Consider the following 57,671-nt stretch of genomic DNA (forward strand, 5'->3'; position numbering starts at 1 on the left):
TGTCAACCTTGTGGGCGGAAAGAATCTCCTTGTTAGCCTCCGGATCTTTCAGCAACTCCTTCATCACGCCAAGCAGGTTTTCCACCTGGTCTGCCGCTATGCGGTAGAATCCGAATCGGCTTGGCTCTTTGCACTGGCGGAAGAAGTTTCGGAAGAAACTGTCCATCAGGTCACTGTTGCGGTCAAAACGCAGGAAGTCGGGCGTGTTCTCCGCCTTGGCAGGCGCTCGCTTCGGTGTGCCATCCCTGCTGAGTCCGGCGACGACGCTGATCTCGCCCGTCTTTTCGTCACGGACTACCAGCACGTCCTGTTCATCACTCTTTTTCTTTTGTACCATGATCGTTAATGTTTTAATTGTTAATACTTGCCTTTCGGCGTTACTTAGTTATTCTACTCGGAAACTGTCATGTACTTCTTGATAAAATCCATTACTTCTGATTCCTTGTAGTATGTCTTTCTGCCTATCATGTGATAAGGCAGCTTCTTTTCACTTCTCAGTCGCTGTATCGTTCTCTTACTGGCATTGAGGATGTCGCACAAATCTTGATTGTCCAAGATTCTTCCATCGCCAAGACACTTTATTGTATCTTTGTCAACACCAATATGAGACACAATCATTCTTTCCAGATTGTCAAAGCGCTGCATCATTTGCTTGATGCTGTTGGCAAGGACTGGTATCTCTTGCGTCATTTTCATTATGTCTTCATTACTCATGTTCTATGTCGTTTTTTGTTCGTACTTCTTTGTTTCGGTTGCAAAATTCGGAATAAAAAAAGTAACAGAATGTATAGTATGTACATAGTAGGGAATGATTTTCTTCAATTTTCTTTTCCGAAGTAAGACAAATGCTGCCACAATAACGCCAAATGCTGCCAGCACTATTGAAAACAGATGATTATAGAAACAAATACCTTAACTTTGCAAGCGAGATTAACAACAAGAGTAATGAACCATAAATTTCAAAAGTATGAATTTAGTAGCAATTGAAAAATCAGATTTTAATCTGCTGAACGAGAACATTAAGGAGTTTTTCATGAGATTCCATTCAACCTTGGACAAGCACAAGGAGAAGCGACTCGGCGAATGGCTTGATAATGATGATGTGTGCAAGATTCTTGGCATCTGCGTGCGTACATTACAGAACTTACGCAGAACTGGCATCATCGGGTACACCAAAATCTGCAACAAGACATATTATCGCATGGAGGATGTCGAGGAAGCCATGACCTACTTGAATGCCCGAAAGTAACAACCATTATCATCATCCACTTAATCCATTTTAGTAAAAGAACGAATATGAATGAAATCAAGACCGTAGGCGAAGAGTTCGTGCAGAACATCAACGCCAAGATGGAAGATGCTTTGTCCAAATTGGAAAGAAGCATGGAGTTTTGTAAGCCTCTCTTGAATGGGGAGCATTTTATCAGAGAGCGTGACTTGGCAATCAAGTTGAAACTTACCCGCCGTACCTTGCAGGACTATCGAGAAAAAGGCTATCTGCCTTATTGTAAAATCGGTGGAACCATCCTTTACAAGGAGAGCGACATAGAGAATATTCTCATGCGAAATTACAGAAGCGCATGGACGAATCCATGATAGAAGAAAAAACAGCGGTCAAACCGCCATATCGAATATGGTTGGTTTGACCGCTATTTTGTATATTGCACAGAAACTTAGTTAAAGGTGTTTCCGCTTATGCTTTTGCACTCAAACAACATAAACAACTGCTTGTCTTCCTTGCAGACTTTATCCATGATGAACTTTCGGAAAAGACGACACTCTTGGGTGTTGATTCTGAAAGCCAAGGCTATTACCATCTGTAGGTTGAACACATCATAACTGATTCTGTCTGTTTGACGAATGTACTTGTGCGTTTCCGACTCGTCCATTTCCTTGTTTTTATAGATGGCATGAATCTGCTTTCTGACATCTTGCCCGAACAGCCAGAACAAATCCGCTATTTCCTGTATGGTCATCCACACTGGAGTGGCTGGTATGGAGAATATTCCACAACCGCAATTCTCTATTATTCCTCTTTTGCTCATATCACTCTGATTTTTGATTGTTAATGTTTGGCTTTGTCAAGCCATATTCCTCTCTCAATTTTATCAACTTATCCATCTCCGCCACTATCTTGCGGTCGGTTACCTCTGCATAGCGTTGGGTCGTATTGATGTTGGCGTGCCCCATCATCTTGGCTATACTCTCGATGGAAACACCCTCGCCAATAAGCAACGTTCCAAAGCTGTGACGAGCCTGATGATAGGTCAAATTCTCATCCTTGCCGATGGCGAATCCCAACTCATTCACCTCATGTTGCATGGCATTTTGAGACGGTAACGGAAATACAGGGTTGGCATCATCCGTAGTATTGTACAGCGACAGAATTTGTTCTGCAATGGGATGGAGTGGGATGAAAGCCTCAACACCCGTCTTCTTTCTGTGAATTCTGATGTATCTCCGTCCACTGGCGGTTGCGCCTATATGATGGGGATACAGCCTTTTCGTATCAACGAAGGCAAGGCCTGTGAAGGTAGAAAAAAGGAAGCATCGGCGAGCCAGTTCCATTCGTGCATCCTGCATCGGCGTGGAAAGCAATATTTCCAACTCTTTTCTGCTGATGTGTCTGTGGACAGGAGCATCTTTCTTTTCATATTCCATGTCCTCAATGGGATTGAATCTCAACAATTCGTAATCCACAGCCAGAAACATCAGGCGGTTGAGCCAGCAAAGGCATGTATTGGTCAGACGAGACGAGAATTTCTTCTCTCGCTTCAGATATGCCTTGTATTCCTTTCCAAAGTCCTCGGTAACCTCAGCAAATGGAATATCCGTCTTTCCATTTGCCACAATAAAGTCACGAAGATACCGCTGTGAGTACTTGGACTGGTTATATGATGACAAGGAATCTATTTCCTTGGAACGGATTAGCAGACGCTCACGTTCTTTTTCTCCCATCATCAGCAGGGTTGTTGGTATGGCAACATTATTACTGAGATAGCCTTTCAGTATCTCGGCACTCACCACACCTTGACTTTTCAGAATCTCCTCGTATGCCTTTTCGACACGTTTGCGAAAATCCTTGAGTCGATTGTTGTCACGGACATTTGTGATTTCTCCTTTCTCGCTGTTCCATGCATCCGCCTTGCAGATGATGCCAGTGGTCATGGAAGTGTTCTTGCCATCAATGGTTATTCTGCACATGACAGGAACAGTTCCGTCAGACTTTGTTTTCTGGCGGTTGATATAAAACAACAGTTTGAATGTACTACGCATATTCTTTCTATTTTATGGGGTTGTCGTTACAATATTAATCTCAAGTCCTTTGTCGCCTCAATAAAAACATCCATATCGTCAAACAACTTTTGTGGAGTCACCTGGGCGTAAACTTGCGTGGTTCTGATGTTGTTATGCCCCAGCATCTTACTGATGGTCTCAATGGAAACTCCAGCCTCTAGCGTGATGAGCGACGCAAACGAATGTCGTCCCATGTGATAGCACAAATCCTCCTTTATTCCAGCGAGTTCTCTCAGTGCCTTCAAATGGCGAGACAGATTCGCATGATGCATCAGAGGGAATAATGTCTTTCTTGAATCGTCATGATGCTTGTCTATCAAGTCAAGAGCCTCAGGGAGAAGCTTCACACTTGCACGATGCCCATTTTTCTGTCTGCAATACTTCAGCCACTTGCTGCCGTCCTCTCCAATAAAGATGTTGTCTTCCGTTATTGAGACAACATCTGCATAGGATACACCAGTGTAACATCCGAAAAGAAACAGGTCTCTTGCTATTCTATGCGCCTTTCTACATTCTGGAATCTCTATATCACGAATTTTCTCAAAAGATTCACGGCTCAACGCTCTTGGAGTCCTTCGAGTCTCCCTAGGAAGGATGAAATGCTTGAAATGAAGCTTGTCTGCATAACCTGCCTTGAATGCAAGACGGCAAACCTTCTTGATGATGGCAAGATAATGGCGCACAGTCTCGATGGCATATCCACGTTCATCAATCACGTAATTCTGATAGTCATGAATGAACTGCTCGGTAAGTTGTCCAAAAGCCAAGTCCTTCATCTTATATTTTGTCTCAATGAACTCGCCGAGATTTAATCTGTTATAATGATATGCAGAATAAGTCTTTGGCGATCTGTCAACCCCGATGCGACTTTTTAACTCATCGTTCACTCGGTCAACCATTTTCAGAAAAGTCATTTGGGTCTGCATACATCCTTGCATCAGTTCCTTGACATCCTTGGCGCAGAAGTCCTTATGCTTACTGATGAGCGACTCAAAAGCCGAGTTTATGGAAAGTTCGAGTTTGTCCAACTTTTCGTTAACCTCAACCGCTTCACGACTCTTGCCTACCAAGCGACTATCTCTTGCACTCCATAAGTTAGGAGTGCAAGAGACCTTGCAACTAAATTGCGCCATCGTGTTATTCACTGTAATGCGTCCCATAATTGGAGCCTTACCGTTCTTGTCCAAACCGCTCTTTTTGAGGTAGAGCAACACCTTGAATTTTTCTACTTTCATTGCCTATACTTTTTAGTTTGCAAAATTATAATCGTATAGGCGACTGACAAAATTCAAACTTATGCAGAATTATGAAGAATGCGCCGGTCGGCAACAATCTTTCCATTGTTTTGTTACCTATGTATTGTTCGGTAACTATATGGGTAATGCTTTGGTAACTGAACGAACTCTATATTCTGCATCTCATTTCTCTTTAGAAACACTGCCAAATACAGCAAATCCGTTAGTTTCCAGCAAGTTGTCCTTCTTAGCTTCTTCAATCATCATATCCTTGCTTTATGGTGTTTATTCCATAACAGCTGATATGCGCATGCACAACAGCTGTTGTGCATGCGGCAGCCAACTGTTATACACCAACTATTATCCGAACTTATGACACACCCTCATTAACCAAGAAATCTCTCTTATAAAGCCAAAAAGGGGACTGACCACCGCCAGTCCCCCAAGACGAGAGAGATATAAGTGTTGACTTAGTCAACAACGAGGCAAATCACTTTGCCTTATTTTATATTTTTTCCATCTCCTGCTTCAATTTCATCCAAGAAACGGAACACATTTCGATAGAACATTTTTAAAGGTTCCTTACCTTTTACGCCATGTCCCAATCCCTCAAACTCCACATATCTATGAGGCAAACCAAGGTGAGTCAACATTCTATCCATCAATCTACTACCCTCAATATCCACTCGATTATCATGATTTCCATGACACAGAAGCAATGGTCCCGACAATTTCTCGGCATGATATAATGGAGAACGATCTATAATTTTCACTTTATTGGCTATAGGATCGCCTGCCTCCAAGAACGTCCAGTCAGGAATATTAGAATGAGTGTGCTGATAGATGATGTCACAAAAACCTGCTGTTTCAACACCAAAGCCAAATGGGAAAGTCGCTTTGTTTCCGTTGATTTCGCCAGGGAAAGTCATCAAGCGCATAGTAGCGTAACCACCATGACTTACACCAAAACATCCAACACGTTCTGCAGGGACATTCAACTTTTCGGATATATACTGGGCACACTTAATAATGTCGATTATCTCATTACCTCCCAAATCTCCATCATTGAGTGCGGCAAAGTCACGACCGAAGCCTACACTTCCTCGTGGAGCAGGGCTCAAGACATAGATACCTGCCTTATTGTAAATCTGATACTCAGCATCATAGGAATTTGTACCACCATAGAAAGACTGTATCATTACCACACTCTTATCCACTGGCAAAGGATTCTTGGGTTTGAAGAGATAAGCATGAATCATACGAGTCTTACCAGTAGAAGGATCAATATCGAATGTAGGAATAGAGAGTCTCTCCACATCTCCCTGCACCAGTTCTTTCTGGACCTTTTCTGGCATACCGAGCACAGTCTTACGAACTACACTCTTTTTGCCCACCACAAGGTCTTCCACCTTCATGAGGTTTGTGACATTGTTGGCAACAACCCTTACCACATTGCCTTTTACCGAACCTATAGTATAGTTTTGGTCGGACTCATTACGAAACACCTCCTTATTGGTAGCAGGGTCGATAAGAATCATCGATGTCTGTATAGGAGTTGACTGTAATCCGAAAATATAGTTTTTCTTGCCTATCTTTACGATACGCGCATCCTCCAAAGGCTCCTTATAGGCTGTTATCTGCTTGGTAGCCTTGGTCTTGGCATTGAAAAGATAGAGATTACGATAGCCATCTTGGTCGGAAAAATAATAGCACTCGTCATTGTTCACCCACTCCTTCATCATGTCACAGCCATCAAAGCTGGCATTTTTGGCAGAGTCATTGAGAGGCGTTATCTTATTGGTATTCAAATCAACATAGACAATAGTACAGAAACGGCGATCCATGTTTTTCAAAGCCGTAAGCAAAATTCCGCTTCCATCAGGTCGCCAGCTGATAGAACCCCAGGTATAACGATAGTCAGGATTATCAATTCCGACGAGCTGGTCTTTCATTGTCTTCAAGTCCAGGACATGAAGCTCATCAAGGCGATTCTCATTCTGTCCCATTCTACCCACATAAGCAATCTTCGACTTATCTTGATTGAATCCCCACTCGTAAACATAAGGGACATCAGTAATACGTTCTGGCTTACCAGGATTATTGAGGTCGCAACGATAGATATTGAACCTCTCCTCATTATGTTCATCCCCCAACCAGTACACTTTTTTATCACCTGCATTATAAACAGGATTCCATCCATTTCGCTTAGATAAGTCGGCATCGATGGCATCCTTGCCGTCAAAAGGAGTCAACTTACCATCCAACTCAATCCACTGCATACGAGACTCTGCCCCCGACTTGAGGAAAAAAAGTTTGGAGCCATCATCAGAGAGCCGGAACTGAGAGAAAGGAAAACCATCAAAAAATGGCGCAACATCTATCTTGCGATTCTGAAACTCCAAGACATCAGATGTTGCAGGATACTGTGCGTAGATACCCAAACTGGCAAAAGCGAAAGCCAGCATCATCAGAGTTTTTATCTTTTTCATTGAATTAAATGTTAAAAAATCCCACTTGCAATTTTCCCTTGCAAGCAGGATTATAAGTTAATATTTACTATTATCTAGCCCAATAATCATTCTGTCCCTTATTATAATCTTCAGTACTATTCTTATAATAAGGATTGTTATCAAGCTCATCATCAGGAATAGGGAACATCATGCGTGGACTGTCAGCTGGCAAGTCCTTGGTTGAACTCCACTGATCATCACCCTCACGATGCAAAGGCATGTTGAGACGTTTCAAGTCTGTCAATGCAAAGCCCTCACCATAGAGTTCGCGGCGACGCTCTTTCCATATTTCATCAATATTGATGGCAGCCGACACCGAACCGCCTCGCTTTACCTGCAAGGCATTGAGAACACGCAAGCCCGTGGCTGCATCACCTAACTTGAACTTAGCCTCTGCTTCTATCAAATAAGCCTCAGCAATACGAGCCATCGGATAATCAGCTACTCCGAGAGTACTACGATTATTAAATTTGGCCGTAAAATATCCATCCTTGCTATCAATATAGAATGGGAAAAGAGCACGACAATCTGTCCAAATGCCATTTTCATCCTTCTTGAAAATATCTGTGAAAGACTTTGCAAATCGAATGGTACCATACCCGACCACATAGTCGATGGCATTCTCTTCCAAGTAAGTCACACGGTTGTCAACCTTTTCTCCAGGCACTTGCTTGCCATAGTTGGCAGTTCCAAAGGTGGAATTAGCATCCATTGCTTTAGCAGCATGATAGAAAGAAGGTATCGAGGCATAGATATTGGTAGACTCCTCATCAAACTTAAAGCCCCATAACCACTCAGAGTTGGCGGTCATAAAGCCCGACTGATACTCTTGCTGACTCATCAAGTTACTTCCATCGAAGGTATTACTTGCAGCCACCTCCGCAAACTCCGATGCTTTTTGATAGTTGCCCATTTCCAGATAAGTACGAGCCAAGAACAAAGCCGCACTTTTCTTGTTGACATAATAGTTACTTGTAGAAGTACAGTGCTCATAAGCATAAGTGAAATCATCGATAATCTGCTGCAAAGATGCCTTCAAGTCAGAGCGAGGTACAACCGTACTCTTATCGGAAGAAGCACTTGCCAGGCGAAGGAACAAGCCCTTTCCATTGTCTCCGCCAAGTGTCTTGTTGAGATAAGCTGGACAGAACAAATGATAGAGATTGAGAAAATTCCATCCTCTCAAGCCATGAGCCTGAGCCAGATAGTCCTCACATCCATTTGGCAAATTGTCTGCGTTTTCAATAATAAGATTGCATTGATCGATAGCGGTATAAGCCTTTCTCCAAAGATAGCTACAATAAGAACTCCACCATCCGTCATTGATACGAGCATACTGCGTATAATCGTATGTGTATTGGTTCCACTTGTATGGAGAAAAGCCGAAAGCACCATTGGACAGCATTTCGTCATCGCCCATATCGTCAAGAGCAATCTGACCTATAGTCATATAATAGTAATGTCCTATCTGCTCGTAAGCACCTGTCAACACCATTCCTACATTCGACTTTGTCTGTATAGCTGTACTAGTAGACAAACCGTTAGTAGGGTCCTGATACAAATTATCTGAGGAGCAAGATGCCAAAAGTGCTGCCACCAAAAGTGAAAATATTATCTTTTTCATAAATATGAGTCGTTAATAATTAATTAAAATGTAATGTTAGCACCTACTGTGAATGAACGTGGAGTTGGGATGGATGGGTAAGCATTGTACCCTTGCACACCATAGATATCTATGTCATCATATCCCTTCCAGTCAGAAGAGAACCATGTCAGAAGATTATCACCAGACACATAAACCTTAGCCCCACTTATCACCTTTGAGAAGATTCCCAAGTTGCTTGGGAGGCGATAGCTCAACGTAACGTTAGCCAAACGCACATTTGTTGCGTTATACAAGAAACGAGTAGAGAGACTGTTAGAACCATTGCCATTGTTCACTACATAACGTGGCACATTTGTTTGCTGTCCTGAGGTAGTCCATGCCTTCAGCTCATCCTTGTGCAAGTTGCTGCCCATTGTGTTACCTTCGCTCATCATATTGGCGTAGATACCATCATATACCTTGCCACCCAAAGTATAATTTATCTGCACATTGAGGTCGAAGCTCTTGTATGATACCGCATTGTGGATACCTCCATAAACATCAGGAGTTGACTTGCCTTGGCGCTCAAAAGTTGCCTTGCTATAAGAATTTGTAGTAGTACGAGTACCATCCTCATTGACATGATACCACAGCGGATCACCAGTTTCAGCATCAACACCAGCCCAAGTTGGCATATAGAACTCATACTGGCTACCACCTACTGTCCAAATCTTGGCATAGGAAGTCTGGCGTACATCATTGTCACCATAGAGATCCTTGATGGTATCCTTGATGAACGAAGCATTCAGCTCAACGTTCCATTTCACTGGAGAGTTTTTCAGTACATTGGCACCCAACATCAACTCCCAACCGTGGTTAGCCACCTTGGCTGCATTCATTGTTATGTTAAGCAAGCCATTCTGTTCAGCCAAAGGATACTTATAGAGCAAGCCATCAGAAGTCTTATAGAAATAATCCAAAGAACCATAGAATCTGTTCAAGAAGCTGAAGTCAACACCTACATTGAACATTTTTTGAGCTTCCCAGGACAGCGACTTGTTTTCTAACTGCTCAAGCACAGCACCCTTATCGCTACCATACTTATAGTCGGCATTGACACCATAGATGCCCTGTGACAAATAACGATTGTAGAGATAATGTTCAATGCCACTCTTGTTACCAGAAGTACCATAGCTGACACGAAGCTTGAGGTTGTCTATCCAATTGATATTTTTCATAAACTCCTCGTTATTGATGCGCCATGCACCAGAGAGACTCCAAAAGGTACCCCACTTGTTGTCATCACCGAAGATAGACGAACCATCAGTACGCAAACTAGCAGCAAGATTGTACTTTTCCTTATAAGAATACTCCGCACGACCGAAATAAGAAATCATCGTTTCCTTGGTAGTATAAGAATCAGGAGAAAGCAAGGCTGTAGCCTGCGACAATTCTTGTGAGTCACCTACACCTGTACCACCCGCATAGAGATACTCATAAGTGCTCTGCCAATATTCCATACCTGCCAAGAGATTGACATGATGGGTATCACTGAACGTCTTCGAATAATTAAATGTATTTGTGAAAGTATACATCACGTCAGTGGTATGATACTTGTCAAGACGACCATTGTAGGCAGGACCATTACCATGTTCAGGATTCCAGTAACGATGCTCGTTATTATAAACAATATCTGGAGAGAACTGGGTCTTGAATTTCAAGCCATCCATCAATTTTACTTCCGCAAATGCCGAACCAATGAAGCGCAACATCTTACTACGGTGCACGTCCATTTTAGGAAGCGCAACTGGATTCATATCACGAGCTACTGGGTTGGAAAAATTATACTGTCGATTTCCATTAGCATCCAATACTGGCTGACCATTGGAATCTACAACATACAAAGGCACAGCATTAGGGAACGACACTGCATCATACAGAGGGCTAGCACCTGCACTACCTGCCACTTCAGTATTCTGGACTCCATAAGAGAATTTTGCATTCATACCCACAGACAGCCATTTGGCTGCATCAGACTTCACATTCAAGCTAGCAGAATAACGTTTATAATGTGAACTAGGGGTAATACCATCCTGATCAAGATAACCTGTTGAGAAGAAATAAGAAGACTTTGCTGTTCCACCACTTACACTCACATTGGCATCGTAAGTAGAGGCTGCATGGAAGATTTCCTTTTGCCAGTCTGTATCTACAACTATCCTAGCACCATCCACCACATTGCCGTTGGCATCCAGAGGATTATCCACATTGTATGGATTATGAGTAAAAGTACCTTGAGTCAGCTGATTAGCATCCTCTACAGACTTTCCCGCATTGCGATAAGCTGTATAAAGAGTCTTATAATAATCTGCAGAGCTCACCATGTCGTACTTGCCTGCAATAGAGGAAGTGGTATATTTAACATCAAAAGACACCTTAGCTTTTCCCGACTTACCTGATTTCGTGGTAACAACTACCACGCCATTGGCAGCTCTAGATCCATAAAGTGCTGCTGCTGCGGCATCCTTCAGCACCGTAACCGACTCTATATCATTAGGATTGATGGTTGCTAAAATATTACTAGATGCATCATTGGCGTATGCTACCTGAGAATATTCTTCATTTGAAGTTGGAATGCCATCCACAACAATAAGAGGTTGATTACTAGATGACAAAGAACCAGAACCTCTAACACGGAAAGATGTACCAGAACCAGGCTGACCAGACTGTGAAACAACCTGTACACCAGCCACCTGACCTGCAAGACCTTTATCTAAGGAAGCAGAAGGAGTCTTCAACTTATCTGCAGAAACCTCAGTAGCCGAGCCAGTAAAAGCAGATTTTTTTACTGTACCATAAGCTACAACCATCACTTCCTTTAAAGAACGAGTATCATCGTTCAATGTAATTTTCATGTTCTTGCCCGCCGTAACGGTCTTTGGCGACATACCAAGGTAAGAAACTGTGATTTTCTTCTTATCAGCAGGTATTGCCAATTCAAACTTACCATCAATGTTAGTAACAGTACCCGTCTTAGTACCATCTACTTTAACGGAAGCGCCAACAACAGGTTCGCCGTCTTCTGCATATACGACACCTGACACATTAACATTTTGAGCAAAAGTCATACTCGTACCGAGTATGACTCCCCCCATGAGCATGGTCAATCTTTTTACCATAATCCTCTCTCTTAAAAATTAAACAACTTACAAATATCGGGTGCAAAGATACATACTTTTTGCTAATTAAACAAATTTTCAGCAAACAAATTGACGCAAAATACCAACTTTATGGTACTTTATGTATATTTTTCGTGTATTTTATTACCTTTCGTAAGCTTTTTGGCATTTATTGTCCCAAAACGTAAATTATTGAAAGAAACTGAATACAAAAGGAAAGTTTTAAAAACAGAAAGGCAAACATGCCATTCGACAAAACAAATGACATGTTTGCCCTCATTATTTTATTAAAATGAAACTCGCCTATCAAAAAGGCTTCATCAGAATTACACCTTATTATATATAGAGAGTTATAAAAACAGAGGCAATAAGCCCAAGTATTTAAATCACGCCAAAATGAAGGAGGGCATTCTTAACACCATCTTCATCCACATGAGTCGTAATATAATCGGCTATTTGCTTGAGATTATCTCCCGCATTGCCCATCGCAACACCTACGCCAGCCTCCCGGACGATGGAAATATCATTGCCGCCATCGCCGAAAGCCATGGTTTCATCTATATTCAAACCCAGATAATCAGCCATTGCATGCAAGCCCTTGCCCTTATCCGCATCGGCTGCCGTAATATCCGTAAAGGCAGGATGCCATCTGCCCGACGTGCAGTTGCGGAGCGTAGGCATCAGGAGCGCCTCCTGCTCTACCGAACAGAAAGGAGTAACCTGCAGAACCTGCTCATCTCCCAATTCGTTCACATCGGTCAGGAAGATTTCGCAATCCACTCCCAATCCCTTGGCAAAGATTTCATAAACCTCGTCGGTATAATGATGGATGGCAAGATGATGCTCTCCCACTACAATTGCCGGATAATCATCACGGTCGGCAGCCTCGATAATCTTCTTCACATCTTCCGGAAGGATGGCGTGCTGGCTCACCACCTGATTGCCTACAAAACAGCGCGCGCCATTGGTGGTAATGTAACCGTCGATGAGATGTTCTATCTGCCCGAGGTTATTGATGATAAGCTGCGGACGACCGGTAGAAATATACACCTCTACCCCATTCTTCTTAGCCTGCTCCAAGGCATCTACCGTGCTCTGCGGAATCTTGTGGGTTTTGAAACTCACCAAGGTGCCGTCAATATCAAAAAATAATGCTTTTATCTTCCTATCCATACCAATATCTTCTATACCTTATTATATATATAATGCAAAATCGGCTCTGTAAGTACAGAAAAACCGATGCAAAATTACGAAAAAACAGATAAATGACAAAAAATATAAAGATTTATTAGAATTTACTTGCATCGAAAAGAGAAAAAACGTATATTTGCCACATCTTTATGCCCGAGGAAACTCCGAGATAATGCATAGAGCAACTAGTAAATAAGAACTATTATGAGTAAGAAGCCCTATCGGTTACTGGCATCCCTGTTGCTGATGCTCGTAGCGACGCTTACTTCATGTGAGAAGTTTTCGATTGACGAAACAACCGGAAAATCACGTGAGGCAAACGCCAATGTAACTATCCATGTGCAGAAAATAGAAGGCACAAGTCTGCTGACAACCAAAGCTGCCGACAAGCAGATGGCGCTGGGCGATGTGTGCTCCAGACTGACACTTGCCATCTTTGACGGAGAGGAGAAACTGGAGACGGTGAACCAGCTTTCAACAGACAATGGCTTCGGAACTGCCCATGTGAGTCTGGACGAAGGAGAATACCGCCTCGTGGTGATTGCCCATAACGGAAAGGGGAACTGCTCTGTCAGCGCACCCGAGAAAGTAAAGTTTGCGAGCAACAAGCTTACCGACACCTTCTATTATTACGGCAGGTTGAGCGTAAACGAAGAGGGAGCCACCTCTGAAATCGATCTGAAACGAGCAGTTGGCGCCTTCAAGGTACATATTACCGACGAAACCATTCCCGAAGAAATCAGGAGCGTCAAGTTCTATTATACCGGCGGCAGCAGCACCCTGGATGCAACCACCGGATTCGGTTGCGTGAACAGCCGTCAGACCGAAAATTTCAGTATGAAAGATGGCGGCAGAGACTTTACCGTCTACACCTTCCCACATGAAGAAGAGAAGAACATCAAGATGAGTATCAGCTTTCTGGATGCCGATGCAAAGGTAGTAAAGAGTTTTGAAAAAGCCGATTTGAAAATCCATCAGAACCAAACAGCCTATACCGAGATTTCCATTGCTGACGGATTCAGTGGCGGAGGCGACAGTACGGGTGGTGGAATAGGCATTACCGTAGACCCTACCTGGGGCGAGACAGAACGGGTGCATTTCTAAGAAACAGACGATTAAGGGATTACGGAAAACCAGAAGGTATGTTCTATTTTTCCACAATGCAATATATTTTTTGATTCTTAAAGATTTGATAAACAAAATTTCTTTGTCATTTAAGAATAATTCCATAATTTTGCATTCAATATTATATAATATTATAAACAAAGGATGAAAAAATATATAACTCTTATCATGCTGATGGGAGCATTGATTCCTGCCGGGGCTCAGGCACAAACGCTGAGCCTTGACAGTTGCCGTGCCATGGCGCTGCGCAACAACAAGCAGCTCAATGCCTCGAAGCTCAAGAAAGACGTGGCGTACAACATGAAGAAATCGGCACGTACCAAATATCTTCCTAAAGTAGATGCTTTAGGCGGTTACGAATGGTTCAGCAGGGAGATTTCGCTGCTGAACGACGGTCAGAAATCAACATTCAGCAATATCGGCTCTACCGTTACCGGAGGAATATCGGGAGGAGCCAGCAATCTGCTGAGCCAACTTGTAAGTCAGGGAATGATTACCCCGGAGATAGCGCAGCAGATAGGCGGACTGATGAATGAGAAACTGGGACCCCTGCAGCAGCAAGGCAATGCGCTGGGAGAGAAACTGGTAGATGCTTTCCGCACCGACACCCGCAATATCTGGGCAGGAAGCGTGATGGTTCGCCAACCTATCTATATGGGTGGAGCCATCATTGCAGCCAACAAGATTGCCGACATCGGAGAGCAGATTGCAGAGAATGATCTCGACCAGCAGACCCAGAGCACGCTCTACAGCATAGACCAGGCTTACTGGCTCGCCGTTTCGCTGAAGCAGAAGCAGAAACTCGCCATCAGTTACCGCGACCTCGTAAAGAAACTGAACGAGGATGTTCATAAGATGATTCAGCAGGGAGTAGCCACCAAGGCAGACGGACTGAAAGTAGACGTGAAAGTGAACGAAGCTGAGATGCAGATTACCCAGGCAGAAGACGGACTCGCCCTGTCGAAGATGCTGCTCTGCCAGCTCTGCGGCATTCCGATGAACCAGGAAATCACACTTGCCGATGAAGATAAGGAAACCCTGGCTTTATCAGGAACTCCTGTTGACACCGAGCAGCAGAAAGTGGCAGCACAGGATTCGGCACTGAACACCCGTCCGGAACTCCGCATGCTGCAGAATGCGCTCGACATCTCTAAAGAAGCTACCAATATGGTTCGCGCCATCAATCTGCCTCACGTCATGCTGACAGGCGGCTACATGATTTCGAACCCGAACGTATTCAATGGTTTCCAGAAGAAGTTTACCGGAGTCTGGAATGTAGGCGTGATGATTCATATTCCGGTATGGAACTGGTTCGACGGCGCCTACAAGGTGAGAGCCGCCAAGGCTGCCAGCAATATCGCCCAGATGAACCTGGATGATACGAGAGAGAAGATTCATCTGCAGATTACCCAAAGCCAGTTTAAGGTAAAGGAAGCCCAGAAGAAGCTCAACATGGCAATGAAGAACATCGCCAGTGCAGATGAGAACCTGAGATGCGCCAACCTTGGTTTCAAGGAAGGCGTGATGGAGGTTACTGATGTGATGGCTGCACAGACTGCCTGGCAGAAAGCACAGAGCCAGAAGATTGATGCAGAAATCGACGTGAAGCTGACTCAGGTTGGGCTGAACAAGGCACTCGGTATCCTGCAGTAATAATAATAACAAATTAAAATTCAGATTAAACAAATGTCTAAGAAATCACAGCATAACAATATATTGCTCGCTGTAATCGGTTTTACAGCAGTAGTCATTCTCGTAGGCGTCATCGGTTTCTTCACTTTGGAACAGAAGGATGACACCATTCAGGGCGAGGTAGAGGTATCAGAATACAGAGTATCCTGCAAACTGCCGGGGCGCGTAGTAGAACTCCGCGTTCAGGAAGGCGATTACGTTCATGTGGGCGATACGCTCGCCATCCTCGAAGTGCCGGAAATGAAATCGCAGGAACAGATGCTCCAGGCTACCAACGCTGCAGCCGAGGCGATGAAGGACCTGACGGATGCCGGTGCACGCAAGGAGCAGATTCAGGGTGCTTACCAGTTGGTTCAGCAGGCTGAAGCTGCCGCAACCATCGCCAAGAAGACCTACGACCGCATGCAGAACCTCTTCAACGAGGGCGTAATCAGCGGTCAGAAACGAGATGAGGCTTACGCAGCCTACAAGGCTACAGAGGCTCAGGTGGCTGCAGCCAGAAGTCAGTACGATATGGCGAAGAATGGAGCCCGCGAGCAGGAGAAGCGTATGGCTGCCAACAACACCCAGGCTTCGAAGAGCGCTGTGGATGTAGTGAAGAATCTTCTGAAAGAGACCGTTCAGATTGCCCAGTGCGAGGGCGAGGTTAGCAATGTCTATCCTAAGGTAGGCGAGCTGGTAGGCCTCGGCTCTCCTATCATGAGCATCTCTATCATGAACGATATGTGGGGAACCTTCAATGTTCGCGAAGACCATCTCAAGGGTCTGAACAAGGGCGATGAGTTCACCGCTTACGTTCCTGCCTTCAACAAGGACATCAAGATGAAGGTTTACTACCTGAAAGACCAGGGCTCTTACGCTACATGGAAGGCAACCAAGGATAATGGCGACTACGACCGCAAGACTTTCGAGGTGAAGGCACGTTCTATCACAAAGATTGAGGGATTGCGCCCGGGAATGTCACTCATCATTAAATAACATTGAACTTTGAGATTTGAACTTTGAACTTTATGATTAGTTTTCTTCTTGAAGCTTACAATAAAATTTTGAGATATTAAGCATATCATAAAGTTCAAAGCTCAAAGTTCAAAGTTCAAAGTTCAAAGTAAACAAGTTCTATGTTTAAGAAATTATATCATATAGCCCTCAGAGAATGCGGCATCATGTGGAAGAATCCCATTTATCTCTTCTGCATGGTCATCTTCCCCATCGTGGTGATGATTTTCTTCACCTCGCTGATGAAGGGAGGTGTGCCTACCGACATGCCTGTGGGCATCGTAGATCAGGACAACTCGGCTACATCGCGACAGCTGGTACATAAGCTCGATGCTTTCCAGACCACCAAGGTAGTGGGCCACTACGAGAACATGGCTGAGGCAAGACATGCTATCCAGAAGAACGAAATCTATGCCTTTATGGTGATTCCTAGCGGAACGGAGGCAGGACTGATGGCACAGAAGCAGCCTAAGATTTCGTTCTACTACAGCAGCGTTTCGCTGGCAGCCGGTTCCCTGCTCTTCCGCGACCTGAAAACCATCTCTACACTGGGAGGTGCGGCGGCAGGAATGGCGAAACTTTCGGCGCTGGGAAAAACGAATGATGAAATCATGACTTTCCTGCAGCCTATTGCCGTAGATCTGCACATGATAGGCAACCCGTACGCCAACTACAACTATTATCTGTCGAGCGTAATGGTGCCGGGACTCATCATGCTGTTCATCTTCCTGATTACACCTTATTCTATAGGTACGGAACTGAAGTTCAACCGTGCCAGAGACTGGATGCGGATGGCAGGCAACAATCCTTATCTCGCCATTGCGGGCAAGATGCTGCCGCAGACACTCATCTTCCTGAGCATCTTCCTGCTGTTCGAATTCTACATCTATTATGTATTACAGTTCCCTCATCCGGGCGGCGCGCTTCCTATCATCCTGTTAGGCGTTCTGAGCGTACTTTCCTGCCAGTGTTTCGGCATTTTTGCCTTCGGACTGATGCCTTCGCTCCGCATGTCGATGAGTATCTGTTCGTTGTGGGGCGTGGTGAGTTTCTCCATCTGCGGAGCTACCTATCCGCTCTTCTCGATGGATTCGCCGATACAGTCTATCGGCCAGCTCTTCCCGATGCGCCACTACTACATGATTTACCAGATGAACATCTTCAACGGTTTCCCGATGAGCGATGCTGTGCTCCACTGGGACGCGATGGTGCTGTTCTGTGCCCTGCCGATGCTCACTATTTGGAACATCAAGAAGGCAATGCTGGTTTACAAGTATCTGCCGTAAGAGTGTTGAATGTTGAATGTTGAGTGTTGAATGTTCAAGATTAAATGTTAGATATTAAATGAAGAAAAGTAGTTTACTATATAAGATTATCAATGGCATCTGGGACATGTGCTACATCTGGAAAACGGAAATGCGCAATGTGTTCCGCGATGAGGGTGTGCTCATCTTCTGCATTCTGGTGCCGCTGGGCTATCCGCTGCTCTACTCGTGGATTTACAACAACGAGGTGGTGAGAGAGGTGGATACGGCGATTGTGGACCTGAGCCACAGTCACAGTTCTCGCGAGTTTATCCGCGATTATGATGCTTCACCAGATGCCAAGGCTACCTATTACTGCAACAGTCTGGACGAGGCGAAGGAACTGGTGCGCAGGCAGGCAGTTCACGGAATCCTTTACTTCCCTGCCGACTTCGATACGAAGCTGAACCGGGGCGAACAGGCGCATGTGGGAGTTTACTGCGATATGAGTCTGATGCTGACCTATAAGGCGATTTATCAGACCTCGCAGGCCGTAGCCAGCCACATCAACTCGGGCATCCAGATAACACAGGCTGGAGGGTTTACGGATAGAGACGATGAGATTACCACCGAGCCGCTCGCCTTTGATGAGGTTCCGATATTCAACACGACAGGAGGTTACGGAAATGCCATTCTGCCGGCTGTGCTGGTTCTTATCCTGCAGCAGACGATGCTGCTGGGCATAGGAATGGCAGCGGGAACATCAAGAGAACTCAACAGAAACCGCGAACTCATACCGGTAAGCGAGCATTATGGCGGTATTTTCCGCATTGTTTTCGGCAAGGCATTGGTTTATTTCATGGTTTATGCCGTGATGGGAATGTATCTTACGCTGGTAGTTCCCAAGCTATTCAGTTTTGTAAGTATGGTAACGTGGACAACTATTCTCGGTTTCCTCCTTCCTTACATTCTTTCGTGCGTTTTCTTCGGTCTGATGCTGTCGTGTCTGGTAAGATATCGTGAAAATGTGATGCTTCTGGTGGTATTTACCTCCGTTCCGTTGCTTTTTATGACGGGAGTTTCATGGCCACTGAGCAATATTCCAGGCTTTTGGCAAGGATTTGCGTGGGTTTTCCCATCCACTTTCGGCATCCGCGGGTTCCTCAGAATCAGCAGTATGGGTGCTTCGCTTTCAGATATTCTGCCGGAATTCAGAGCACTCTGGATACAAACGGGTGTCTATTTCCTGGCTACCTGCCTAGTTTTCAGGCAGCAACTGCGCTCAGCCAGACTCAAGGCAAACCTTACTGCCGAAGTAGCAGAAGAAGAGGATGAGGTGGAAGAAATCGTGGAGAATGGATAATGTACAATGAATAATTTCGGGGGTGACCATGCAAAAAACAGCTGTTAACTGTTAACCTGTTAACTCCTCTGATAAAAAAAAGCTAGGACTGCTTGAGGGCAATCCTAGCTTTTTATTTTATACCCTTATCAAATAGGATATTTACTTCTTAGTGTGTACTTACAATCTTGGTTGGAGCCTTCTCGGCATTTCTGCGGTTCACCACCGTTACTACGCTTTGAGCAAGGCTGAGGAAAGCCTGACCGGTAATGGAATCAACCTTGGTAGCAGCAGGCGCACCATCATCACCACCCTCGCAGATGCTCTGAACGATAGGAATCTGGGCGAGCAGAGGCACATTCATCTCCTTGGCGAGGTTCTTGCAACCCTCCTTACCAAAGATATAATATTTGTTCTCTGGCAGCTCGGCAGGCGTAAAGTAAGCCATATTCTCGATAAGTCCGAGGATAGGCACATTCACCTTATCATTCTGATACATGTCAATACCCTTTCTCGCATCGGCAAGCGCCACCTGCTGAGGCGTACTTACGATAACTGCACCCGTAATGGAAAGCGTCTGGAGCAGCGTAAGATGAATATCGCTTGTGCCAGGAGGCGTATCGAGGATAAAGTAATCCAACTCACCCCAGTCAGCATCAGCAATCAGCTGCTTCAGGGCAGAACAAGCCATTCCGCCGCGCCACAGAGTAGCAGTAGTAGGACTTACGAAGAAACCGATACTCAGGAGCTTCACGCCATATTTCTCGACAGGTTCGATGAGGTCTCTGCCGTCCTTGTGAACAGAATAAGGACGCTCCTCCTCCACACCGAACATCTTAGGCATGGAAGGACCGAAGATATCCGTATCGAGCAAGCCCACCTTGTAGCCCAACTTAGCCAGGGCGATAGCGAGATTGGCAGAAACGGTACTCTTGCCTACTCCACCCTTACCAGAGCTCACAGCGATGACGTTCTTCACCTGTGGCAGCATCTTTCCCACCTCAGGACGAGGAGCCGACTTGAACTCAGTAACGATTTCCACCTCTACATCTTTCGAAATATGATAATGGATGGCAGCCTCAGCCGCCTTCACCGTACTCTTGAGGAAAGGATCCGTATCACGAGGAAAGAGAAGAGCCACCTTCACCTTCATACCATTGATGCTAGGCGTATCTGCCAGCATCTCGCTCTCTATGAGGTTCTTCTTGGTGCCTGGATAAATCACCGTAGCAAGCGCCTCTTCAATCAATTTTGGATATAATGTCATCATTTCTTTTAATTTATTTGGTGCAAAAGTAACAATAAATAATGTAATAAGCAAATAAAAACTAAATAATTTCAGATATTAAACACTTTTATGTATCTTTGCAAATTGCAGAAATATGTAGTTTCAGCAAAAAGCGAATCTACAACTGAACAGACAAAAACGGAAGAAAAATGAAATATAAAAAGATTATATTAGGCGTAGCCTTGGCTCTGGCCTGCTTCTCTAGCCTGAATGCCAACGCGCTGACCGAAACCAAAGTGAAGAAGACGGAAACTCAGACCGCAGCACCCAACGTTTACTGGACCGACGGCTACGGAAGAGTATCTTATACCACCAACTCTATCATTTCGCCGGTAGTAAAAATTGCCCTCAAGGAGTTTGCGGGCGATATGAAAGCCGTAACCGGATTCGATGCGAAAGAAAAATCAGGTGCTCCGATACAGATTTACCAGCTCGACCAGCTCACCAACAAAGAGTTTTCGGCAGTAGAAAAACTCGGTACGCCGCTGCATCTTATTATCACCGCAAAGGATGCTTTCTACATCGGTACGAGGAAAGGGAAACTCATCGTTATCGGAAGCAACGCCCGCGGAACGGCTTACGCCATCATGAAACTCTCTGAGCTGGCTGGCGTTTCGCCTCTGGCGGCATGGAACGACCTGCAGCCGGCGCAGCGCAAGAGTCTCTACACACCCGCAGACCAGCAGTGGATAGAGGTTCCGAGAATAGAATTCAGAGGACTTGCCCTGAACAACAGCCAGTGGATGAAACCGCAGAACTACAGCCGCATCGCCCGACTGATGCTGCGCCTGAGAGCCAATACGCTGTGGCAGGTAGACGGCAAACACGAGGCTGCTTACAACAAGGCTGTGGTAGACAGTTTCGACATCTGCGTGGCGGAAAACTACAAGGTGACGGAGTTCGTGGGCAAGAAGCACAAGAAGAAACACCGCCAAACCATTGAGAATGTGAAGCTGGTATGCTCGGATGCACAGATGGAGATGAGCAATCTCTCGCCGGGCCTGCTGCTCGAAATGCTCAACAGCAAGGATTATCTGGAGAGCAAGAATGCCCAGCGCGGCAAATCACACCGTTCTGAGGCTCACAACGACGAAGACTGTGCCTGGATAGCCAACATTACCAATCCGAAACAATCAACCTTCCAGCTAGCCATGATGATGAACCTGGCGTGGAATAAAAACGCCCTGAAAGCAGGTTGCAAGACGTATATCCAGAACTCTCTCAACGCATTCTTTGGTACCATTACGGGCAAGAAAATCATGCCTCTGATGGAAGAATATTACCGCCTTACCAGCATCCGCCATTCCGCTTATATGGCGATGCCTTACGGCGATACTGAGTTTCATTCAGGCGAATTCGGCAACGAACTGGAGCGTTTTCTCTACCGCTACGACCTGTTGAAGGCGAAGACTGAATCCATCGAACGCATGCTGCCTCAGAACCAGAAAGACGGTTTCTTCGAGGTAGTGAAATATCCGATATTCCTGGCTGCCTTAGTAGCCGAAAAGGAGCTGGAGGCACAGGAAGCAAGATACATCTCCCGTCCGGGACTGTTTAATAAAGACGATGAGGCGAAGGCTGCAGCGGCTGTGAGCCTTGATGCTTACAACAAACTGAAGCAGCTCAATGCCTACTATAGTCACATCAGAAACGGCAAATGGAAGGATTTCATTCTTACCAACGGTGCAGAGATGCAGGCTCCGCAGATTCCGGGCACACTCCCGGCTGCCGACATCAAGCGACTGAAAGCAGATGCCTTCGACCGCAGCAACGATCTCAAGCCGCTCTCTGCAGTTACCGGCGACATCATTGCCAAGAATGCCTACGAATGGAGCGAGGCTACCGAATCGCCGCTTGCCCAGGCTGCCGTAAAAGGAGCCGAGAAGATTACCGTCCGTCCGCTGTTAGGTCACAGCGGCAAGGCTGTGAAATTACCGAAAGGAGCCAGTCTGAGCTATGATTTTTACTGCGACAAGAGCGGTGATGCGCGTTTCACCATCGCCGTTATTCCTTGCTTCCTAAACGCTGTAAAGGATATGAGGGTGAGTGTGAGCATAGACCGTGGCGAACCGGTAATCTGCCAGTTGAAGGAGGTTTACAACTCAAAGGACTGGCAGTTTGACCTGTGGCGCGGCCAGACGCTGAAGAGCTTCTACGTTACGCTGCCTGGTGGCAGCCACAACGTAACCATCAAGGCTTTAGACGATAATGTGATGATTGACCAGTGGGTTCTGGATTACGATGTAGACAGAGAATATTACGTATTCCCAGTTGCAAAATAAGAGGCTTTTCTGCAGTTTTTCAGGCTTAAATGAAGACCGGGCTGAGGCATAAATGAAGACCGGGCTGTGGCATAAATGATGGCGGGGCAGAGGCTTAAATGAGGGCTGTCATGAGGTTTTTACGTAGCTTTTCATGAGGCTTTTATGATGCTGAAATGTGTTAAGAATCCTAACTCATAGCTTCTTCCCCCTCAACTCTATGACTTATGCCCCGCAAAGCACAGAGACGGGAAAAAAGAGCGAGGGGTTAACAGGTTAACAGTTAACACCCCAAAAATGCATGGTTCCCCCCATACATATATAAAAATAAGTATATATATATTATATTATAATAAGGTACGCGCGAGGGGGAGTATCGGAAAAACAGCTGTTAACTGTTAACTCTGTTAACCCCCAGGCATAAAAAGGCAGAAAGCCTCTCAGCAAAACGATGCTGAGAGGCTTCTGTATTTTTATTTGAGACTCTATAAAACTTCCATTTCATTTCTCTTCATAATAAGAGGATAACGCTCAGGATGCTTTAAACTCTCTATTTCTAAATCTACATCCAGTTTAGGCCACTCTATGGCATTCCTTCCACTCATCTGCACATCAAGAGCATCAGAAATACATGCATTCTTCATCCAAGGAATCCGATTATAAGATATGAAATAATCGTTTCCTTTCACAGAAAGCATAATGCCTTTATCATTTATCATCAAGACGCTTACCTGTGTGTCTTGCGAATTTGATTTTAAAATCGTCTCCATAATCTTTAAGTATTTTTTCTATAAAACTTAATTCTTTTGTATTGAATCCGAAATTTTCTGCTAGTTCAATATTGGGTTCAAGCCAATACTTAGCTTCATTTTCGGCCTTAACGACATGAATATGCATTCTCTTTTCCTCATTGGAATAGATCTTGAACACAAAGCCATTTATTTCTTTAAATTTAGGACTCATATCCTCTTTATTTAAGAAGTTATATTTTCTGCGGGCAAAGTTACGATATTTTTATGAAACTTCCAAGAAAAAAGACATAAAAAAAGCACTCCTAGGAGCGTGAACTCCTCAAAGTGCCTTGATCATAATTATATTTCTAATATTGGTTTTTACGCAATAAAGAAGTCATTGATTACTCAATAACTACGGTTGTCCAACCATGCTTGTCCTCAATAGTACCATACTGGATTCCGCGAAGCGTATCATACAGGTGCTTAGAGATAGGACCTGGCTTCTCACCGAAGTTGTAGCGCTTGCCTGTATCCAAGTCATCAATGTAGCTGATAGGACTGATTACGGCAGCAGTACCGCAAGCACCAGCCTCCTCGAAAGTATCCAGCTCATCCTCAGGAATCTGACGGCGCTCCACCTTCATACCGAGATCCTCAGCCAACTGCATCAGACTCTTGTTGGTGATAGAAGGGAGGATAGATGTGCTCTTAGGAGTAACGTATGTATTATTCTTGATTCCGAAGAAGTTGGCAGCACCACACTCATCCATGTATTTCTTCTCCTTGGCGTCGAGATAGAACTCGCATGCATAACCCTTCTCGTGAGCGATATTGTTGGCTCTGAGAGAAGCAGCATAGTTTCCACCCACCTTATAGATACCTGTTCCGAGAGGAGCAGAGCGGTCGAAATCGCGGATGATGACGTATGGGTTGGTAGAGAATCCCCCCTTGAAGTATGGCCCCACTGGAGTTACGAAGATGAGGAAGCAATACTCAGTAGCAGGGTGAACACCCACCTGAGCACTTGTACCGATGAGCAGCGGACGGATATAGAGCGTAGCACCGCTCTCGTAGGTAGGAATCCACTCCTGGTTGAGGCGAACCACCTTTTTCACCATTTCCTCGAACATCTCTGTAGGCACCTCTGGCATCAGAATGCCGCGACATGTGCTCTGCAAGCGCTTAGCGTTCTCGTCCATACGGAACACGCGCACCTTACCGTCTGGGCAACGATAAGCCTTCAAGCCCTCGAATGCCTCCTGGCCATAGTGCAGACAGGTTGCAGCCATGTGCAATTTCAAATACTCATCAGAGCAAACTTCTATTTCGCCCCATTTGCCGTCGCGATAGTAACAGCGAACATTGTAGTCAGTCTGGCGATAGCCAAATGACAAATTAGACCAATCTAAGTCTTTCATAACATCTATATTTTTAATGTTCTACTAATGTTTTAGATGCAAAAGTACAAAATAATATATTAATCTGCAACTCTTTTATAATATTTTTAATGAAAACGTTATCTTTTTATTCATTTCTGCCATTTTGGGGCATCATTTTACCATTTTAGGGGGTTCTTTTATTGTAATTGAGAGATTGTATTACTGAAAATGAAAAAGCTGCACCCATTCTTCGCGAACAGGATGCAGCATACCAACTAACATTAACTTTAAATCAACTATTCTTTAAACCTATCATTTTATATTGCTATATAACCAATAGGGGAAGCGAGGTTAACGGGTGTATTCCTCAGGAATCTGAGGCATCGCTCCATTCTGGGTACAAACGTAGGCACTTACCTTTACGGCAAGTTCGTGAGCCTCCTGAATACTCTTGCCCTTCAGAATGCTGGCACAGAATGTACCGGTAAAGCTGTCGCCTGCACCTACTGTATCAGCCACCTCAACCTTTGGAGTCTCCTGGAATGACTTCACACCCGGAGCAAAGACATAGCTGCCATTTACACCGCAGGTCAGCACGAGCATATCGAGATTATATTTGCCGAGAATCAGCCAGCACTTGTTCTCGATATCCAAACCTGGATAACCGAAGAGACGGCCGATGGTAATCAACTCCTCGTCATTGATCTTCAACACATTGCAGCGCTTCAAGCTCTCGGTAATCACCTCTGGAGTATAGAAGTTCTGACGAAGATTGATGTCGAAAATCTTCAGACAATCCTCAGGAGTATGATCGAGGAACGTATAGATGGTCTTGCGGCTAACCTCACTGCGCTGAGCCAGAGAACCCCAGCATACAGCTCCAGCATTGACAGCAATCTCCCTGATATCACTGGTGAACGGGATATTATCCCAAGCTACACCCTGCTTGATATCGTAAGTAGGAACGCCCTCCTTATCAAGCTGCACCTGAACAGTACCGGTAGGATAATCTACCTCAGGCATTACATACTTCAACTTCTTCTCATCGAGAATGCGAAGGGCTGTTTCGCCCAAGGCATCCTTACCCACAGCACTCACGGCTACAGAATGCAAACCATGCTGACCTGCATGGTAAGCGAAGTTGGCAGGAGCACCGCCGAGTTGAGAACCACTAGGGAGAACATCAAAGAGGATTTCGCCCAAACCTACACAATATTTTGTATTCAAATTCTTTGTTTCCATAATTACACCTTATTATATACGATATAAACGATTGCGGATGATTTATATTATAACTTGCGGATATAAGTGAAGAGATAAACAACTCCTATAGCCATGACTGCCACAGCACCTACCTGACCGAAGGCATCGCTGGCAAAGCCCATAATCAAAGGGAAGACGGTACCACCGAAGAGTCCCATGATCATCAGTCCACTCACCTCATTCTTCTTATCAGGCATAGCTAGAAGTGCCTGAGAGAAAATCATGGAGAACACGTTAGAGTTGCCGTATCCCACGAGGGCGATGGCGATATAAAGCATCATCTTGCTCTCGCCTACCCACATGCCTATCATACTCAGAGCCATCATCACTACGCTGATGACGAAGAAAGTGCGGGTCTTCATCATGCGGAGGAAAACGGTACCGGTGAAACATCCGATGGTACGGAAGATGAAGTAGAGCGATGTAGCGAAGGCAGCCTCGTTCAGCGTCCATCCCAGACGCTCCATCAGAATTTTAGGAGCTGTAGTATTGGTACCCACATCGATGCCTACATGGCACATGATACCGATGAAGGAAAGCAGCACGATAGGTTTGCCGAGCAACTTGAAGCACTCGCCGAAACCAGACGCCTTACCCTCGTTCTTCTCTTCTTCAATAGGTGTACCTGCCAGGAAGAAGGTGGCAGCGATTCCGATAACCATATAGATTGGGAAGAGGATTCTCCAGCCCAAACCGAAGGTTGGAATGCTTGCCATGGCACCCCACATGGCAATGTATGGTGCCAGAAAGGAAGCTATCGCCTTGACAAACTGACCGAAGGTCAATGTGGATGCCAGGTTCTGACCTGATGTCACCACTGAAACCAGTGGATTCAGGGAAGTCTGCATCAATGCATTTCCGATGCCCAGCAATGAGAACGACACGAGCATCAGTTCAAAGTTTTCGCCAAAGATGGGCAAAAGGAGTGAGATAACGGTAACGAGCAAAGACAGGAGTACTGTCTTCTTTCTACCTATCTTATTCATCAGGATTCCCGTAGGAACCGAGAAGATGAGAAACCAGAAGAATACCAGCGATGGGAACAGATTGGCTGTTGCATCATTGAGGTTGAGATCTTCCTTTACGTAGTTGGAGGCAATACCTACCAAATCTACAAATCCCATGGCGAAGAAACAGAGCATCACCGGGATGATTGATAACTTTGATGATTTATTCATAATTGTTAGCGTTATTGTTTCTATTTTGCTGGTGCAAAGGTAGCGATAAACGATACAATATATCATAAAATATCGTTCATCGACTACCATTTATGTTGCATTGTTACATCATTAACACGCTAAGAAACAATAGTGTTATAGATTCAGTTCTTAACAGATGAAGTTACTTGATGTCGTAAATCTGATACTTACCCTTCCCCTTTACAGTAACCTTGTTGTAAGGCTTGCTTGGGAACACGAGATTGGTCATGGACATCTTGCCGTCAGCATCCAGAGCCTCGATGCTGCTCTTGTCGATGAAGATGCGCAGCTGGCTGATCTTGCCGTAGGTTGGAGCTTTGGTGACTGCAGCGAAGTCCTTGCTGAAATCCACCTTACCACTCTTGGTTCTATCCATTGAGAAGGTTTCTGCCTTGGCATCGTAGTTCATCACTACCTTCTCGCCCTTGTCGTTGCTCAAAGTGATAGTAGCATTTCCCTTCAGGTTCACTACCATCTCGCAAGATGCTGTAAGTTTCTTGCCTGCCTTCTTGCTTCTTGCCGCTGTCATCTCTGGAGATGGAACCACGCTGCAATAAGTTTCACCCTTATACTTGAAAAGACCTAAGTCGCGAGGTATTGAATTGCCTGAGCGATACTGCTGGGTTGGAACCTGGTTGGCATACTGCCAGTTGCTCATCCAGGCGATAGCCACGTGGCGACCTTCTGGTGCGTTATCAAAAGTAACTGTAGCATAATGATCCTTTCCGTAATCCATCCACTTGGTTACCTCTGGCTTGCTGTCGCAAGTAAACTTGTGTCCGTCGAAATCACCTACGAAATACTGGGTTGCTGAACCACCGGATGGACCACCAGGATTGATGTTGCAGATGAGCATCCACTTCTCCTTATCAGTGCCACGAACCTTCATTTTCATCAGGTCTGGGCATTCCCAAACACCGCCATGGTTTCCATACTTCTCACCGAAAGAGCTTTCGTATTTCCAGTCCTTCAAGTTATCTGAAGAATAGATTTCCATGTGCTGACCGGCTGCCAGAATCATATTCCACTTCTTGATGTCCTCGTTCCAGAACATGTGTGGGTCACGGAAGTCTGGCACAGTACTGGTGATAATAGGATTTCCCTCGTATTTTGTAAAGGTCTTGCCGTTATCTGTACTATAAGCCATGCTCTGGGTCTGGTTTTCAGCAGCAGTAGTATAAAGTGCAACCACAGCATCCTTTCCGAAACCCGAGGTATTGTTCTTGTCAACCACGGCAGAACCACTGAAGATAGTACCTACAGCATCAGGCTGGATAGGAGTGCCCTGGAACTTCCAGTGAACCAAGTCGGTGGAAGTAGAATGTCCCCAGGTCATATTCTCCCACTGTGATCCGTAAGGATTATACTGGAAATAGAGATTCCATACGCCATCCTTATAGAACATACCATTAGGATCGTTCATCCATCCGTAAGCAGGAGTGTGATGGAAATCCGGACGATACTGCTCGCGATTCTTCATATCGAAAGCATCAGAGAACTTCATCTCCTTCCAGCAAGTGAGGGCATTCAGTCCTTCCTTACTATAATCGCCATTGACATGGATATCGAGAGCCAGGCCTTTCAAGCCAGCAAACTCATCCATATAGAGAGGTACGAAATAATCTACGTGGTCTTTAGCCAACTTCACATTGAGGGCTTTTACCTGCTTGTTGTTGGCAATCACCTTGATATTTGCCATCTCAGCATCCTCCTGTACAGGGAGCAAGAGACACTTCTGGTTCTGACTCTCCTGGCTGATGCGATAGAGACAGTGGTTATTGCTCAAGAAGGAAGCCTGCTGGGCATAACTGGCGGTGAAACCGCAAAGAGCGACAAGCGCTGAAATAAATATCTTTTTCATTGTCTACGTGTCTGAAATTATTATCTAAAAATACCGATAGGTAATTACTCATATCCCTTATTCTGCTTATACAGACCAGGAATATAATACAGCTGGTTATATGGAACCGGATAGAACTCGTTCTTGCCTGGAGTAAACTTGGCATCCTTCAGGTATTGCGCGTATGTCTGCTCTCCATACTTATCGTTCTGCTCTGATGCAAAATACTTGTTCAATGTCTCAGAAGCAATGCCCCAGCGGCGCAGGTCGAAGAAACGGCCGTTCTCCATAGCCATCTCCAGGCGACGTTCCCAGCGCAGGCACTTTCTTGCGGTCTCCTTATCCTGGAAATAAGACTCCGGATAAAGGGCAATATCACACTGAGCCTTGGCATAATCGATATGCTTATCCACAGAATTCTTGGCTCTCTGACGGATATCGTTGATGATGGTACGAGCCTCAGCCAGACGGTCCAACTCTATCAAAGCCTCAGCGCGCATCAACATGATGTCGCTATAACGGAGCACATAGTCGTTCATCGCAAACGCCTGCCAAGAGCCATTGAATGTCTCACCCTTAGAACGCTGTGGTACTTCCTTCAGAGAGGTATAGTAACCGTAAACGTTTGGTGTACGAGAGTTGGCTGTAGTCATCGTGTATTCTGACTCATATTTATATGGGAAGGTAGGCATTCCTACTGTATGGAACAAACGTGGATCCCATTTTTGACTATTAGGCTTACCGTTTACAGGATAATCACAAGTCTTGTTGTAGTCATCAAACTCAGGAAGTCCGTTCTTGGTCTTGAAGGCATTCACTAGGTCCTGTGAAGGCTTGTGGAAATCCCATCCGCAAGACCACATACCCCAACAGCCATTCAGCACGTTAGACCAGTTGCCACGTCCGAAGGTGGTATGGTCCTCGCTATAGTCGGAAGCCTGGACAGCAAAAACTGACTCCTTGCTGTTCTTATTGTCAGGCAGGAAGATGTCGCCGAAGTCTGCCATGTAACCATAGTCTGAATTCTTCACAACATCGGTGTAATCTACTACCTTCTGCATATACTCCTCATTAATATGGTCAACGCCATTGGTTGCCTCATAACCATCACCCCAGGCAATGGTAAGATAACATTTGGCCAGATAACCTGCGGCAGCAATCTTGTTGACACGACCGCCATCCTTCTGCTTAGCAGGAAGTACATCGTATGCAGTCTGGAAGTCGGCAATCACCTTTTGCCACAATTCCTCGTAAGTAAACTGAGTGTTTGATGTGCTCTCTGTTGTTTTATCCTCATAAACCTTCTCGTCTATCCAAGGAATCTGACGATACATGCTAAGTAACTTGAAATAGAAATGAGCACGGAGGAAGCGAACCTCAGCCTCACGCTGCTTGGTTACCTCAGCACCCAGTGTGCTCTCACCATTCTGTTGCAAAGAAACCAAGGCACGGTTGCAACGGGAAACGGCACAATAGAGACGATACCATAACTCGTCGAGTTCGCCCTTAGTAGAGGTTAAGGTACTCCAAATCTCCACATCGTGATAACCGGTGTCACCGGTACCACCGCCACCCTTCAAGCAATCGTCTGAAGAAAGGTCACCATATGGCCAAAGGTTGAATGGGTAAGAGTACCAACAGTTGCCCAACATCGCATAGGCACTGTTTACCATCTTGTCTGGCTCGCTGAATGCCTTGTCTTCATCAACCACAGCTGTTGGGGTGTAATCCAGGAAATCATCACAACTGGTGAATGTTCCTATCAGTGCTGCTGCAAGCACCATTGTATATAACTTTTTCATCTTAGAATTCTCTTTAAAAAATATGAAACATTTTAGAAACCTACCTGAAGTCCGAATGATACGGATGTTGAAAGTGGATAGTTCCAGTTTGGATTCTCTGGGTCTGAACAGGTCAGGCTGTTGCTCTTGATGGTCAAAAGATTCTGACCTGAGAGATAGACACGGGCACTGGTCATCTTCAACTTAGAGAGGATACTGCTTGGGATAGTGTAACCCACCTGCAAGGTGCGCAACTTCAAGTAAGAACCATTCTCAACGAAGTAAGTAGAAGCACGACCCTCATCGGCTGTATTCATGGTGCTCAAGCGTGGGATGGAAGAACCAGTGTTGTTGGTATTCCAAGCATCGAGCAAACGGGTTCCCTTGTTAGAACCACCATCAGTAATAGCCCAGAAGTCGGTCTGGAACTTTTGGTTGTTATACACATCCTGGTCATAGACACCCTGCCAGAACATACTGAAATCAAAGCCCTTGTAGTTGAGAGCAATATTCAAACCATAAGAGAAGGCTGGCACAGGGTCGAAAATCCAAGTCTGGTCATCTGAAGTAATTCCATTTTTACCATCTAAGTCCTTGTATTTCAACCCACCGACACGTGCGTTTGGCTGTCCAGACTTATCTACTTCTTCCTGATTCTGGAAAATTCCATCGGCTACATAACCTACGATAGAACCATATGACTTGCCACTCTGCACCAGGTTTTCCTTAGATGTGTGAGCGTAAGCACCTGTTGTTGTTGCTGGCAAATAAGTAACCTTGTTGCGGAAGAAATCCAGATTGCCGTTCACGTCGATGCCAAGTCCATTAGCCAAGGTCTTGCGATAACCCACGGTGAACTCCATACCCCAGTTGCGGAGCGAAGGACCATTCTGCCATGAATTTCCACCTTCACCAGTTGCACCCAGATAAGCAGGATTAATCAACATATCCTTCACATTCTTAATATAGGCATCCACTGTACCATAGAGGGTGTTGCCAAACAGGGTGTAATCCAAACCTACGTTATACTGGGTAGCAGCCTCCCATTTCAAGTTAGGATTAGCCAACTGTGTGGCACGATAACCAGAAGGGAAGGTACCTGAGCCTTGCAGGAAGAGATCGTATGCAGTAGAGGTTACACGGTCTAGTCCGTAATCCACTACATAAAGACCAAACTGTGCATTGTTGTCGATAGCCTGGTTACCTGTCTGACCCCAAGAGAGTCGCAACTTGGCATCATCCAACCAATCCTTCTTCAGAAGATTGGAGAATCTGAAGCCGAGCGATGCAGCAGGAAAAGTACCCCAGCGATGAGCCTTACCGAAACGTGATGAACCATCATGACGGATAGTGAAGGAAGCCAGGAGGAGATCATCCCAGTTGTAGTTCACCTTTCCAAAGAAAGAAGCCAGGCGATAACCTACCTTCGCACCCGAGTTACGCATCGTTCCTGTTGCAGCATTTGGCCACATATAATCTTTATCTTCCAGCGCATAGCCTTCTGAATAGGCAGAGAAATCGATAACCGACTGCTTGGAAACCTCCATACCACCGAGAACATCGATGTTGTGCTTGCCTATCTTGGTTACGTACTGGGCTGTGTTAGACCATGTCCAGTTAGTCTCATTGTTATTCGAGAGCGTTGTCTTGGCGATGTCATTGTTGATAATATCGGAATGATAAGTATTCGTCATCGCATTGATAAACGATGTCTTGAAATCCAAACCGAAGTTAGAACGCAGGGTCAATCCCTTGACAGGCTTCAATTCTACGAAAGCATTACCGAAGATGCGCCAGTAGTCGAGGTGGTTGTTGCGGTTCTGATACTGCTCACGACAAGGATTCTGACGGTCGGCCATACTACCAACAGGACCTGCGAAGGTCTTGCCATCTTCTTCGTAAACCGGAACGATGGAAGGCATCTTCAAGGCATTCTCCATCGGATGGCAATCTACCTGAGAGGTATAAGTCAATGTCACATTCTCACCTACGGTTACGATCTTGTTCAAATTCCAAGAGGTATTCAAACGAGCTGAGATATTCTCGAAGTCGGTATATTTCAAGACACCCTCATTGTTCTTGTATCCCAAGGAGAACATAGCGCTATGCTTGTCATTGGCATGAGATACAGAGAGGTCGTAGTTCTGCGAGAAACCTGTGCGAGAGATTTCATCAAGCCAGTCGGTATTTGAGAATCGCATGGTCTTCTTGGCATTGATGTAGCCGTCATATCGACCATTGATAGTATAGTTCTGATACTGGTTGGTAGCAGGATTCCAAACGGTGATTGGAGTTCCAGAGGCCGCATTCAAGTCGATGCCGTAGTTGGCAGCATAAGCCACAGGATCGAGTCCATCGTTCAGGGCTGCCTGAGCCATCGCAGTAGCATATTGGCTGGAATTCATCAACTTCATCTTCGACTGGTTGGAATAGAACTGTGCAGTGAGGTTGGCAGAGAAGTCAACAGCCACCTTGCTACCCTTCTTACCTTTCTTGGTGGTGATGATGATGACACCATTCGAAGCACGGGAACCATAGATAGAAGCCGAAGCGGCATCCTTCAAAACCTGCATACTCTCAATATCATTTGTATTGAGGGTATTCAATGCCATATTGGTAGGCACACCATCTATGATATAAAGAGGGTCCTGAGAAGAGTTGAAAGAACCGATACCACGAATACGCACGGTTCCTGAACCTATAGGAGAACCATCAGTAGTAACAGTCATACCAGGAACACGACCCTGCAAAGCACGCATCGGGTCTGTTTCTGAAGTAGTCTTCAGGCTCTTGGTAGAAACCACAGCCACGGAACCGGTCAAATCGGCCTTTCGCTGAGTGGTATAACCTGTTACAACCACTTCCTGCAAGTCGTTGGCATCTTCCTGAAGTGTTACCACCATATTGTCTGAAGCCTTTACTTCTTGCGTCTTATATCCAATATAAGATATAACAAGTGTGGAACCAGGAGCACATTCTACATGGAAGTTACCATCAAAGTCGGTAACAGTACCAGTCTTAGTACCCTTCACCATGACAGATGCACCAATGACTGTCTCACCGGCAGCATCTTTCACAATGCCATTTACATTTACCTGTTGTGCACTAGCTATGGTGCAAACAGTACAGAGCGCAGAGCTCATCAGTAATCTTGAAAGATTGTTCATACTATTATAACGTTTTAAGTTTCAAAAATTGTCATTGCTTGATTTCTGCCGCAAAATTAGGGAAAAGACAGTTATATAAATAGAAAAAATCGTTCCTGCAACAATAATTATGTTACATGAAACGATTTTCTTATCTTTTGCTAAGATTTTAAAGTTTTCTATCAGAAGCAGTTAGAACCATATCATACATCTTACACCGGTTTATGTCGTAAATCTGTTGGAAGAACGCCATATTGTTTCTTGAAACAGGAAGAGAAATAGCCCGGTAACGCAAAGCCTACTTCTGCCGAGACTTCTGCTACAGTCTTATCAGTCTGCATCAGGAGCGTATAGGCTCTCTGCAGGCGCATCTCTTTCAAGAGCTCGGCAGGCGTTTTTCCTGTCATAGCCTTCACCTTGCGATAGAGCTGCACCTTGCTCAACAGCATCTGGGCTCCCAAATCATCCATCTTCATATCAGCATTGCCCATATTCTCAAGAATCTTCTTCTTGAAACGGTCCATGAAGTAACGATCACTCTCATCCAGATGATTCAGTTCAGCAACCCAACCCTCCTTGTTCTCGATGAAGCCACGAGCCACGGCTTTCTGTTTCTGCAGCTTCTTTCTATATACCTTATATATATAGTAGATGACAAAGAGCAGAACCAATACGATGACGATGGCAACAATAATCATCCATTTCTGAATACGGGAAACCTCTGAATAAGAATCAAGACTGTCAGAAATCTGATCCAGATTCTTCATCTTGGCTTCCAAATCCTGATATTGCAGAGCGATGGCATCGCAGTTTTCCTGGGTAGCAAGAAATGATTTCATCACATTATCCTTCTTATAGGGTTTACCCTGAAGGATATTCATCGCCAATTCCATAATTTTTTCGCCCTGGGTAGGATAGACATAAGAAGCTGCAAACTGTCCTCTCTTCACTCTATCCACTCCTTCCCATTCTCCAGGCAATCCATCAATGCCTACTATCAGCATCTGCTTATCAATGCCTCGTCTCTCTGCTTCCAGAAAGGCTCCTATGGCTCCCAGGTCGCTATGTCCGAACACGCCATCCGCATGTCCGCCCTTATCCAGATATTGCTTCATCAACTTCTGGGCACGCTCCATCTTCCAGTTGCTTTCCAGGGTAACCACCTTGATTCCCGGATAATTCTTCATCACCTCGTGGAAACCAAGATGACGCTCAATGACAGGGGAAGCATCCTTCAAACCCGTAATCTCAACAACGGTACCTTTTCCATCCAGTTTACTGGCAAGAAAGCGGGCTACTTCCCTACCCGCTTCTACATTATCGCCACCGATGGAAGCTGTATAATGGGTTGTCTTTACCTTTCTGTCGAAGAGAATAACCGGGATATGCGCACGATAAGCTCGCTCGATGGCGGGAGTAACATCATTCACGTTAACAGGGGCCACCACGATTAAATCTACCTTCCTGGCTATCATACTGTCTATCTGACGAGCCTGGCGTTGCCCGTCATTCTCTGCAGTAGTAAACAGCAAATCCACATTCTTATATTGATATTGCGCCAGTCGCATCTCATTATTCACCTTCTCGCGCCAAACTCCGCTGCAACATTGCGACACACCAATCACCATTTTCTTCTGGGTGCATGAATCCAGAAGAAGAAGCATACTACTAAGTAATACTATTAAAATATAGAGTCTTTTCATTAATTTTCATACTTCTTCCATCCGTTTAAGTTCCCACCCCTCAAACTGCATGATGATGAGATGGAGTTTTGTGCCTTGGCGCAAAGCCTCAACCCTTGGAGCCTCAGCATATCGATGAATCTGTTCTACAGCCTCACGCCACTGTTTCTCTGCCTTGGTCATAGGCTTGCCATCTTCCATAAACTCACCTTCAACTATCGCAGAGAAATCTTTCTTAGAAAGAACCTTCAATTCCAGAATGTAGCTATGCTGACTGGCATAATGGGTAAGGTCTGGCAAAAGGAAGAACTCACAATAGCCATGATTCAACTCCAACTCTGGAGCCGTGATATAATAATCATTCAGATTCAGATAAGCCATGAAGAATCCCTGCAGGTTTCGCTCTGCCTCTATGCCATCACGCACCGATGAAACCTTGGCATAGGCATCTGCCATGAAGCGCAATCCTTCTTCCCACTTACCATCGTATGCCATGTCATAATAGTAATCGGTGAGCTGGTTGACATCCACATAAGCCTTTGCCTGATACTCTTCTTCCAGATAACCATAATACTGCTTGCGGACATTATTGTTTGGAATGCCCAGAATGAGCTTGGAGCCACGAGTTCCCTTGATGGTCAACATGCCATAATAGAACAGAAGACTTGGGAATATCTCTGCCTTTGGAATCTGATACGCAGAAAACGACTCATAAAGCTGGGTAACAATCTGCTCCTCTTCTGCTATCTTGCGGATAATGCCCTTACGCTCTCCATCCAGCTTGTCAAACTGCAAGAGTTTCTTCATCTTGCCGTAATCGGTACGGGTATTCGGGTCAATCATCTCTTCAGGCGGACATCCGGCATCCATATAATTGCGAAGGTAATAAAGAACCATATCACAATTAAACATACGAGTTTTCTTCTTCAATGCCTGTTTAGCAAAGCAATAGTTATCATACCATGGCTTCATATCATTGACAATGGCATCAATATCACTATCGGCAGGAATACTTCCATGCTCCTTATAATAGGTAAACATCTCCACCACATCGGTGGTAGAGAAGCCCAGCATCTCATCAAACTCTGGCTTGATAGAAATGTTCCAGCCTATATTGAATCCACTCGTTACATCATCCAGGGTTACAGGGCTCACACCCATCATGAAGATACGCTCAAAATTACCCTTGAACTTCTTGAAGACATCCCGATAAAAGCCATCGGCATGGGTAATTGCATGATACACTTTCTCACCACGTTCATTGAGAATGACATTCGTGAAGTTGTCATACTCATCGATAATGAGATACAGATGATACTGGTGCGCCTTGGCTGCCTTGAATATCAGTTCCATCTTTTCCTCGAAATCTTCCTGCGCCAAGATTTCTTCCATCTCTGCCTGATAATATTCTGAGTATTGACGGACAAAAGCATCAAGGTTGATGCTGAGATAAGAATTAAACTTAGTCTCAAGCTTATCGATATTACCCGTAATCTGGGAGAAATCGAGGAACAGCACCTGATACTTTCCCTGCAAAGGAGTAGGATGCTGTCCTATCCACAGATTTCCAAAAAGACTCTGGAACTTATGGCTCTGCGTACAGTCATAGTAAGAATAGAGCATACTCAAGAATATGCTCTTACCAAAACGACGAGGACGGATGAAGAAGAGATTGCGAGGCTGCTTCTCCAGCTCCGGAATAAACATCGTCTTATCCACATAATACTGATTCTGCTCTATCACTTGGGCAAAATCAGCTACACCATAAGGTACCCGTTTTACTTGCTGTTCCATCATGATCTATCTTTAAAAAAATTATCTGTAAATTACGTTTCATTGGATAAAAAACGTTCATATATCTTTTTATCAAGTCTTATCTATCAACCTTTTACTTCCTTCCAATCAACCAACCCCTTGCCCATATCATCCAGCTCAACTGCAAGAGCCACGACATTTCGCTTATCAGCCTTGAATGGCTCGACATATTGATTCGACAGGATTTGCTTCTCAGCAGCAGTAAGACCGCCATTCTTGGTAAGTTTCAACTCTAACACATAGATATAGCTATAGATTTCTACCACCATGTCGATTCTGCCAGTAGACAGCATATGCTCCACCTCAACACGGCAACCGATGGCATTGAATATCGTACTGATGACAAGACGATAACGCTCTTCCATATCCATAGAGGCAAGTTTCTTGTTGCTATATGGCACATCGGCAATGAGAGCCTTGAGGCATTTCATCGCTTCAGGCAGATTGCCTGTGCTTAAATTGGCACTAAGGAAAGCTTGCGTTGATTGCAAATTGCCCACTCTACGCATGGAAAGTGCAGGCAAGACCATCTCGTTAAGTGCTTGCCTAACCTCAAAGTTTGGAAATCCTAAGAAATAGACACCATTCGCATAACTCTTGATGGTAAGATAGCCCGACTGATAAAGAAACAACTCTGCTCCGCCGCCTGTTACATCAGATGTTTCTGCTACCCTACCCAACAAAGCGCAATGGTCGAAATCTTGCAAACGAATCTCAAAATCATCCACAAACTTTGGCAACAAGGAGGTGGCACCCGATGATGCCCAATAGTTTCTTATCTCCCTATCAGCCAATGCATTGATGAGACTGAATGGATTATAAACATCCACCATGTTGTTACGGCTGAAATGATATCCATCATAATTGGCTTTCAGCTGTTCGACGGTTTCATCTACTGTCCATCCATTATTCTCTCCCATCGCCTCTATCTCTGGCATAAAATTTTCGGTGATTTCCTGCTTGGTAATACCACAAATGGCTGCGTATGGAGCATCAAAACTGATGTTGCTGAGGTTATTGAGCACAGAGAAGAGAGAAATCTGGGTAAACTTGGTAATGCCAGTGATAAAGACAAACTTCTCGTATTCATCATCCGCCTTCAAGATGGCAAAGACACTGCGATAGACTGCTGTACAACCTTCATGATCCGGTGTCTTCCAAGAATGCAGAAGAGGAGCGTCATATTCGTCTATGAGGATGGCAACTTGCTGACCAGTCTGTTCGTAAGCGGTCGTAATGATGGCATCAAATCGATTACCTAGCGAGTCGCCCTCAATGGTTTGGATGCCATATTCTTTCTCATATTTGGCAAAGATGCGATTAAGATAGGCACAAAGTTCGACAACGGTAGCACCACCTCGGCTCATATCAAGGCGAATAACAGGACGAGCTGTCCAGTTCTTCTCCATATCCATGATTTTCAAGCCTTCGAAGAGTTCCTTCTTTCCCTCAAAATAAGCTTGAAGAGTATCCACGAGCACAGACTTACCAAAGCGACGAGGACGGCTCAGGTAATTATACTTCTTCCCCCTATTTACAAGATTCCAGATGATATCTGTCTTGTCAACATACAAATATCCTTCTTCCCTTATTTTTTGAAAAGACTGGATGCCTACAGGCAATCTTCTATCATTCATTTCTTCCACCATAATCCATACTTTTTGCTATTCTTCTGCAAATATACAACTTTTATCTGAAACCAAGCAGATTACCCACTAATTATTTCCTATTTAAAATAAAAAAAACGAAAAAGCCACAGTTTGCGTTTACAAACTGCGGCTTTTATTATATTTTATCCGAAACACACGTTCCTACCATACGACTTTCTTGTTGCCCATAATATAAATGTGTCCTTTTTGTGGCACAAGGACTTTTCTTCCCGAGAGGTCGAACAGAGTAGGATTGATGTTTCTTGCTATCATGAAAGATGATGCATATATATATATAATAATAATGTGATAACTTGTATCTTTTGGTGTAAAATATTAGGCAGGGCAGACGCATTAAATTGCGCTGCCCTGAGGCTTTCTTGCATCGTTATAATTACTTCCTTGCATCGTTATAATTGCTTCCTTGCATCATATAAGTTGCGTTATTGTTATCATCCATCTCACCCTTGCCAATTCGCAAGGCGAGGTATGTGATGAGGAAGAGGCTATCTATTACACCTTCGGACCTGGGAAGGCGCAGAAAGTTACAGATGTCATCAAGAAAAAAAGTCCTGAGACATCATAAGAAAATGCTTCATTACCAAAATAAACGTCTCCAAAAGTTCGTTTCTCAAATTTTATTTGTACTTTTGCAGTGTCATTCAGAACTTTGTTTTATTTTTACAGCACGATAATAAACAAAATGTCTGGATATGGCAAGCATCCCGGTGCACCAACAGAGTAGCTTAGGTACACCCTGATAAAGAAGATAAATGATAGTGCTGCGTTAATTAAATAAATCAGATTCAACATGTCGTTTCTAACTCGAACATATCCTTTTAAACAGAGTAAACACTTGCTAAAAGATAGTAGCATATTTGGCTTCATCATTTGGGTAATTTTATATTTTCTGCAGCCATTTGGACTCTGCTTATATCAAGGTAACAAATGCTTTGTTGCTACATTATTCGGACTGGTAACTTTTGGATGCCACATAACATACGCTGCAACGATATTGAAGTATTTGCATCAAACTATCAAGCCCTGGCGTATCTGGCATGAAGGAGTAGCTATACTCGGACTGATTTTCATCATTGCCTTCGGTAATTTCCTCCTATTCTCATACTTGTTTCATTATACGATTACATTCAGTCTGTTTCTCTTGTTTCTAAATTGGACTATTATCATAGGCATATTTCTTACGACATTATCTATCGGAATGCAATACAACAGAACATTACGAGAGAGAATGGAAGAGTTGTTGCGCAATACAACAAAGGAACAGGAAGAAGTATCTATTACCATCCATGATACTAACGTAAGAGGAAACGATCTGTCGATTGCCATCAACGATCTACTTTATATCGAAGCACAGAAAAACAATGTATCCGTCTGTTTTCTAAAAGAAGGTAATGTTGTTGCTGTTGATATCCATACAACACTAACCCATGCTCTTGAAGAGTTGAAAGAGTTTGAGAACATTTTCCAATGTCACCGTTCTTTTGCTGTCAATGTGAATAATATCACTTCGGCACGAGGCAACTCAAATGGTTATCAACTGACTCTCGGAAATTGCACAAACATCATACCCGTTTCCCGAAGATTTGTGCCCAAATTAAAGACTTATCTTACATAGTTATTTGTCCTTCAACTTAGTTATTCGGCATCTTAACTAGCTTTCTATCATAAGTTTTAGTTGTATATCCTAAGAATTTGGTAACTCCAGTTTCATGCAGTATCTTTGCGGCATGAAACATCGAATAATACATATCGCATTGCTGCTGACTTCAGTCTGCAACCTGGCTGCACAGACCATCATATCAGGCATGGTAAAAAGCGGTCAGGAACCGCTTGCTGGTGCCAATGTTTTCATCATGGGCACAATTGATGGATGCCTGACAGATTCTCTGGGCAGGTTTTCCTTTTCCACATCAAAAACCGGAGAAGCGTCTATCAAGATTACCATGATTGGTTTTGAAGAATATATGCAGACTACAGATGCCTGCAAGTTACATAATCTTTCTATCCAAATGAAAGAAAAAGCTACGGCAATCCAAGAAGTTGTAATATCTGCCAGCACTTACAGTTTCGGGAAAAGTGACAACTTCAAGACTATGGATGCCTTAGATATTGTGATGGCAGGTAATTCATGCGGGGACATTGTTGCAGCCCTGCAAACTTTACCCGGCACTCAAAAAGTGGGAGAAAATGGAAAGCTCTATGTCCGTGGTGGAGAAAGCGAAGAATGCCAGACTTTCATTAACGGAATGCACGTCCTTGTTCCATATAGTACAAACACAGAAAATACTGCTGTACGTGGACGATTCTCTCCTTTTATATTTAAAGGTATCAACTTTTCTCTTGGTGGATATAGCGGAGAATATGGACAAGCACTTTCCTCCGTTCTCCCTATGGAAACATCAGATGCTGCAACAAGTGACAAATATGGAGTCAGCGCATCATTGGTTGACTGGAACATCGGTGGCACCAAGGCATATTCCCACAGCAGCTTATCCTTTAATGCCGCACTAACAAGTTTGGGAATCTACAATCAGTTATTTTCAGAAAGGCTTGATTTCAACAAGCCTTATCTAAAACTATCTGGCGAATCACAATACAAGAATGAGTTCCGAAATGCCGGAATATTGAAAACATACGTTGGCTATGATTTTACATCTGTAGGACAGCATATAGACAACCAAAACCTTTCGCTCAAAGAGAATAATATCTATGCCAACACAACCTATAAGGCACAGTGGGGTGCTGGCTACACGCTCTTTTGTGGTATGGCAAGCTCATCGGTATTCAACGATATAGAAGATGCGAAGATTGCTGGTGACCGATATTACAACTTCAGGAATGAGATACATCTGAAAACAGGAATACGCAAAATTTGCTCGGATGCACTAAAAATATCGGCAGGAATGGAGGACTATCAGCGAAACAGCCTCATGGAGTACGAAAACGATTGCTACAAGTTGGATTATAATATTCTTGCTGCTCATATTGATGCCCAATGGAGGATGATGCCCCATGTGTTCCTGAATATTTCGACAAGGACAGAATATATGGCTCATGCCAACTGGCTGTTTATGCCAAGGGCTACACTATGTTATATTCCTAACAAGAATTTTCAGCTTTCATTTGCTACCGGTCGGTATAGCCAGACTCCAGAAGATGACTATCTTGCAACAAACAAGAAATCTCTTGGACAAAGTACGGCAGATCATGCTATCCTATCCATACAATATAAGTCGCCTGGTACACTCATACGAATAGAACCCTACTGGAAAAAATATCAGCGATTGCCTTTATGGGAAAAGGGTATTTACCAACCGAAAGGATATGGAAAGAGTAAAGGTATAGACATTTTTGTAGAAGAGCATTCGCTTTTCAAACATCTGACCACAGCATTTTCATATTCCTACAACGATTCCAAGCGATTCTATCACGAATACACAGAAGAGCGAATACCTGACTACGCCTCAAGGCATAATCTGAGATTGACAGCAAAATATTCATTCGGCAAAGCAATCATTGGGCTGACTGAATCGTATGCAAGCGGACGTCATTTTCTGATTGGCAAGACACCACATTATAATAGCGTAGATATAAACCTTACTTATCTGCTAAGTCCCAAGGTCATTATCTATTCTTCTCTGAACAACATCCTCGGCCGTACAAACATTTTCGGATATAATACTAACGGACGTTCGATAGTTCCTTCTAGAGACAGATTTTTATATATAGGCATATTTGTTTCACTTAAAAATAATAAAGCATATGACATTTCAAACTTTTAAACGATTCGTATTGATGTCTGTCTTCTTCATGACAACATCTGTAGTTATCTATGCCCAGCAATCCACAATGCAGGGGCTTATCGGACAGTCGCTTGCTAAACTTCAGCAACCGACATCAGAGAGCATACTTAATTGTATTGCAGAGATGAAGCGTATTGATGATATGTTTCCTGATAGCATCCAGCCCAAGTTTCAGATAGCTTTGCAAAGTCTCAATTATTCCGTGATGAATCCGCATGCTCCACAAACAGAAAATCTTCTAAAAGAGACAGAAGAAACTATTGCCAAGATGGAGAATATAAAGCATGCTGACCCGTCTGACATCTGTACCCTTCGCGGTTTTCTTTATATGGTACGCATCGTACAGAACCCTGGGCAAAACGGTCAACGCTATTATCTGGAAGTGATGCAGGATTACGAGAAAGCTCTCAAACTCAACCCTGATAATCAACTGGCCAAACAATTGCAGCAAAAGTTTTTTGAGGGAATGAAACTGCAAACCGGTAAATAAGAAACAGAGGTTGTTTTATCCACGGACAATCTCCCCTGAGTCCCAAAAAAGAGTCGCAACCTAAAATATTATCAGGTTGCGACTCATTACTATTTACATTTAAACCTACAATTCGACCATACAATATCTACGTGATTACAAACCAAGTTTGTGAACCTTCAGGTTCTTGAACTCTGCCTTGCCACCCTGGGTGTAAAGCTTCACATTCTCGTATGGAGCTACAGGGAAGACGAGGTTGGTCATGGCGATGCGACCGCCATCAACGAAGAGCTCTACTGATGACTTATCTACGAAGATATCAACATGATAGGTCTTCTTGCCATCCTCGCAAAGGCTCAATGGTGCCCAAGTCGCCAGAGCGAAATCGTTCTTGTAGTTGATGGAGTTGGTGATGCGGGCTGGCTCCTTGCCTTCTGCTGCACGCTGCTTGTCCCAAGCCAACTCAATATCGTGAGGAACAGCCTGCTTGCCGAAATCGGTCAAACCGCTCTCTGTTCTATCCATTACCACCTTACCCTGCTTCATATCGAAGTAAATCATGGTGCGCTCACGCTTGTTGTTTGAAATCTCAATACCTGCAATGCCGTTGGCATCTGGAGTTACATCAGCCTCAATCTCGAAGGCACCCTCCATATTGGCTGCAACGCCCTTCAAATCCTTGGTATCTGCTACAGAAGCATCAGCCAGATTCTTGGTATCTTTTCTCAAGGCATAAACCTCAGGAGCTACATCCTCAGAAATATAGTACTTGCCATTCTTCTCGTAAAGCTTCAACTCTCTTGGCAAGCCGTTGGCACCACGATTCTGCTTGAACGGAGTGAGGTTGGCATACTGCCAGTTGCTCATCCAGGTGATTCCCAATACTCGGTCGCCTGTGTTAGAGAAGGTAACGGTGGCGTAATGATCCTTACCCCAATCGAGCCACTTCACATCGTGGGCATCAGGACAGGTGAAGTTCTTGCCGTCGAAATCGCCTACGAAATACTCGGTAGCGCTGCCACCAAACCAGCAACCTGGGTTGATATTCATCGTCATCACCCACTTCATCTTCTTCTTATCACCATTTACAGGCAACTGGAAGAAATCTGGGCACTCATACTGGCATGGCTGCTGACCCAAACCCTTGCCGAAAGCACTTACGTAAGTCCACTTCTTCAAGTTCTTTGACTTATAGAAACGGGTTTCCTTATCGGCAGAAACAATCATGTACCAGCACTTTCCCTTCTCATACCAGAATACCTTAGGGTCGCGGAAGTCCTTCAAACCATCGAATGGAGTCAACACTGGGTTGCCCTCGTACTTGGTGAAGGTGCGGCCATTGTCGTTGCTGTAGGCGATGCACTGCACCTCATCGGGGTTCACGCTGTGGTTGGTATAGATAGCGATGATGGCATCCTTGCCAAAACCAGCAGTATTCTTCTTATCTACTACAGAACTACCAGAGAAGATATGACCTACTGGGTCGCGGGCGATGGCTGGATCGAGATGTTCCCAATGAACCAGGTCCTTGCTTACAGCATGGCCCCAGTGCATGTTGCCCCACTTGCTTCCGTATGGGTTATACTGGAAGTAGAGATGATACTCACCATCCTTATACACCATACCGTTAGGGTCGTTCATCCAACCGTAGAGCGGAGTGAAGTGATAAGATGGGCGATAGTAATCGGTATTGGTTGTATCGAATGTATTGCTGAGCTTGAGCAAGCTGAGTGCCAACGCATCTTTCTTCAAACCGAGAATCTTGACGGTAGCGGTCTTACCCTTGCCCAAGGCAAATGGCACGAAGTAATCAGAACCATTCTGAGCCAGGCGAACGTCCATCCAGGTATCATCCTTAGAGCCTGTATCGAGCAAAACCTGAGCCTCATCCTTCTCTTCCTGGATAGGGAGAAGAAGATACTTGGTAGGATTCTCCACCTTGATGATAGTAGTATCACCCTTGTGTTCGATGTTCATCTTCTGTGCAAAAGCAGAAGTTGTAGCTGATGCCATCAACATGAGGCAGGCAGCCTTCATCATATTGTTTGTTCTCATTGTTTTATTATTGTTAATTGTAATTGCTTATATATATAGAACGTAGCTTTGTTTTTGTTATTAACGACAGCCCTATACCTTTTTATATATAGGGACTGTCGATAATGTTTATAGAAGACTTAAATCGCTTAGAACTTCAGCGAAGCTGTAAATTCTACAGTGAATGGACGGAGATAGCTACCCGTCATAATCTGATTCTTGATGCCCTTAGCCTCATCCTTGGTAATCAGCTCGGCACCTGCGATACTACCCTTGGCACCAGTCTGGTTGAGGAAGTTGACTACGGTGCAGCCGAGAGCCAGACGCTTGGTTGCCTGCCAGTTCAAACCTCCGAAGGTCTCCCAGTGACCATTGAAGTAATATGCCTCGTTGATGTTGGCGTAGGTCTTGCTGAAGTAACGGAAGCTGGTCCAGAGCTTGATGTCCTTGGTAATCATGTAGCTTGGGTCCAACTCGATGAGAATCTGAGGAATCTCTGCTACGATATTGCCTGTGGCGTTGATTTTGCCGATTTCACCATCACTGAAGGTGACGCTGGTTTCATACTTCTTGTAAGTTGGCTTCTGATAAGTGAAGAGAAAGTGGAAATCGAATCCCTTGAATGGATGAGCCACAGCATCGGTTGTCCATCCCCATGTCTGGATATCGTAAGACATTGGAGCTGCCTTGATTTCACTGCCATGCTGCAGGTTGAGAGTTGTATTGTTGTTGGTCTTTGAGATATAAGAGAACAACGATGTCAAGCTCAACCATGAGTTGTTGTAGTAGATACCTGCACGACCGAGTGGCACAGAAATCTTATCTACGTTTGGCAATGTAGCTGGAGCGAAAGCCTCGAACTTAGGATGCTGCACGATGTAAGTGAAATCGCCAGTGAAGCCGAAGTTATCGGTCAACTTATAAGTTGCTGCTACTGAGAAATCGTAGTTGATCCAGTTGTAACTCAAGTCTGCCGGAACAATCTTAGTCTTATCTGGTGCCGTAGTACCGAGATAGTAATCGGCAAAGCGACCTACGAATTCACCATTAGCATTCTTCACTGCAGCGTTTTCACCCTTCAGCTTCTGCCACTCCAGACGGGCACCATAGTAGAGGTTCAACTTACTGGTAACATCCCAATCGTGAGTGAAGTAGAGAGCCAGCTTGTTTTCGCTTCCCTTGTAATACTCAGAGGCGTTCTTGTTGAAATCGTAGAAGTAGCTGTCGCGCTGGTTGGCATCCCAAACACGAAGAGCATAGCTTCCATCAGCAGGAACACTCTGATCATACATGGTTGTATTTGAGCAATAATCAATATGGTAGAACCACTCGTTCACGCCAAGACGGAAGGTGGAAGTACTGAATTTCTTGCTAAGCTCGGTGGTGAAGAGAGCCTCATCAATCTTACCGGCATTGAGACATGACATACGGGTCTGGATGTACTGACCGTTGTAAGCCTTGGTCTGTCCGTCGATGTCGCGATACATATAATTATATACGCCCTGATTAGCAGCGCTCTTCAAATCGATGATAGACATTGGACTCTGGTAAACCATCGCACCACGAGAGTGATCGTACTTCAAGGTTGACTTCCAGTTCAAGCCATTATCAAAACGGTAGCTGTTCATCAGAGTTACCTCGCTTGCCTTGTTCAGACAGGCATCGTAGAGAGATGTCTGCTCCAGTTCGCCGGTACGCATATTGCGATAAGTCATCTCGTTATCGATAGGAAGATAAGAGGTGGTACCGAGCTTGAAGTCGCCATACTCCTTTACGCTTCCATCGCCTACATAGATGAATGGAGCACTTTGGGTAGCGTAGTTATACACGTTGTGGCTGTTGGCATACTTATACATGGCTGTAAACTCGCCACGGTTGCCGTTATACTTCTTGGTGAGGAGTGCCTTGTAAATCTGAGTGCGGTCCTGGTAAGGAGTAGACTTGATCTTGAAAGTTCCCGGGTCGAAATCCTGATACATATTAAAGCTGTAGTACCAGTCCTTGCCCAAATCACCATTCATATTCAGAGAGAATTCCTGCAATCCGAAGTGATTGCTCTTATAGTTCAGTGTACCATTGAATCCCTTCTGACCCTTCTGGGTGAAAGAGTTCACGGCATAACCGATATTACCGGTAGTGATGGCAGTCTCGGCAATCTTGAGCAAACCCTGATGGCTCAAACTTGCATCGCCACGCCAGATGGTATTGACAGAATGAGGATTGGTAGCGTAAGTAACAGGCAGACCATTCTCCAATACGTTGACATCGGCAGAAGGCAAACCTATCTGAATCTCACGAGGACCATTCGCACTGGCTGCATTAAGCATCACATTACGGTTACCCTCTTCCTTAGCACTTGAATTATCATCCTGTGCAAAAGCTGCTGTAACATTTACCAATGAAAGTGCAAGCATCATAGCTGCGCTCTTTCCATTTAATAAGTTGTTCATACTTAAAATGTTTAATTTGTTAGCGTTATTGTTTTGATTTTCTGCTGCAAAAGTACATAAAGGTCTGAACAGCGGCTTTAAAAATCATTTCATCGAATAAAAAATTCCGTTCATTGTAACATAATTGCTATTACACGAACGGAATTTCACACTTTTCTGCGGTGTAGCTAATACTTTTCTTCTTCTCTACTATTTATTATATATGAGACCACTTGAAAAAGTGGGTTCTATTTAAATTAAGCGAAAACTTGGGCAGTTATATTCTGCCCTTGGCGTTAACTAACTCTGGCGAATAGTTAGTGCTCATTAGTTGATCAATTTTCTCTTATCACGCACAGAAACAACAAGGTTTTTCTAGCTTTTTTGATATTTGGATGAGATTTGGGAAGACAGATTCTGCCACCATTGCAATGGAAGGTTCATTCTCGTCATTGGAAGGGCTATACCTAAAAATGATGATTTTTCTATAGGGTCTTGTATATTACAGAATAATTGTGTAATTTTGCATTCTATTATAGAAATATCAACACAATTATGAAAAAAAGAATATTCATTTTAGCAGCCTTACTGAGCACAGGATTGATTGGTAGCATGACTGCAACAACCAAAAGTTCTCATTCAGAGATTATGACGAAAGAAGCAGATGGCAGTTACATTATCAACACCACTACTTTGGGTAAAGATGTAAGGGGATTTCGTGGCAACACCCCTCTCTCCATCCACATCAAGAAAGGAAAGATTGTTGATATCAAACCGCTTGCCAACCAGGAAACTCCCAAATTCTTCAATAAAGTAAAACAGGGTTTGCTCAACAAATGGAACGGCATGAAAGCCAGCAAGGCAGCTACGGTCCAAGTAGATGGTGTTACGGGAGCCACTTTCTCCAGCAAAGCAGTTAAAGAAAACGTGAAACGCGGTATTGCATATTACCTGAAACATAAATAAGAGAAAACAGGAAAGAAAGGATTAAGTGTAATATGAAATCATTTTTCCGGATAAAACAGGTTGTAAGTCTTTTCATTTGTCTGGTTGTTGTTTCATCACTTGCCATCACAAAACATCAAGAACTGTTTGGGTACTCTTTCAAATCTGAACAGAAGGCAGAAACTGCAAACAACGACACGCTACGCATGCTTGGAAACGGAAGAGCAGAGATTAATACTTCTGTTCTAGCATCCAACATCATGGGATATGGAGGAAAGGTTCCACTCAAAATAGTAATCAGGAATGGCGTTGTAGAAAACATCATTGCATTAAAGAATGATGAGACCAAGGAATTCTTTGACAATGCCTCTACTCTGTTTGAAAAATGGAAAGGGAAAACGATAGACAAAGCTATGGATATGAAGGTGGATGCTGTCACAGGTGCTACTTTCTCATCCAAAGCTATCATCGGAAACATGCATCAGGGACTTCTGTATGCTAAAGCGCATTTAGCGACTGAAGAATCAGAAAATGGTAGCAGCAGTTTAAGTCCTTCCGAAAACAACAGCTCTTCCCTGTTCTCTCTCAGAAACATCATAGGGATAGCTGTTGTCCTGATGGCAGCCATTCTGCCATTGTTTATCAAGAACAGAAGATACCATTTCTGTCAACTGATACTGAATGTCATTGTGCTCGGCTTCTGGTGTGGTACCTGCCTTTCTTATACCTTCCTGCTGGGCTTTGCAGCCCATGGCATGGAAATCTCGGGCAGCATCATCGCGATTGTCATGCTGGTAACAGCTTTCATCTATCCGCTCTTCGGCAAGAAGTCGCATTACTGTACCCACGTCTGTCCCTATGGCTCTCTGCAACAGATAGCTGGCAGATGCGTGAAATACAAGTTAAAAATGAGACCCTCTACTATAAAACGGCTTGATAAGCTTCGCAAGATGATATGGGCATTATTGATGATATGTATATGGGGAGGAGTTTGGAGCGAATGGACTGATTTTGAACCATTCTCGGCATTTATTTTCCATTCTGCCTCATGGATAGTGATTGTGATTGCGCTTCTTTTCATCGCAATATCCTTTGTAATCACACGTCCCTACTGTCGTTTTGTATGTCCAATGGGAACTTTAATAAAGTTCTCACAAACTTCTATCGTAAAATGAAAAGTCCCGGCATGAGATAGCTTGCAGCTATTCTCTTGCCGGGTCTTTCTTTTAATGAAATATTCGAATTACTACTCTGACAACATTGTAACCTCTATCCGATGATTCTGTTTGAGCAGAGTCTGTGCCATCTGCTGCACCTCTTCAGAAGTAAGAGAATCCAACATCTTACAGTAATCTTTATCAAAATCAGCCACATCTTCCAACTCATGCCAGATAACATAGCTCCAGTAGTCGTTGGTGATCATCATCTGCTGGTATTGTTTTTTCAGATATTTCTTCACCTTATCAATACTGCTGGCTAAAGGCCCCTTATCTGCGATGTTCTGAAGTTGCTGATAGATAATTGGATTCAGCTCTTCATAACGTTTCGGATCACTCTTGTAGGTAATGCGAAGTAAGGCATTTGGAAGGGCATCCTTCTCTAGATTGAAACTGACTCCTACTCCATAGGTACCTCCCTTCTCCTCTCTTACAGAATCAGTATAGGCAATCTGCAACACACGAGTCAGTACATCCAGCACCAGATCGTTCTTTGGCGAGAACGGTACGTTACCCGAATAGAATACGCTCACGTTGGCAAGGGGAGTTTCCTGCTGATGAACAAACTTTACCTTTTCGTTCTTCATAACAATCTGCGGAACGTTTTTCTTGTCTGTCTCCTCCTTCTTATAGGTCGAAGGCAAGGTAGCCAGATACTGACAGAGTAAAGGACGAAGTTCTGCCATGTCTATCTTTCCGATGAAAACGGTTTTGAAATTGCTGGCATCGCTGAAGCGTTCACGATAGATTTCCATAATGCGCCCGTAATCAGCCTTGGCAAGAACCTCACCGGTGACAGGAGCCATACGCAGGTTATGGTCATAGAGAACGGCAGAAAGGGAGTCATTGTAAACCACCTTGGAACTTGCATTACGGTTTTTCAGAAATGACAGCGTTCGATTCTTCAAACCCTCAAATGCCACATTGTCTTTACGAGGTGCCAGGAAATAAAGGTGTGCCAGCTGGAGCATGGTTTCCATATCCTTTACAGAAGATGAGCCTGCTATACGCTGGCCTTCACTACTGATGGATGGAGTCAGCCTGATTGACTTTCCTGCCAAAGCCTTACGCAAAGCAGTAGCTGAAAAGTCGCCTACACCCGCTTCTGTGATGGCACTTGTCAAGAGAGAGAAATTAGGAATATCCCCGTTTCCGTAAAGTGAGGTTCCACCTTCAGCGCGCATGCTCATCATTACCTGGTCTGCCTGATAGTCGGTAGGTTTTACGTAAACCTTCATACCATTACTGAGCGTAATCTCTGTCATGCCAAACTTGCCGTATGGTTTTTCAGACACAATCTTGCCCGGTTTTGGCAAGGCAGACATCAGCGTAGAAGGAATCTTTTCCTCCTGATATGGTTCATATTGCTTCTTCTGGGCAGCAAGTACCGTAGCTTCTATTTCTGATTCTGAAGGAATAACAAATCCTTCCTTATCAGGGCCATACATCACAAATACCTGGTTTTTATCCGTAATGATGTTACCTACAGACTGATTAACCTCAGCCAGGGTTACTTCACCATCAAACTGCTTTACCAGTTGCAGATTATAGGCTGGAGTAAGGATAGGCTCTCCTTCAAGGAAATGATCCACACACTGGCTTACGTAATGGCTGTTGCGATAGTCCTTCTCCATCTTTAATTTTCGTTCTGCCGCATTGAGATAGAGTTTCTTGGCACGTTCCAGTTCACTCTCTGTAAAACCATGCTGGCGGGCACGCTCTACTTCGCCCACAGCCTCGGAGATACCACCGAGTACGTGATCCTGCTTGCAGCTGATGCTCATACTGAAGGCATCCTTGGTTCGGGAAACAAAAAAAGCACCATTCCTTACGGTAGCACTCATGAATGGAGGATTTGCCACCTGTTTCTTTTCTGAGAGACGACCATTGAGCATGTAAGTGATGAGTCCGCTTACATAATCATCACGCTGATACTTTACCTGGCTCTTTTCGCTGTCAGGAGTGGCATCGGTTTTCATGTAGAGATGGCCGATGATAATAGGCTGCTCCTTGTCCTTCTCAATGGCAACTATCATCTTGTCGTTGTCATTTACGGGATAATAGACACGCTCGGCAGGATTCTTATGGGCTTTGATCTTACCGAAAAGTTTCTGGATTTTCTTCTCCATCATATCCACATCGAAGTCGCCCACAACCACGATGGCCTGAAGATCAGGCCTGTACCACTTCTGATAATAGTCGCGCAAATCTCTGTAAGGAAAGTTATCAACAACATCCATACTGCCGATAGGCATACAATCTTCATATTTGCTTCCCTTGTAGATTTTTGGCATCACATTCTCCATCATGCGCTGCATGGCCATACCGGTACGCCGGTTTCTCCACTCTTCATGAATAACACCACGTTCCTTGTCTATCTCCTTAGGTTCGAGATTGATATACTGGCTCCAGTCGTTGAGTACCAGAAGGCAGGAATCGATAATGCCCTCACGCTTGACAGGAGCTGAACCGATGTGATAGACTGTCTGATCTACAGATGTATAGGCATTCAGGTTGGCACCAAACTTAACACCAATGGTTTCACACCAAGGCACGATTCCCAACTTCTTCCCCTTGCCAGGGAAATGTTTGGTACCATTAAAAGCCATGTGCTCCAGAAAATGAGCCAGTCCACGCTGACGGGGTTCCTCTAGGATGGAACCTACGCGCTGGGCAATATAGAAGTCGGCAAGGCCTGCCTCTTTATTATTATGTCGTATATAGTAAGTCAGTCCATTCTTCAACTTGCCCTGTCGCACGGAAGTGTCCTGCTCCACAGTCTGAGCAAACAACGAAGCAGGAAACAAAGAGAGAAGGAATAATCCTAAAAACTGATTCTTCATAAATCTTCTTTTTAAAATTATACAAGAATGCCTATTTCTTCAGGAAAGAGGCTGTTGCATCTGATTCGAAATCATTGGTAGAATTATTGGTATCAACCCATTTGCCATCAGCATCCTTCTTACGGATTACCGACTTGCCGTAGCGGTTTTCATCTTTGTCTACCTGACCACAATGAGCCCATCCTGCATCAAGGTTTGCAGATACCAGATTCCATTGCCACATAGATGCAATAGAAAGATTAACCGCATCCAGTATCCAGGAATTAGGAACCTTGATACAGTTCTTTGCTGTCATATGATAAGCATTACCCTTCACTTCCATCACATAGCTGGCATCGTAAGTATTCTCTTCGAGATACTTCTCCTTATCGCCATGCATACGGGCAATGGCATAAGTCTTGAATCCACGGTTATGCAAAGAGAAATAGGTAAATGAATAGCAATACCATTTATCCAGATTAGGAACACTGGCATTGTCATCGTCTGTGAAGCGTGGATTTGAACTCTCATCATAGAATTCGTAATCAGCTTTACTTAAATCAAATGAAGCTGAGTTTGCTTCTGTATGATTCTTGGCATTCAATGCCAAAACAAGTGATTTGCCTGGTTCTACTGCAACTTCCGTACCCTTTCCTGGAATCATATAGATAGCATCTACCGTCATAGCTTCGTTCATGATATCCGGATTATAATCATATTTTGATACTGTGAGGAACTTAGATTCCAGAACCGCTATACTGTCTGCATAGAGCGTAACATCAGAATTATTGGAAAGAATGAAATACTGGTCATCAGAATACTGCTTTCCTTCTGGAGTAAGCGTACCCGTGAAGAAAATCTCTGAGATAACGAAACCTCCCTTAGCATTGAATGTGTTCACAGCCAACTTGACTTGGGCATTGCCGGATTTTACACTCACATTCTCGCTCTTCTGATTGATTTTACTGCTACCGGCAATACCATCCTTAGTAAAACTCAGGTCACCGCTGATGGCAACATTGTATGTTCCTTCAGGCACATCGGCAAGAGATGCCATAAAGCTACCATTTTTTTCCTGGAACTGTTCCTGGATAAACGTTTCATTGGTAGTTACATTGGTAAAAACCGCTTTGGCATTGGAGAGAACTATATTCTCCAGTCCCAATGGCATTTCAATACTCAATGACACAGGAGTGGTAACTACTTTGTCATTATTGTCGCTACAAGAGGTGAAAGTCAATGCCAACACCGAAAGCAACATCATACTCTTTAAAATTAACTTTTTCATTTTTCTACTTTTAGTTACATTAATACTATATTATACTTTAGAATGTGATACCAAGAGCCAAATGCAGATGGTGCTGGTGTTCGTTTTCAGAACAAGTTATCCAATCTCCACCTAATTCGGCAAACAAGCCGATCTGTGAGCCTGATAGCCGATAATCACTACGTATCTTAGCAGAGAGCATTCCATAGCCTGCTTTTTCAAACTGGTACTGATGATTGATCATGTCCTGGAACGAAGCCTTCATATTGGCATAAGGCATGACGATACCAGAACTGACATTACCATAATAGGCTGCCGCCATGTCCACAGTAAGGGCCACAGTTCGGGAGAGACTGCGCATCCACTGTCCACCCAATCTTCCATAGATTTTAGCTGCCTCCATTTTACGCTCAGGATAGACATATCGCTCACGATTGCTCCAATATCCGATCTTTCCATTCAAGCACCATGTACCAGAGCCACTCTCCCATCCATAAAGTCCTCTGAGATAGGTATCTATAAGATAATTCTTATACATCGTAAGTTTACCGATAATAGGATAATATTGGGCAGAGGACTTGCCAATGATGTTTTCATCACCACTACGTCTGACAAAAACAAGGTTTCCATCTACGGCTGCCTGACGGGTCCCTCCCATGTGCTTCCATCCCAAGGAGACTTCTGCAGAATGATAAAACAACTGGGTTAAGGGTACGGAATTCAAATCGGCAAGCATACGTTTATATTGCCGTCTCCAAAGCTTGGCATGACCATAAAAACCAGTTTCGTCCAGAGGATTGGCATCCAGATTTATTCCATATCCTCCACCTTTATAATATAAGGTGCGTTTATCTCCGGAGAAACGACTGTATTCTGTTCCCAATCCTGTCATTTGAAATTCAGGTATAACGCCCAGTTCCCGATAGAAATCCACATCATTGGTCTGCTTGTATACATTCCCTTCTAGAGCGGCAGCCCACTGGTATTTCCCGAGATCATAGGCAGTACCAAGGCGTAGGGTCAGATCTGTGACAATACCTCGCATTCTCGGGTCCACATCCCGATATTCATGTTCTGCTCTGAAAATCGCTTCAATACCGAGTTGGAATTTCCCCTTGCTAACAGCATATCCGCCCTGAAAACCATACCGTTCACGATGTGTGTCACCTCCTAGAGTATCTGCCAGAATATAAGGATTCAGCAAATCATAATCAGAAGAAGAATTCCAGCTGACCTGATATTGCTTTCCCGTCATGTAAGATGCTGCTCCCCAAGCAGAAGAGTGGTTGCTCAAGCGAAGAAAGGTCTCAGCCTTGGCCTCAGAGAGGAAATGCCCTGTTCCCTTCTGCAGTACAAAGGGAGCAGATTGATGCAGGTAATCCATCTGGACATACACTTCAGAATAAGGCAGCGTGAGACTAAGCCCATGAATGGCGGGATTTTGCCATGCTGTCTCCTTCTGCCAGTTTTTCCACATAGCATGATGCTCTATCCTGGCAGAATCTGTTACTGCAGACCTTCCAGTAAGCCAAGACACACAGCACAGAAATAATATGAAATATCTCTTCTTCATGATTTACATCCAAATTATGTTCAACATCGCTTCATTATGTCCTTCCTTTTCCAATCCCACATAATCGGTACTTGCCCTGAACATCCTGATGTAGGTTTTACCTGAAGCGTCATGATACTGGGCAGTACCCTCTACCAGGATAGCATAAGAACCCCGAAGAATACTGGCTCTGGCTATATTCCCTTCAAATGATGATACAGTGAAAACCTGGGTTGTATTCAGATTGGTAAGACTTACCGTACCCTGGACCCTGTCGAGCACGATATCCGTTTCTCCCTGCAACACGATGGCAGCTTCGGCAAACAGGGAATCTTCATCCTGATGACAGGAGGAAATGATAAAACCACAGGTCATCATACATATAATCAACAATCTCTTCATATCTTTACATTCATTTCTAATCCAAAATAGGGAGTTACATGACGGCGGATCGTTACTCCATTGTTTTCATATTCGGGAGTATAATCCAACAGTTTGTTGCAGAACAGAGCTACATTCAGTTTCTCATCAAAGAGTTTCTTTGTTACCTTGAAATTGACATTCATGGCAAAAGGTACTCGGTATTTGAGATAATAGCTGTCGTTATAATCCCTGACCAGATACCTGAGATAAGCATCATTTTCATCACCTGCTTTCCACTCATGCATCACACCGTCATTATCCATATAGCTGGTAGGATAATTACTCACCTCTTTACTCTGTTTCAGCGTATACCATAGGCATTGGGCGGATATTGAGAAGCCCAACTTCAACTTGGGGACATCCGTATCTAACGTGAAATTGGTATTGAGCATTTCATTCATATTGCCTCCATCATGTTCATAATACCCCACATACTGTATCTGCTTACTGCCGATAACAGCACTTGGGCGATAAGTCTCTACCACAGAATTACGATAAACCGTGCGGAACCATGCCCCATTGATGGTGAGTCTGGTGAACAGTTTTTCTATTCTTCGGGTAGCAAAGGTGTATTCCACTCCCCGTTTGAGAGTCTGACTGCCATTGGTGTAATAACTGTAGCCCCTCAGTTCCTTACGTTCCTCAAAGGGTAATCCTTCCAAAGAAGGTGGAGCCGACAGTGCATCGGCATCAATTCCCGATGCATCATACCACCTATATATATAGGGAGCATAAGCCGTTTGCAAACGGAAGCCTGAAGTCATATTCTCCCTGAAGAGTGTGACAGACAATCGATTGCCTCCTATATTGATGTCAGTACTCACCTCCCATTTGAAATTACGTGCTGGCTTCAGATTCTGATTGGTTGCATCTATCACATACGTCATCAGGTTGATACGGCGATACGCTGGATTCGTATGGTAATAATTCAGCTGGGTTAAGTCCAGATATACAGGATCAGGATAAAGCTGTTCCAAAGTAGGCATTTTGGTATGTTCACCTATTCCACCTGCTATTCTGATAAATGATGGTAGCTTGCCAATATTGAATTTCGGAAAAGTCAAGCCGAGATTGATACGGGGATCCCAGAAAAACTTACCATGTATCTCATAATTATCGGGCAGATTCAACATCTGCGTACCTCTTATACCGGCTACCAGTTCAAGAGAATGACCAGCAAAAGGCAATGTCAACTGTTCCTCAGCATAAATTCCCCACTGTTGGTTGGAGGGTATTGAAGAAAGATTTCGGGGACG

40 protein-coding genes and 2 pseudogenes (1 of these 42 running past the window's edge) are annotated in these 57,671 nt (G+C 44.2%); 14 read left to right on the forward strand and 28 right to left on the reverse strand.

Translation table 11 applies throughout. The features are described 5' to 3' along the window. A pseudogene (locus tag ACWJAO_RS04285) lies at positions 1-337 on the reverse strand (hypothetical protein); the annotation flags it as partial. Between the two features lie 53 nt (positions 338-390). Beyond that, the gene (locus ACWJAO_RS04290; protein WP_449139380.1) at positions 391-690 is read right to left on the reverse strand and encodes a helix-turn-helix domain-containing protein; all 300 of its coding nucleotides are present in this window, start codon (positions 688-690) and stop codon (positions 391-393) included. A 277-nt stretch (positions 691-967) separates the two neighbouring features. Between ACWJAO_RS04290 and ACWJAO_RS04295 the strand changes: the two genes are divergently transcribed. Both ACWJAO_RS04295 and ACWJAO_RS04300 read left to right on the forward strand, forming a co-directional pair. Next, positions 968-1,249 (forward strand): helix-turn-helix domain-containing protein, encoded by a 282-nt coding sequence (locus ACWJAO_RS04295; protein ID WP_449139381.1) that lies wholly within the window; start codon positions 968-970, stop codon positions 1,247-1,249. A 47-nt stretch (positions 1,250-1,296) separates the two neighbouring features. Continuing rightward, positions 1,297-1,596: a helix-turn-helix domain-containing protein gene (locus tag ACWJAO_RS04300; RefSeq protein WP_449139382.1), complete on the forward strand. Its 300-nt coding sequence runs from the start codon at positions 1,297-1,299 to the stop codon at positions 1,594-1,596. A gap of 77 nt (positions 1,597-1,673) precedes the next feature. On the opposite strand, the gene ACWJAO_RS04305 is transcribed toward ACWJAO_RS04300, so the two are convergent. From ACWJAO_RS04305 to ACWJAO_RS04335, 7 genes and pseudogenes are all read right to left on the reverse strand, one after another. Further along, positions 1,674-2,045 carry a hypothetical protein gene (locus ACWJAO_RS04305; RefSeq protein WP_449139383.1) on the reverse strand — a complete coding sequence of 124 codons (372 nt, stop codon included), beginning with the start codon at positions 2,043-2,045 and terminating at the stop codon, positions 1,674-1,676. A gap of 1 nt (position 2,046) precedes the next feature. Next, positions 2,047-3,276 (reverse strand): tyrosine-type recombinase/integrase, encoded by a 1,230-nt coding sequence (locus ACWJAO_RS04310; protein ID WP_449139384.1) that lies wholly within the window; start codon positions 3,274-3,276, stop codon positions 2,047-2,049. A 26-nt stretch (positions 3,277-3,302) separates the two neighbouring features. After that, positions 3,303-4,532, reverse strand: coding sequence for a tyrosine-type recombinase/integrase (locus ACWJAO_RS04315; RefSeq protein ID WP_449139385.1), 1,230 nt, complete (start codon positions 4,530-4,532; stop codon positions 3,303-3,305). Between the two features lie 500 nt (positions 4,533-5,032). Continuing rightward, a complete protein-coding gene (locus ACWJAO_RS04320) occupies positions 5,033-7,021 on the reverse strand; it encodes a prolyl oligopeptidase family serine peptidase (RefSeq protein ID WP_449139386.1) in 1,989 nt (662 codons plus the stop codon). 133 nt (positions 7,022-7,154) lie between these two features. Further along, positions 7,155-8,666, reverse strand: a pseudogene (locus ACWJAO_RS04325) (RagB/SusD family nutrient uptake outer membrane protein); the annotation flags it as partial. 23 nt (positions 8,667-8,689) lie between these two features. Then, complete coding sequence (locus ACWJAO_RS04330; RefSeq protein WP_449139387.1) at positions 8,690-11,806, reverse strand: SusC/RagA family TonB-linked outer membrane protein; 3,117 nt, start codon at positions 11,804-11,806, stop codon at positions 8,690-8,692. 381 nt (positions 11,807-12,187) lie between these two features. After that, entirely contained in the window at positions 12,188-12,979 is a 792-nt protein-coding gene (locus ACWJAO_RS04335; protein WP_449139388.1) for a Cof-type HAD-IIB family hydrolase, read from the reverse strand. Positions 12,980-13,201: 222 nt separating this feature from the next. Here ACWJAO_RS04335 and ACWJAO_RS04340 point away from each other — a divergent pair, with 222 nt between their 5' ends. The 5 genes from ACWJAO_RS04340 (at position 13,202) to ACWJAO_RS04360 (ending at position 19,417) form a co-directional block, all read left to right on the forward strand. Further along, entirely contained in the window at positions 13,202-14,101 is a 900-nt protein-coding gene (locus ACWJAO_RS04340; RefSeq protein ID WP_449139389.1) for a FimB/Mfa2 family fimbrial subunit, read from the forward strand. A 165-nt stretch (positions 14,102-14,266) separates the two neighbouring features. Next, a complete protein-coding gene (locus tag ACWJAO_RS04345) occupies positions 14,267-15,775 on the forward strand; it encodes a TolC family protein (protein ID WP_449139390.1) in 1,509 nt (502 codons plus the stop codon). A gap of 33 nt (positions 15,776-15,808) precedes the next feature. After that, positions 15,809-16,792 (forward strand): HlyD family secretion protein, encoded by a 984-nt coding sequence (locus ACWJAO_RS04350; protein WP_449139391.1) that lies wholly within the window; start codon positions 15,809-15,811, stop codon positions 16,790-16,792. A 140-nt stretch (positions 16,793-16,932) separates the two neighbouring features. Then, positions 16,933-18,096: an ABC transporter permease gene (locus ACWJAO_RS04355; RefSeq protein WP_449139392.1), complete on the forward strand. Its 1,164-nt coding sequence runs from the start codon at positions 16,933-16,935 to the stop codon at positions 18,094-18,096. 58 nt (positions 18,097-18,154) lie between these two features. Then, positions 18,155-19,417 (forward strand): ABC transporter permease, encoded by a 1,263-nt coding sequence (locus ACWJAO_RS04360; protein WP_264902449.1) that lies wholly within the window; start codon positions 18,155-18,157, stop codon positions 19,415-19,417. Between the two features lie 148 nt (positions 19,418-19,565). Here ACWJAO_RS04360 and ACWJAO_RS04365 read toward each other — a convergent pair whose 3' ends face one another. Beyond that, the gene (locus ACWJAO_RS04365; RefSeq protein ID WP_449139413.1) at positions 19,566-20,663 is read right to left on the reverse strand and encodes an Mrp/NBP35 family ATP-binding protein; all 1,098 of its coding nucleotides are present in this window, start codon (positions 20,661-20,663) and stop codon (positions 19,566-19,568) included. 170 nt (positions 20,664-20,833) lie between these two features. Between ACWJAO_RS04365 and ACWJAO_RS04370 the strand changes: the two genes are divergently transcribed. Continuing rightward, positions 20,834-22,966 (forward strand): glycosyl hydrolase 115 family protein, encoded by a 2,133-nt coding sequence (locus ACWJAO_RS04370; RefSeq protein ID WP_449139393.1) that lies wholly within the window; start codon positions 20,834-20,836, stop codon positions 22,964-22,966. A gap of 464 nt (positions 22,967-23,430) precedes the next feature. Here ACWJAO_RS04370 and ACWJAO_RS04375 read toward each other — a convergent pair whose 3' ends face one another. The 11 genes from ACWJAO_RS04375 to ACWJAO_RS04425 form a co-directional block, all read right to left on the reverse strand. After that, the gene (locus tag ACWJAO_RS04375) at positions 23,431-23,715 is read right to left on the reverse strand and encodes a DUF2442 domain-containing protein (RefSeq protein ID WP_228121585.1); all 285 of its coding nucleotides are present in this window, start codon (positions 23,713-23,715) and stop codon (positions 23,431-23,433) included. Further along, positions 23,654-23,908, reverse strand: a complete 255-nt coding sequence (locus ACWJAO_RS04380) for a DUF4160 domain-containing protein (protein ID WP_117586454.1) — start codon at positions 23,906-23,908, stop codon at positions 23,654-23,656. The genes ACWJAO_RS04375 and ACWJAO_RS04380 overlap by 62 nt, the downstream gene beginning before the upstream one ends. A gap of 172 nt (positions 23,909-24,080) precedes the next feature. Further along, positions 24,081-25,097, reverse strand: coding sequence for a branched-chain amino acid aminotransferase (locus ACWJAO_RS04385; protein ID WP_144153391.1), 1,017 nt, complete (start codon positions 25,095-25,097; stop codon positions 24,081-24,083). A gap of 312 nt (positions 25,098-25,409) precedes the next feature. After that, on the reverse strand, positions 25,410-26,300 hold the full coding sequence (locus tag ACWJAO_RS04390) for a carbohydrate kinase family protein (RefSeq protein ID WP_117586455.1): 891 nt from the start codon (positions 26,298-26,300) through the stop codon (positions 25,410-25,412). Positions 26,301-26,347: 47 nt separating this feature from the next. After that, on the reverse strand, positions 26,348-27,499 hold the full coding sequence (locus ACWJAO_RS04395; RefSeq protein WP_264909624.1) for an MFS transporter: 1,152 nt from the start codon (positions 27,497-27,499) through the stop codon (positions 26,348-26,350). A gap of 163 nt (positions 27,500-27,662) precedes the next feature. Further along, a complete protein-coding gene (locus ACWJAO_RS04400; protein ID WP_449139394.1) occupies positions 27,663-29,381 on the reverse strand; it encodes a DUF4980 domain-containing protein in 1,719 nt (572 codons plus the stop codon). Positions 29,382-29,425: 44 nt separating this feature from the next. Beyond that, positions 29,426-31,162 (reverse strand): RagB/SusD family nutrient uptake outer membrane protein, encoded by a 1,737-nt coding sequence (locus tag ACWJAO_RS04405; RefSeq protein ID WP_334672827.1) that lies wholly within the window; start codon positions 31,160-31,162, stop codon positions 29,426-29,428. Between the two features lie 32 nt (positions 31,163-31,194). Continuing rightward, on the reverse strand, positions 31,195-34,308 hold the full coding sequence (locus ACWJAO_RS04410; RefSeq protein WP_449139395.1) for a SusC/RagA family TonB-linked outer membrane protein: 3,114 nt from the start codon (positions 34,306-34,308) through the stop codon (positions 31,195-31,197). A 191-nt stretch (positions 34,309-34,499) separates the two neighbouring features. Further along, a complete protein-coding gene (locus ACWJAO_RS04415) occupies positions 34,500-35,951 on the reverse strand; it encodes an AraC family transcriptional regulator (protein ID WP_449139396.1) in 1,452 nt (483 codons plus the stop codon). A gap of 45 nt (positions 35,952-35,996) precedes the next feature. Continuing rightward, positions 35,997-37,763: an AAA family ATPase gene (locus ACWJAO_RS04420; protein WP_449139414.1), complete on the reverse strand. Its 1,767-nt coding sequence runs from the start codon at positions 37,761-37,763 to the stop codon at positions 35,997-35,999. Between the two features lie 86 nt (positions 37,764-37,849). Beyond that, positions 37,850-39,421, reverse strand: coding sequence for an AAA family ATPase (locus ACWJAO_RS04425; RefSeq protein WP_449139397.1), 1,572 nt, complete (start codon positions 39,419-39,421; stop codon positions 37,850-37,852). Between the two features lie 436 nt (positions 39,422-39,857). Here ACWJAO_RS04425 and ACWJAO_RS04430 point away from each other — a divergent pair, with 436 nt between their 5' ends. The 4 genes from ACWJAO_RS04430 (at position 39,858) to ACWJAO_RS04445 (ending at position 43,747) form a co-directional block, all read left to right on the forward strand. Beyond that, positions 39,858-40,019: a hypothetical protein gene (locus ACWJAO_RS04430; RefSeq protein ID WP_233904483.1), complete on the forward strand. Its 162-nt coding sequence runs from the start codon at positions 39,858-39,860 to the stop codon at positions 40,017-40,019. Positions 40,020-40,682: 663 nt separating this feature from the next. Further along, positions 40,683-41,069, forward strand: a complete 387-nt coding sequence (locus tag ACWJAO_RS04435) for a LytTR family DNA-binding domain-containing protein (protein ID WP_233401181.1) — start codon at positions 40,683-40,685, stop codon at positions 41,067-41,069. Positions 41,070-41,181: 112 nt separating this feature from the next. Then, entirely contained in the window at positions 41,182-43,236 is a 2,055-nt protein-coding gene (locus ACWJAO_RS04440) for a TonB-dependent receptor (RefSeq protein ID WP_217313919.1), read from the forward strand. Beyond that, a complete protein-coding gene (locus ACWJAO_RS04445; protein WP_118064803.1) occupies positions 43,217-43,747 on the forward strand; it encodes a hypothetical protein in 531 nt (176 codons plus the stop codon). Before ACWJAO_RS04440 ends, ACWJAO_RS04445 begins: the two co-directional genes overlap by 20 nt. Positions 43,748-43,882: 135 nt before the next feature. On the opposite strand, the gene ACWJAO_RS04450 is transcribed toward ACWJAO_RS04445, so the two are convergent. Then, positions 43,883-45,781 (reverse strand): GH32 C-terminal domain-containing protein, encoded by a 1,899-nt coding sequence (locus tag ACWJAO_RS04450; RefSeq protein WP_449139398.1) that lies wholly within the window; start codon positions 45,779-45,781, stop codon positions 43,883-43,885. Positions 45,782-45,909: 128 nt separating this feature from the next. After that, positions 45,910-48,210 (reverse strand): TonB-dependent receptor, encoded by a 2,301-nt coding sequence (locus tag ACWJAO_RS04455; RefSeq protein ID WP_449139399.1) that lies wholly within the window; start codon positions 48,208-48,210, stop codon positions 45,910-45,912. Positions 48,211-48,744: 534 nt separating this feature from the next. On the opposite strand from ACWJAO_RS04455, the gene ACWJAO_RS04460 reads away from it, so the two are divergent. Beyond that, positions 48,745-49,155 (forward strand): FMN-binding protein, encoded by a 411-nt coding sequence (locus ACWJAO_RS04460; protein ID WP_449139400.1) that lies wholly within the window; start codon positions 48,745-48,747, stop codon positions 49,153-49,155. A 32-nt stretch (positions 49,156-49,187) separates the two neighbouring features. Next, positions 49,188-50,309, forward strand: coding sequence for an FMN-binding protein (locus tag ACWJAO_RS04465; protein WP_449139401.1), 1,122 nt, complete (start codon positions 49,188-49,190; stop codon positions 50,307-50,309). 71 nt (positions 50,310-50,380) lie between these two features. Here ACWJAO_RS04465 and ACWJAO_RS04470 read toward each other — a convergent pair whose 3' ends face one another. The 5 genes from ACWJAO_RS04470 to ACWJAO_RS04490 all read right to left on the reverse strand — a co-directional run. Then, complete coding sequence (locus ACWJAO_RS04470) at positions 50,381-53,194, reverse strand: M16 family metallopeptidase (protein ID WP_449139402.1); 2,814 nt, start codon at positions 53,192-53,194, stop codon at positions 50,381-50,383. Positions 53,195-53,225: 31 nt separating this feature from the next. Further along, the gene (locus tag ACWJAO_RS04475) at positions 53,226-54,461 is read right to left on the reverse strand and encodes a DUF4876 domain-containing protein (protein WP_449139403.1); all 1,236 of its coding nucleotides are present in this window, start codon (positions 54,459-54,461) and stop codon (positions 53,226-53,228) included. A gap of 37 nt (positions 54,462-54,498) precedes the next feature. After that, positions 54,499-55,917 (reverse strand): DUF6850 family outer membrane beta-barrel protein, encoded by a 1,419-nt coding sequence (locus tag ACWJAO_RS04480; RefSeq protein WP_449139404.1) that lies wholly within the window; start codon positions 55,915-55,917, stop codon positions 54,499-54,501. A gap of 99 nt (positions 55,918-56,016) precedes the next feature. Further along, on the reverse strand, positions 56,017-56,394 hold the full coding sequence (locus ACWJAO_RS04485) for a hypothetical protein (RefSeq protein WP_449139405.1): 378 nt from the start codon (positions 56,392-56,394) through the stop codon (positions 56,017-56,019). After that, a protein-coding gene (locus tag ACWJAO_RS04490) for a TonB-dependent receptor (RefSeq protein ID WP_449139406.1) crosses the window boundary here: on the reverse strand, positions 56,391-57,671 show its final stretch. 1,440 nt of this gene lie beyond the right edge of the window; 1,281 of the gene's 2,721 nt are visible here — the last part of the coding sequence; its start codon lies beyond the right edge, outside the window; it ends in the stop codon at positions 56,391-56,393. Before ACWJAO_RS04490 ends, ACWJAO_RS04485 begins: the two co-directional genes overlap by 4 nt.

The sequence above is a fragment of the Segatella sp. genome, from assembly GCF_977051555.1.

Excerpts from the sequence above, each read along its gene's own strand:
- ACWJAO_RS04290 (WP_449139380.1), bottom strand. The coding sequence starts at position 690 with ATGACGCAAGAGATACCAGTCCTTGCCAACAGCATCAAGCAAATGATG.
- ACWJAO_RS04295 (WP_449139381.1), top strand. The coding sequence starts at position 968 with ATGAATTTAGTAGCAATTGAAAAATCAGATTTTAATCTGCTGAACGAG.
- ACWJAO_RS04300 (WP_449139382.1), top strand. The coding sequence starts at position 1,297 with ATGAATGAAATCAAGACCGTAGGCGAAGAGTTCGTGCAGAACATCAAC.
- ACWJAO_RS04305 (WP_449139383.1), bottom strand. The coding sequence starts at position 2,045 with ATGAGCAAAAGAGGAATAATAGAGAATTGCGGTTGTGGAATATTCTCC.
- ACWJAO_RS04310 (WP_449139384.1), bottom strand. The coding sequence starts at position 3,276 with ATGCGTAGTACATTCAAACTGTTGTTTTATATCAACCGCCAGAAAACA.
- ACWJAO_RS04315 (WP_449139385.1), bottom strand. The coding sequence starts at position 4,532 with ATGAAAGTAGAAAAATTCAAGGTGTTGCTCTACCTCAAAAAGAGCGGT.
- ACWJAO_RS04320 (WP_449139386.1), bottom strand. The coding sequence starts at position 7,021 with ATGAAAAAGATAAAAACTCTGATGATGCTGGCTTTCGCTTTTGCCAGT.
- ACWJAO_RS04330 (WP_449139387.1), bottom strand. The coding sequence starts at position 11,806 with ATGGTAAAAAGATTGACCATGCTCATGGGGGGAGTCATACTCGGTACG.
- ACWJAO_RS04335 (WP_449139388.1), bottom strand. The coding sequence starts at position 12,979 with ATGGATAGGAAGATAAAAGCATTATTTTTTGATATTGACGGCACCTTG.
- ACWJAO_RS04340 (WP_449139389.1), top strand. The coding sequence starts at position 13,202 with ATGAGTAAGAAGCCCTATCGGTTACTGGCATCCCTGTTGCTGATGCTC.
- ACWJAO_RS04345 (WP_449139390.1), top strand. The coding sequence starts at position 14,267 with ATGAAAAAATATATAACTCTTATCATGCTGATGGGAGCATTGATTCCT.
- ACWJAO_RS04350 (WP_449139391.1), top strand. The coding sequence starts at position 15,809 with ATGTCTAAGAAATCACAGCATAACAATATATTGCTCGCTGTAATCGGT.
- ACWJAO_RS04355 (WP_449139392.1), top strand. The coding sequence starts at position 16,933 with ATGTTTAAGAAATTATATCATATAGCCCTCAGAGAATGCGGCATCATG.
- ACWJAO_RS04360 (WP_264902449.1), top strand. The coding sequence starts at position 18,155 with ATGAAGAAAAGTAGTTTACTATATAAGATTATCAATGGCATCTGGGAC.
- ACWJAO_RS04365 (WP_449139413.1), bottom strand. The coding sequence starts at position 20,663 with ATGACATTATATCCAAAATTGATTGAAGAGGCGCTTGCTACGGTGATT.
- ACWJAO_RS04370 (WP_449139393.1), top strand. The coding sequence starts at position 20,834 with ATGAAATATAAAAAGATTATATTAGGCGTAGCCTTGGCTCTGGCCTGC.
- ACWJAO_RS04375 (WP_228121585.1), bottom strand. The coding sequence starts at position 23,715 with ATGGAGACGATTTTAAAATCAAATTCGCAAGACACACAGGTAAGCGTC.
- ACWJAO_RS04380 (WP_117586454.1), bottom strand. The coding sequence starts at position 23,908 with ATGAGTCCTAAATTTAAAGAAATAAATGGCTTTGTGTTCAAGATCTAT.
- ACWJAO_RS04385 (WP_144153391.1), bottom strand. The coding sequence starts at position 25,097 with ATGAAAGACTTAGATTGGTCTAATTTGTCATTTGGCTATCGCCAGACT.
- ACWJAO_RS04390 (WP_117586455.1), bottom strand. The coding sequence starts at position 26,300 with ATGGAAACAAAGAATTTGAATACAAAATATTGTGTAGGTTTGGGCGAA.
- ACWJAO_RS04395 (WP_264909624.1), bottom strand. The coding sequence starts at position 27,499 with ATGAATAAATCATCAAAGTTATCAATCATCCCGGTGATGCTCTGTTTC.
- ACWJAO_RS04400 (WP_449139394.1), bottom strand. The coding sequence starts at position 29,381 with ATGAAAAAGATATTTATTTCAGCGCTTGTCGCTCTTTGCGGTTTCACC.
- ACWJAO_RS04405 (WP_334672827.1), bottom strand. The coding sequence starts at position 31,162 with ATGAAAAAGTTATATACAATGGTGCTTGCAGCAGCACTGATAGGAACA.
- ACWJAO_RS04410 (WP_449139395.1), bottom strand. The coding sequence starts at position 34,308 with ATGAACAATCTTTCAAGATTACTGATGAGCTCTGCGCTCTGTACTGTT.
- ACWJAO_RS04415 (WP_449139396.1), bottom strand. The coding sequence starts at position 35,951 with ATGCTTCTTCTTCTGGATTCATGCACCCAGAAGAAAATGGTGATTGGT.
- ACWJAO_RS04420 (WP_449139414.1), bottom strand. The coding sequence starts at position 37,763 with ATGGAACAGCAAGTAAAACGGGTACCTTATGGTGTAGCTGATTTTGCC.
- ACWJAO_RS04425 (WP_449139397.1), bottom strand. The coding sequence starts at position 39,421 with ATGAATGATAGAAGATTGCCTGTAGGCATCCAGTCTTTTCAAAAAATA.
- ACWJAO_RS04435 (WP_233401181.1), top strand. The coding sequence starts at position 40,683 with ATGGAAGAGTTGTTGCGCAATACAACAAAGGAACAGGAAGAAGTATCT.
- ACWJAO_RS04440 (WP_217313919.1), top strand. The coding sequence starts at position 41,182 with ATGAAACATCGAATAATACATATCGCATTGCTGCTGACTTCAGTCTGC.
- ACWJAO_RS04445 (WP_118064803.1), top strand. The coding sequence starts at position 43,217 with ATGACATTTCAAACTTTTAAACGATTCGTATTGATGTCTGTCTTCTTC.
- ACWJAO_RS04450 (WP_449139398.1), bottom strand. The coding sequence starts at position 45,781 with ATGAGAACAAACAATATGATGAAGGCTGCCTGCCTCATGTTGATGGCA.
- ACWJAO_RS04455 (WP_449139399.1), bottom strand. The coding sequence starts at position 48,210 with ATGAACAACTTATTAAATGGAAAGAGCGCAGCTATGATGCTTGCACTT.
- ACWJAO_RS04460 (WP_449139400.1), top strand. The coding sequence starts at position 48,745 with ATGAAAAAAAGAATATTCATTTTAGCAGCCTTACTGAGCACAGGATTG.
- ACWJAO_RS04465 (WP_449139401.1), top strand. The coding sequence starts at position 49,188 with ATGAAATCATTTTTCCGGATAAAACAGGTTGTAAGTCTTTTCATTTGT.
- ACWJAO_RS04470 (WP_449139402.1), bottom strand. The coding sequence starts at position 53,194 with ATGAAGAATCAGTTTTTAGGATTATTCCTTCTCTCTTTGTTTCCTGCT.
- ACWJAO_RS04475 (WP_449139403.1), bottom strand. The coding sequence starts at position 54,461 with ATGAAAAAGTTAATTTTAAAGAGTATGATGTTGCTTTCGGTGTTGGCA.
- ACWJAO_RS04480 (WP_449139404.1), bottom strand. The coding sequence starts at position 55,917 with ATGTGGAAAAACTGGCAGAAGGAGACAGCATGGCAAAATCCCGCCATT.
- ACWJAO_RS04485 (WP_449139405.1), bottom strand. The coding sequence starts at position 56,394 with ATGAAGAGATTGTTGATTATATGTATGATGACCTGTGGTTTTATCATT.